Source organism: Pseudomonas sp. S3_A03, assembly GCF_054668275.1.
The window spans coordinates 2,475,669-2,533,141 of record NZ_CP162753.1 but is presented as its reverse complement, the minus strand read 5'-3'; the positions used below and the strand labels follow the sequence as shown (position 1 = coordinate 2,533,141).

48 protein-coding genes and 1 other RNA gene (2 of these 49 cut by a window edge) are annotated in these 57,473 nt (G+C 60.9%); 28 read left to right on the top strand and 21 right to left on the bottom strand.

Annotation, left to right across the window (positions count from 1 at the left end; translation table 11 throughout):
• The 4 genes in view from AB4O25_RS11405 to AB4O25_RS11390 are tightly spaced (at most 37 nt apart) and all read right to left on the bottom strand, a layout consistent with a single transcriptional unit that may run on beyond the window.
• A protein-coding gene (locus AB4O25_RS11405; RefSeq protein ID WP_017527449.1) for a serine O-acetyltransferase crosses the window boundary here: on the bottom strand, positions 1 to 827 show its 5' portion. 166 nt of this gene lie to the left of the window's left edge; the window shows 827 of its 993 coding nt (coding positions 1–827); its start codon is at positions 825 to 827; its stop codon lies off the left edge, out of view.
• A gap of 37 nt (positions 828 to 864) precedes the next feature.
• On the bottom strand, positions 865 to 1,779 hold the full coding sequence (locus AB4O25_RS11400; protein WP_065878211.1) for a PLP-dependent cysteine synthase family protein: 915 nt from the start codon (positions 1,777 to 1,779) through the stop codon (positions 865 to 867).
• A gap of 14 nt (positions 1,780 to 1,793) precedes the next feature.
• Positions 1,794 to 3,656, bottom strand: coding sequence for a molybdopterin-synthase adenylyltransferase MoeB (gene moeB, locus AB4O25_RS11395; protein WP_017527451.1), 1,863 nt, complete (start codon positions 3,654 to 3,656; stop codon positions 1,794 to 1,796).
• 26 nt (positions 3,657 to 3,682) lie between these two features.
• The gene (locus tag AB4O25_RS11390; protein ID WP_161979888.1) at positions 3,683 to 4,576 is read right to left on the bottom strand and encodes a DMT family transporter; all 894 of its coding nucleotides are present in this window, start codon (positions 4,574 to 4,576) and stop codon (positions 3,683 to 3,685) included.
• 160 nt (positions 4,577 to 4,736) lie between these two features.
• On the opposite strand from AB4O25_RS11390, the gene AB4O25_RS11385 reads away from it, so the two are divergent.
• Positions 4,737 to 6,161: an aminotransferase-like domain-containing protein gene (locus AB4O25_RS11385; protein ID WP_017527453.1), complete on the top strand. Its 1,425-nt coding sequence runs from the start codon at positions 4,737 to 4,739 to the stop codon at positions 6,159 to 6,161.
• 53 nt (positions 6,162 to 6,214) lie between these two features.
• Here AB4O25_RS11385 and ppsR read toward each other — a convergent pair whose 3' ends face one another.
• A complete protein-coding gene (gene ppsR / locus AB4O25_RS11380) occupies positions 6,215 to 7,033 on the bottom strand; it encodes a posphoenolpyruvate synthetase regulatory kinase/phosphorylase PpsR (protein WP_003193298.1) in 819 nt (272 codons plus the stop codon).
• 178 nt (positions 7,034 to 7,211) lie between these two features.
• Between ppsR and ppsA the strand changes: the two genes are divergently transcribed.
• The 8 genes from ppsA to AB4O25_RS11340 all read left to right on the top strand — a co-directional run bounded on the left by ppsA (position 7,212) and on the right by AB4O25_RS11340 (position 15,309).
• Positions 7,212 to 9,587 (top strand): phosphoenolpyruvate synthase, encoded by a 2,376-nt coding sequence (gene ppsA / locus AB4O25_RS11375; RefSeq protein ID WP_017527454.1) that lies wholly within the window; start codon positions 7,212 to 7,214, stop codon positions 9,585 to 9,587.
• Positions 9,588 to 9,693: 106 nt separating this feature from the next.
• The gene (locus AB4O25_RS11370; protein ID WP_065878210.1) at positions 9,694 to 10,683 is read left to right on the top strand and encodes an alpha/beta fold hydrolase; all 990 of its coding nucleotides are present in this window, start codon (positions 9,694 to 9,696) and stop codon (positions 10,681 to 10,683) included.
• A 187-nt stretch (positions 10,684 to 10,870) separates the two neighbouring features.
• Positions 10,871 to 11,362, top strand: a complete 492-nt coding sequence (gene rraA, locus AB4O25_RS11365) for a ribonuclease E activity regulator RraA (protein ID WP_017527456.1) — start codon at positions 10,871 to 10,873, stop codon at positions 11,360 to 11,362.
• Positions 11,363 to 11,387: 25 nt separating this feature from the next.
• A complete protein-coding gene (locus AB4O25_RS11360; RefSeq protein ID WP_017527457.1) occupies positions 11,388 to 12,383 on the top strand; it encodes a zinc transporter ZntB in 996 nt (331 codons plus the stop codon).
• 87 nt (positions 12,384 to 12,470) lie between these two features.
• Complete coding sequence (locus AB4O25_RS11355; protein WP_017527458.1) at positions 12,471 to 12,716, top strand: hypothetical protein; 246 nt, start codon at positions 12,471 to 12,473, stop codon at positions 12,714 to 12,716.
• A gap of 2 nt (positions 12,717 to 12,718) precedes the next feature.
• Positions 12,719 to 13,543 (top strand): mechanosensitive ion channel family protein, encoded by an 825-nt coding sequence (locus AB4O25_RS11350; protein ID WP_017527459.1) that lies wholly within the window; start codon positions 12,719 to 12,721, stop codon positions 13,541 to 13,543.
• Positions 13,544 to 13,630: 87 nt separating this feature from the next.
• Complete coding sequence (gene sigX, locus AB4O25_RS11345; protein WP_003175518.1) at positions 13,631 to 14,221, top strand: RNA polymerase sigma factor SigX; 591 nt, start codon at positions 13,631 to 13,633, stop codon at positions 14,219 to 14,221.
• A gap of 107 nt (positions 14,222 to 14,328) precedes the next feature.
• Positions 14,329 to 15,309, top strand: a complete 981-nt coding sequence (locus AB4O25_RS11340; RefSeq protein WP_017527460.1) for an OmpA family protein — start codon at positions 14,329 to 14,331, stop codon at positions 15,307 to 15,309.
• A 58-nt stretch (positions 15,310 to 15,367) separates the two neighbouring features.
• Here AB4O25_RS11340 and cobA read toward each other — a convergent pair whose 3' ends face one another.
• From cobA to AB4O25_RS11315, 5 genes are all read right to left on the bottom strand, one after another.
• A complete protein-coding gene (cobA, locus tag AB4O25_RS11335; protein WP_368949188.1) occupies positions 15,368 to 16,111 on the bottom strand; it encodes a uroporphyrinogen-III C-methyltransferase in 744 nt (247 codons plus the stop codon).
• Between the two features lie 24 nt (positions 16,112 to 16,135).
• The gene (locus AB4O25_RS11330) at positions 16,136 to 17,806 is read right to left on the bottom strand and encodes a protein kinase domain-containing protein (protein ID WP_460150864.1); all 1,671 of its coding nucleotides are present in this window, start codon (positions 17,804 to 17,806) and stop codon (positions 16,136 to 16,138) included.
• Positions 17,806 to 19,017, bottom strand: coding sequence for a nitrate/nitrite transporter (locus tag AB4O25_RS11325; RefSeq protein ID WP_017527463.1), 1,212 nt, complete (start codon positions 19,015 to 19,017; stop codon positions 17,806 to 17,808). Before AB4O25_RS11325 ends, AB4O25_RS11330 begins: the two co-directional genes overlap by 1 nt.
• Positions 19,018 to 19,228: 211 nt before the next feature.
• Entirely contained in the window at positions 19,229 to 19,804 is a 576-nt protein-coding gene (locus tag AB4O25_RS11320; protein ID WP_460150863.1) for an ANTAR domain-containing response regulator, read from the bottom strand.
• 13 nt (positions 19,805 to 19,817) lie between these two features.
• Positions 19,818 to 21,044 carry a CmpA/NrtA family ABC transporter substrate-binding protein gene (locus AB4O25_RS11315; protein ID WP_135196190.1) on the bottom strand — a complete coding sequence of 409 codons (1,227 nt, stop codon included), beginning with the start codon at positions 21,042 to 21,044 and terminating at the stop codon, positions 19,818 to 19,820.
• Between the two features lie 274 nt (positions 21,045 to 21,318).
• Between AB4O25_RS11315 and sctC the strand changes: the two genes are divergently transcribed.
• The 5 genes from sctC to AB4O25_RS11290 all read left to right on the top strand — a co-directional run bounded on the left by sctC (position 21,319) and on the right by AB4O25_RS11290 (position 25,096).
• Entirely contained in the window at positions 21,319 to 22,758 is a 1,440-nt protein-coding gene (gene sctC, locus AB4O25_RS11310; protein ID WP_032883428.1) for a type III secretion system outer membrane ring subunit SctC, read from the top strand.
• A gap of 15 nt (positions 22,759 to 22,773) precedes the next feature.
• A complete protein-coding gene (locus tag AB4O25_RS11305; RefSeq protein WP_017527467.1) occupies positions 22,774 to 22,992 on the top strand; it encodes a FliM/FliN family flagellar motor switch protein in 219 nt (72 codons plus the stop codon).
• A gap of 154 nt (positions 22,993 to 23,146) precedes the next feature.
• Positions 23,147 to 23,533, top strand: coding sequence for a winged helix-turn-helix domain-containing protein (locus AB4O25_RS11300; RefSeq protein ID WP_017527468.1), 387 nt, complete (start codon positions 23,147 to 23,149; stop codon positions 23,531 to 23,533).
• On the top strand, positions 23,526 to 23,978 hold the full coding sequence (locus tag AB4O25_RS11295) for a transglycosylase SLT domain-containing protein (protein ID WP_116079307.1): 453 nt from the start codon (positions 23,526 to 23,528) through the stop codon (positions 23,976 to 23,978). Before AB4O25_RS11300 ends, AB4O25_RS11295 begins: the two co-directional genes overlap by 8 nt.
• 89 nt (positions 23,979 to 24,067) lie before the next feature.
• Positions 24,068 to 25,096 (top strand): quinone-dependent dihydroorotate dehydrogenase, encoded by a 1,029-nt coding sequence (locus AB4O25_RS11290; RefSeq protein ID WP_017527470.1) that lies wholly within the window; start codon positions 24,068 to 24,070, stop codon positions 25,094 to 25,096.
• 124 nt (positions 25,097 to 25,220) lie between these two features.
• On the opposite strand, the gene rmf is transcribed toward AB4O25_RS11290, so the two are convergent.
• Positions 25,221 to 25,436: a ribosome modulation factor gene (rmf, locus tag AB4O25_RS11285; RefSeq protein ID WP_002553055.1), complete on the bottom strand. Its 216-nt coding sequence runs from the start codon at positions 25,434 to 25,436 to the stop codon at positions 25,221 to 25,223.
• 531 nt (positions 25,437 to 25,967) lie between these two features.
• Between rmf and rlmKL the strand changes: the two genes are divergently transcribed.
• Together rlmKL and AB4O25_RS11275 are read left to right on the top strand one after the other, a co-directional pair.
• A complete protein-coding gene (gene rlmKL / locus AB4O25_RS11280; RefSeq protein ID WP_460150862.1) occupies positions 25,968 to 28,232 on the top strand; it encodes a bifunctional 23S rRNA (guanine(2069)-N(7))-methyltransferase RlmK/23S rRNA (guanine(2445)-N(2))-methyltransferase RlmL in 2,265 nt (754 codons plus the stop codon).
• Between the two features lie 138 nt (positions 28,233 to 28,370).
• Positions 28,371 to 30,758 carry a sensor domain-containing diguanylate cyclase gene (locus AB4O25_RS11275; protein ID WP_017527472.1) on the top strand — a complete coding sequence of 796 codons (2,388 nt, stop codon included), beginning with the start codon at positions 28,371 to 28,373 and terminating at the stop codon, positions 30,756 to 30,758.
• A 34-nt stretch (positions 30,759 to 30,792) separates the two neighbouring features.
• Here the strand turns inward: AB4O25_RS11275 and dacB are convergent, their stop codons facing one another.
• Positions 30,793 to 32,268, bottom strand: a complete 1,476-nt coding sequence (gene dacB, locus AB4O25_RS11270) for a D-alanyl-D-alanine carboxypeptidase/D-alanyl-D-alanine endopeptidase (RefSeq protein WP_017527473.1) — start codon at positions 32,266 to 32,268, stop codon at positions 30,793 to 30,795.
• A 237-nt stretch (positions 32,269 to 32,505) separates the two neighbouring features.
• Between dacB and AB4O25_RS11265 the strand changes: the two genes are divergently transcribed.
• Positions 32,506 to 32,850 (top strand): YggL family protein, encoded by a 345-nt coding sequence (locus tag AB4O25_RS11265; RefSeq protein WP_003193255.1) that lies wholly within the window; start codon positions 32,506 to 32,508, stop codon positions 32,848 to 32,850.
• Between the two features lie 37 nt (positions 32,851 to 32,887).
• On the opposite strand, the gene AB4O25_RS11260 is transcribed toward AB4O25_RS11265, so the two are convergent.
• Entirely contained in the window at positions 32,888 to 34,078 is a 1,191-nt protein-coding gene (locus AB4O25_RS11260) for a benzoate/H(+) symporter BenE family transporter (RefSeq protein ID WP_017527474.1), read from the bottom strand.
• Positions 34,079 to 34,311: 233 nt separating this feature from the next.
• Here AB4O25_RS11260 and AB4O25_RS11255 point away from each other — a divergent pair, with 233 nt between their 5' ends.
• Positions 34,312 to 35,076: a GntR family transcriptional regulator gene (locus tag AB4O25_RS11255; protein WP_015885332.1), complete on the top strand. Its 765-nt coding sequence runs from the start codon at positions 34,312 to 34,314 to the stop codon at positions 35,074 to 35,076.
• 125 nt (positions 35,077 to 35,201) lie between these two features.
• On the opposite strand, the gene guaD is transcribed toward AB4O25_RS11255, so the two are convergent.
• From guaD to xdhA, 4 genes are all read right to left on the bottom strand, one after another.
• The gene (gene guaD, locus AB4O25_RS11250; protein ID WP_068933572.1) at positions 35,202 to 36,506 is read right to left on the bottom strand and encodes a guanine deaminase; all 1,305 of its coding nucleotides are present in this window, start codon (positions 36,504 to 36,506) and stop codon (positions 35,202 to 35,204) included.
• A 7-nt stretch (positions 36,507 to 36,513) separates the two neighbouring features.
• Positions 36,514 to 37,356: a xanthine dehydrogenase accessory protein XdhC gene (xdhC, locus tag AB4O25_RS11245; RefSeq protein WP_017527476.1), complete on the bottom strand. Its 843-nt coding sequence runs from the start codon at positions 37,354 to 37,356 to the stop codon at positions 36,514 to 36,516.
• Positions 37,357 to 37,437: 81 nt separating this feature from the next.
• On the bottom strand, positions 37,438 to 39,798 hold the full coding sequence (xdhB, locus tag AB4O25_RS11240; RefSeq protein ID WP_460150861.1) for a xanthine dehydrogenase molybdopterin binding subunit: 2,361 nt from the start codon (positions 39,796 to 39,798) through the stop codon (positions 37,438 to 37,440).
• Positions 39,791 to 41,239: a xanthine dehydrogenase small subunit gene (xdhA, locus tag AB4O25_RS11235; protein WP_065878191.1), complete on the bottom strand. Its 1,449-nt coding sequence runs from the start codon at positions 41,237 to 41,239 to the stop codon at positions 39,791 to 39,793. Before xdhA ends, xdhB begins: the two co-directional genes overlap by 8 nt.
• Before the next feature lie 280 nt (positions 41,240 to 41,519).
• Between xdhA and AB4O25_RS11230 the strand changes: the two genes are divergently transcribed.
• The 9 genes from AB4O25_RS11230 (at position 41,520) to AB4O25_RS11190 (ending at position 53,695) form a co-directional block, all read left to right on the top strand.
• A complete protein-coding gene (locus tag AB4O25_RS11230) occupies positions 41,520 to 42,179 on the top strand; it encodes a GntR family transcriptional regulator (protein WP_017527479.1) in 660 nt (219 codons plus the stop codon).
• Positions 42,180 to 42,181: 2 nt separating this feature from the next.
• Complete coding sequence (gene smc / locus AB4O25_RS11225; protein ID WP_116079315.1) at positions 42,182 to 45,670, top strand: chromosome segregation protein SMC; 3,489 nt, start codon at positions 42,182 to 42,184, stop codon at positions 45,668 to 45,670.
• 259 nt (positions 45,671 to 45,929) lie between these two features.
• Entirely contained in the window at positions 45,930 to 46,799 is an 870-nt protein-coding gene (gene zipA, locus AB4O25_RS11220; protein ID WP_017527481.1) for a cell division protein ZipA, read from the top strand.
• An 87-nt stretch (positions 46,800 to 46,886) separates the two neighbouring features.
• Positions 46,887 to 49,253: an NAD-dependent DNA ligase LigA gene (gene ligA / locus AB4O25_RS11215; RefSeq protein ID WP_116079316.1), complete on the top strand. Its 2,367-nt coding sequence runs from the start codon at positions 46,887 to 46,889 to the stop codon at positions 49,251 to 49,253.
• Between the two features lie 116 nt (positions 49,254 to 49,369).
• The gene (locus tag AB4O25_RS11210) at positions 49,370 to 50,533 is read left to right on the top strand and encodes a zinc-binding metallopeptidase family protein (protein WP_017527483.1); all 1,164 of its coding nucleotides are present in this window, start codon (positions 49,370 to 49,372) and stop codon (positions 50,531 to 50,533) included.
• A 115-nt stretch (positions 50,534 to 50,648) separates the two neighbouring features.
• Positions 50,649 to 50,745, top strand: an RNA gene (gene ffs / locus AB4O25_RS11205) — signal recognition particle sRNA small type.
• A 207-nt stretch (positions 50,746 to 50,952) separates the two neighbouring features.
• Positions 50,953 to 51,894: an N-acetylmuramidase family protein gene (locus AB4O25_RS11200; RefSeq protein ID WP_460150860.1), complete on the top strand. Its 942-nt coding sequence runs from the start codon at positions 50,953 to 50,955 to the stop codon at positions 51,892 to 51,894.
• A gap of 156 nt (positions 51,895 to 52,050) precedes the next feature.
• Positions 52,051 to 53,097: an N-acetylmuramidase family protein gene (locus AB4O25_RS11195; RefSeq protein ID WP_017527485.1), complete on the top strand. Its 1,047-nt coding sequence runs from the start codon at positions 52,051 to 52,053 to the stop codon at positions 53,095 to 53,097.
• A 1-nt stretch (position 53,098) separates the two neighbouring features.
• Positions 53,099 to 53,695 (top strand): hypothetical protein, encoded by a 597-nt coding sequence (locus tag AB4O25_RS11190; protein ID WP_065878182.1) that lies wholly within the window; start codon positions 53,099 to 53,101, stop codon positions 53,693 to 53,695.
• A gap of 57 nt (positions 53,696 to 53,752) precedes the next feature.
• Here the strand turns inward: AB4O25_RS11190 and AB4O25_RS11185 are convergent, their stop codons facing one another.
• Positions 53,753 to 54,658, bottom strand: coding sequence for a DUF2167 domain-containing protein (locus AB4O25_RS11185; protein ID WP_017527487.1), 906 nt, complete (start codon positions 54,656 to 54,658; stop codon positions 53,753 to 53,755).
• A 61-nt stretch (positions 54,659 to 54,719) separates the two neighbouring features.
• Entirely contained in the window at positions 54,720 to 55,583 is an 864-nt protein-coding gene (locus AB4O25_RS11180) for a LysR family transcriptional regulator (protein WP_460150859.1), read from the bottom strand.
• Between the two features lie 102 nt (positions 55,584 to 55,685).
• On the opposite strand from AB4O25_RS11180, the gene AB4O25_RS11175 reads away from it, so the two are divergent.
• Positions 55,686 to 56,645 (top strand): DMT family transporter, encoded by a 960-nt coding sequence (locus tag AB4O25_RS11175; RefSeq protein WP_068933564.1) that lies wholly within the window; start codon positions 55,686 to 55,688, stop codon positions 56,643 to 56,645.
• On the opposite strand, the gene AB4O25_RS11170 is transcribed toward AB4O25_RS11175, so the two are convergent.
• Entirely contained in the window at positions 56,559 to 56,930 is a 372-nt protein-coding gene (locus tag AB4O25_RS11170) for a VOC family protein (protein ID WP_017527490.1), read from the bottom strand. The two genes, AB4O25_RS11175 and AB4O25_RS11170, sit on opposite strands and share 87 nt — an antisense overlap.
• Positions 56,931 to 56,985: 55 nt before the next feature.
• Positions 56,986 to 57,473, bottom strand: partial view of a substrate-binding periplasmic protein gene (locus tag AB4O25_RS11165; RefSeq protein WP_017527491.1) — the 3' portion only. The gene runs 274 nt beyond the window's last position; the window shows 488 of its 762 coding nt (coding positions 275–762); its start codon lies off the right edge, out of view — the gene reads right to left on this strand; the stop codon is at positions 56,986 to 56,988.

Genomic DNA, 57,473 nt, shown 5'->3' with positions numbered 1-57,473 from the left:
AGGTGGTGGCGTTCCTTGACCGTGGGTTCGAGCATCAGCCCCGGCAAAGGGTGGAAATCGGCGTCGAGCACCGTGACCTTGTGGCTGGCATTGATCTCGCCGACCACGTGCAGGCGCTCATCCAGGGCGAAGGCTCCGAGGTAGTTGCTGTGGTCCGATTCATCGTTTTTTTGCAGTTGGATCTGGTTGACCACCTTGACCTTGGTTCCGGCGGGCACGTCCTGGGTGATCACGCACGAAGGGCTGATAAACACGTTATCGCCGATCAGTACATAGCCCAGCACGCGAGCCCCGGAGCCGACTTCGACATTGTTGCCCAGGCGCGGGTGGCGCTTGCCGTCGGGGTTGTTGGCGATACCGCGAGCTCCCAGGGTCACGCCGCAGAGGATGTAGCAGTCGTTGCCGATCTCACAGGTTTCACCGATCACCGTGCCGTAGCCGTGGTCCAGCACAAAGCGCCTGCCGATGCGCGCTGCCGGGTGAATCTCGGCCCCCGACAACACCTTGCCCTGATTGCTCAGCTTGAGGGCGATGCGTGAGAACACGCCGTTGGTCTGGTCGGGGAAGTTCCACACCAAGTGTGCAAGCCGGTAATACAGAACGGCTTTGAACGAAGCATAGGACTCCAGGATCAGTTCACCGCGCCCACGGGACGCCGGGTCGCGGTAGGCATAGGCGATCAGGTCTTCGGCCACCGCCTGCGCAGCGTTTTGCACCAGCGGCGCCAGATGCGGTTCGAGCTGTTTCATCTGCATGGGCGTGAGGGTTCTGATGAGGTGGGTGAGCAACTCATCGTGCAGTTGTTGCATGTCGATAAAGCCGCCCATGGAGGCACCCCCGCAGTCTGGATGGTTGGAAACCCGGTTATTCGAAGTTGGGCAGGTAGCTGTCGGCATTGTCGTAGACCATGGTCAACACCACCGTTTCGGGCGGTAGTTCGGGGGCGAGCCTGGCGATGGCCACCATGTTGGCGGCGGAGGACAGTCCCAGGCTGATGGCGTCGGTGCGCATGATGCGTTTCATCATGTCGAGGCAGTCCTGGCGCGAGACCTTGAGCATGCCGTCGATGACATCGAGGTTGAGGATGCTCGGGATCAGGCCAATCGACAGGCCTTGGATATGATGCGGCGCGTGCTGGTTTTTCAGCAGGTCACATTCCTCAGGTTCCACGCCCATTACGCGAAGCCCGGGCCAGGCGGCTTTGAGGGTTTCGCCGATGCCGGTGATATGGCCGCCGGTGCCGATGCCGCTGATGAAGTAATCCACGTGACGGTCACCAAAGGCGCGGAGGATTTCCGGTGCGGTGGTGTCGCGGTGGGTCTGCGGGTTGGCGCCGTTGCGTTGCTGGTTGAGCATCACGTAGCTGGGGTTTTCCAGCTGCAGTTCCATGCACTTTTCACCGTGGGAGTTGTTACCGAGACGGCTGTCCGACAGCACCACCTTGGCCCCGTACAGGCGCAGTAGCTTCTGTTTTTCGGGGCTGTAGTTGTCGGGAATCACCAGCACCACCTTGTAGCCCAGCACATTGCCGGCCATTACCAGACCAATGCCGGTATTGCCGCCGCTGGGCTCGATAATGGTTTGCCCGGCATCACGGATCAGCACGCCGCGGCGTTCGGCGTCGAGGATCATGCCCAGGGCGATGCGCGCCTTGTGGCTGCCGCCGGGGTTCAGGGATTCCAGTTTGGCGTAGACCTCGATACCGAGGTCTTCGGAAAACTGCGCCAGGCGCACGATCGGCGTATGGCCGATGGCGTCGAGAATTGAGTTATGCAGCATCGTTCAGCCCCTGCTCAGTACAACGGCATGTCGGGTTCGACGTCGCGAACCCAGTGTTTCATGCCGCCTTGCAGGACTTTGGTGTTGGCGAAGCCGGCGGCAATCAGTGTGCTGGCGGCTTGCTCGGCGCGGGTGCCGGCGTAGCAGATCAGATAATGGGTGTTATCGCGGCTGAGGCGGTCGAGTTGCCCGTCCAGCTCGGCCAGGGGGATATGCACCACGCCCGGCAACTTGCACACCTCCAGTTCGCTGGCGTCACGCACATCCAGCAGTACGTCGGCGCTGCGAGGGTGTTCGAGCAGTTGCTTGAGTACCCGTGGTTTGATGTAGCGCTCTTGGGCCAGTGACGGCGCGCTGGGTACGGCGTCGGCGCACACGGCCGGCGCCACCGATTCGCTGTGGCGCAGCTGCGAACAGCACGGGCAGTCGGCGCGGCGCTTGAAGCGGATCTCGCTGAACTTCATCGCCAGCGCATCGAAGCGCATCAGGCGCCCGGACAGAGGCTCGCCAATGCCGATCAGCAATTTGATCGCCTCGGTGGCCTGGATCATCCCGACCACGCCAGGCAGCACGCCGATCACCCCGCCCGCGCTGCAATTGGGGGCCAGTTCCGCCGGCGGTGCCTGGGGGAACAGGCAGCGATAGCACGGCCCGCCTTTATAGTTGAGCACGCTGATCTGGCCGTCGAAGCGATAGATGGCGCCATACACCAACGGCTTGCCCAATTGCACACAGGCGTCGTTGACCAAGTAGCGCGTGTCGAAATTATCGGTGCCGTCGATCACCAGGTCATAGGCCCCCACCAGCTCCAGGGCGTTGTCGGCATTCAGGGCGGTGTTGTGGGCGTTGATCTGGATATGGCGGTTGAGGTCCTGCAGGCGCTGCTTGGCGGACTCGACTTTGGGCATGCCCAGCGTGCCGTTGCCGTGGACGATCTGGCGTTGCAGGTTGCTGCTTTCCACCACGTCGAAATCCACCAGGCCCAGGGTGCCGATACCGGCTGCCGCCAGGTACAGGCTGATGGGCGAGCCCAGGCCGCCGGTGCCGATGATCAGTACCTTGGCTTTCTTGAGGTTCAGTTGGCCTTCGCGGCCGACGCCCGGCAGGGTGATGTGGCGCACATAACGCTGTACCTCTTCGTTGCTCAGGGTGTCGACGTCGATGCCGCCGGACGTCGCGAGCAACACTTCGATCCGGGCTTTTTCCGGCAAGGGTTCATCGGCTTCAATCAACGCTTCCTCCGCGGTAAACAGGAAGTGTTCCTTGAGCTGGTTGTTCTTGTCGTGAAACAGATGCTGGCGCAACTGCGGGTGGTTGGTGCAGAGGTTTTCAATGACTTCGCGCAATGTCGATCCGGGGCCCACGAGGGTCGATTCCGGCAGCTTGGCCACGCGAACCAGAATGTCGGGGAAAGAGACAGCGTTCATGGACAACTCCGTGTGCAGGTCGTTGAAAGGTTTAAGTGCGAAATGTTTGCCATCCCAGGCAAACAATTTGGAACCCAGGGCCTGGCCCCGGCGAACGTCGACCACTAGGTAGCTGACGGGGTAGATCGGTTCGCCCATGAACAGGGCCTTGTCCTGGTCTTCATCGCTGAAATAGGCGCCCACGTCCGGGTGGGAGTGATAGATCACTACCACCGGGTTGTCGCTGCGAAACGCCTTGTTCATCAGCAGGGTGTCGGCGACCGAAAAGGTGTAGCCGTTGGCCGCGCTGCGTGGGTACATCTCGGGGTTCTTGCGGTGCAGCTCATTCTGGATATTGCTGCCCAGGTACACGCTGCCGTCGGCGAAGACGAAGCCACAGCATTCCTCGGGATAGCTGCGGCTGGCGTGGGCGTAGATCTGTTCCAGGGCGGTGGGGCGGAGGACTTCCATGTTTCTCTCGCGTAGTTGTGGGAGGGTCAATTTTTCTTGGCCAGGAGTTTTTCAACGGGCAACTTGGTGATTGCGAAGCCGGCCAGCAGGATGGCCGAGTACAGCATCAGGTCGCGGGAAATCGACACGCCTTCGTACCAGGCGCCGATGATCACCGCGAACACCGGGAAGATGATGAATACGAACGACAGGATGATCGGGCTCAAGCGCTTGAGCAGCATGAAGTACACGATGAACCCGCCCACCGAGGCCACCAGCCCAAGGTAGAACAGCGCGCTCCAGGAGCGCAGGGTGATGTTTTCGAAGGTGGGCGTTTCAAACCACAGGCCGGCCACGAACAGCATCAGCCCGGCAATGCCGATGGGCAGGGTGTTGTAGGTGATGACGCTGATCGCGCTGCCTTTTTGCTTGGTGATGACATAGCACAAGGCATGCATGATCGCGGCAGTGAGAATCGCCAGTACCCCTAGGAACTCGGCGTGGTCCAAATGCAGGCCCTGGCTCTTGATGATCATGTACAGGCTGCCGAAGCCGATACCGATACCGACCACCTGGGAAAAGTAGATGCGCTCGCGCAGGAACAACGCGGAGAAGATCAGGATGAAGACGGGCATGCAACTGAACAGCAGGGCAGTGAGGCCGGACGAGACATGCATCTCGCCATAGTTGAGCAGGTAGTAGGGCACGCTGAAGTAGGACAGGGTCACGAATACGAAGAACCATCGGCTTTCCCTGGGAAACAGGATCGGCTCGCGGCGCACCATGGCAAAACACAGGAACAGCGGAAACGCGATAAGAAAGCGCAGGCCGGCGGAGGTGAGGGGTGGCACGCTCTCCACGGCGATTTTGATCCCCAGCCAGGTAGTACCCCAACTCAGGCAAACGATAAGAAACATCACACTGGTCACCAGCCCGGCCAACCACTGTTTTTGGGTTTTGGTTTTGGCGGTGTTTTCGATAACGGCGGACATTGGCATCGTTTATTGCTTCCCTGAGCCGGAATTGAACTCTATATTGAGCTTGTAATGAGTTGTAAAAATCGGCGATTGAACCCGTAAAAGCACACTATTAGGGCGAAAGATGGCTGTCAAAACAAATATTGACATGGTGTCAATTATGCGTGAGGGCTTGTCCAACGGGCAGGGCGTGAAGTACAAGCGCCTGTCTGATGTCATGGAGCGGGGCATCCTCGAAGGCTTGATTGAACCCGGACGAAAACTGCCGCCCCATCGGGTGCTTTCCGACAATTTGGGGGTGACCATCGGCACCATCAGCCGGGCCTACGGCGAACTGGAGCGCCTTGGGTTGGTGGTGGCGCGAGTCGGTGACGGTACTTTCGTACGCAAGCGTGGGATGGAACGCCAGCGCGATGAAGGCTTTCGCAACGTCAGCGAGGAGCCGCGCCAGTATTTTGATATGAGTCGCAACATGCACATCCCTGGGCAGGAAACGACCTTCCTGGCCCAGAGCTTCCAGACCCTGTCGACTAATGCCAAATTCCTCCAGGACATCAGCGCCTACACCCCCGATGCCGGGCTGCCGCGTTATCGCGATGCCGGCGCGCAGTGGCTGGTGCAGCGTGATTTTCATCCGATTCCCGAGCAGGTTATCTGCGTCAATGGCGGCCAGCATGGTCTGCTCTGCTCGATGATGGCGCTGTTGCGTGCCGGCGACACGGTGGTCACCGAACAGTTGACGTACCCAGGGCTGATCACTGCCGCGCGCATGCTCGGCATACGCCTGATCGGCCTGGAAATGGACGAAGAAGGCGTGTTGCCGAGCGCGCTGGATGAAGTGTGTCGTAACCATCGGATTTCGGCGTTGTACTGCACGCCGACGATCCAGAACCCCACCACCGCGGTGCTTTCGGTGGCGCGCCGCGAAGCGTTGGTCAAGGTATGCCGCGAACACAATCTGCTGATTCTTGAGGACGAAGCCCACGGCGTGCTGGTGGAAGACCGGCCGCCCCCCCTGAGCCATTTCGCGCCCGAACGGACGATTTTGATCAGCAGCCTGAGCAAGGCGGTGTCCGCGGGCTTGCGGGTGGGTTACGTGCATGCGCCGCCGGCGCTGGTCAGCCGGATTTCGGCCGCGCTACGTTCAACCTGCTGGATGGCCACGCCGGTGACCCTGGAGTTGGCCACGCAGTGGATCGAGAATGGTACGGCCGAATACCTGCTGCGCCAGCAGATCACTGAGATCAGTCGGCGCAAAGCCCTGGTGCGTGACCTGTTGGCCGGCCTGGCGTACCGCACCCACCTCAACAGCCCGCACTTTTGGATTGAGGTACCGGAGCCGTGGCGTGCATCGGAAATCGAGGCGGAGCTCAAGCAGCACAATTACCTGATCGCCACCGCCGAGGCCTTCGCCGTGGGGCAGACGGCGGTGCCGCAGTTTATACGGGCGAGTATCTGCAATACGTCAGGGAATGATCAGTTGTTGCGGGCAGGGTTTGATGCGTTGGCGACGGCGTTGGGGCAGGGTGGGGGCAGGTTTCATCTGTAGATCCGAATGTACACCGACCCACCTTTGGGAGGGGCTGCTGCCCCTCCCGCAGGTTATTTGAAGCGCCGCTCCACGCCTTTCTCCACCAGAATCTTCGCCGAAATCTCTTCCACCGAAAAATGTGTGGAATTGATGTGCGCAATATTCTCGCGCCGGAACAAATTTTCTACTTCGCGCACTTCGAACTCGCACTGGGCGTAGCTGGAGTAGCGGCTGTTGGGCTTGCGCTCGTTGCGGATGGCCGTGAGGCGGTCCGGGTCGATGGTCAGGCCGAACAGCTTGTGCGAGTGCGCGCGCAGGGCGGCCGGGAGCGTCAAGTGCTCCATGTCGTCCTCGGTGAGCGGGTAGTTGGCCGCGCGAATACCGAATTGCATGGCCATGTACAGGCAGGTGGGCGTTTTGCCGCAGCGCGACACGCCGACCAGGATCAGGTCGGCCTTGTCGTAGTAGTGGGTACGTGCACCGTCGTCGTTGTCGAGCGCGAAGTTAACCGCCTCGATACGCTCCATATAATTGGAGTTATGCCCAATGGAATGGGACTTTCCGACAGAGTATGAGGAATGTTCACTCAGCTCCTGCTCCAGTGGCGCCAGGAACGTCGAGAAAATGTCGATCATGAAACCATTCGACGTTGCGAGAATCTCACGAATGTCCTGGTTGACGATGGTGTCGAAAATGATCGGCCGAAAGCCGTCTTTTTCAGCCGCCAGATTGATTTGTTGTACCATGGCCCGCGCTTTATCCACGCTGTCGATGTAGGGGCGCGTGAATTTGGCGAAGGTAATGTTTTCGAACTGCGCGAGCAGGCTTTGACCCAGTGTCTCGGCTGTGATGCCGGTGCCGTCGGAAATAAAGAAAGCAGATCGTTTCATTTGAGCCCTGGGCCTTAAGCTGATGGCGAATCTTGGATATGATAGGCGCGATTTTGCCGTCCCGCAGTGGGCCGCATTCTCACTTATTTTCCAGGTCCAGGCCACAAGCGCTGGCGAACGCTCCTACTGAGCAGCCGGCGTCCTGAGCTTTTCCAACACAGAAAGTGGAGAGATCACCTTGGTAGAGTACGTAGTTTCCCTCGATAAGCTCGGCGTCCATGATGTAGAGCACGTAGGGGGCAAGAACGCATCCCTCGGCGAGATGATCAGTAATCTTGCAGGCGCAGGTGTGTCGGTGCCCGGTGGTTTCGCCACCACGGCCCAGGCTTACCGCGATTTCCTCGAACTGAGCGGCCTGAACGCTCAGATCCACGCCGCGCTGGATGCCCTGGACGTCGATGACGTCAACGCCCTGGCCAAGACCGGCGCCCAGATCCGCCAATGGATCATGGAAGCCGAGTTCCCTGAAAAGCTCAACGAAGAAATTCGCACCGCCTTCGCCACATTGTCTGCGGGCAACCCGGACATGGCCGTTGCAGTGCGCTCCTCGGCCACCGCCGAAGACTTGCCGGACGCTTCTTTCGCCGGCCAGCAAGAGACCTTCCTGAACATCCGCGGCGTGGAAAACGTGATCCGCGCAGCCAAGGAAGTATTTGCCTCGCTGTTCAATGACCGCGCTATTTCCTACCGCGTACACCAGGGCTTCGACCACAAGCTGGTGGCCCTGTCTGCCGGCGTGCAGCGCATGGTGCGTTCGGAAACCGGCACCGCCGGCGTGATGTTCACCCTCGATACCGAATCCGGTTTCCGTGACGTGGTGTTTATCACCGGCGCCTACGGCCTGGGCGAAACCGTCGTACAAGGCGCGGTGAACCCGGACGAATTCTACGTACACAAGCAAACCCTCGAGGCCGGCCGTCCGGCCATCCTGCGCCGCAACCTGGGCAGCAAGGCCATCAAGATGATCTACGGCGACGAGGCCAAGGCCGGTCGCTCGGTGAAAACCGTTGAAGTCGACAAGGCCGAGCGCGCGCGTTTCTGCCTGACCGACGCTGAAGTCAGCGAATTGGCCAAGCAAGCGATGATCATCGAGAAGCACTACAAGTGCCCGATGGACATCGAGTGGGCCAAGGACGGCGACGACGGCAAGCTCTACATCGTGCAGGCTCGCCCGGAAACCGTGAAAAGCCGTACCTCGGCCAATGTCATGGAACGCTACCTGCTCAAAGAGACCGGCACCGTGCTGGTTGAAGGCCGCGCCATCGGCCAGCGTATCGGCGCCGGCAAGGTGCGGATCATCAAGGACGTGTCCGAAATGGACAAGGTCCAGCCAGGCGACGTACTGGTCTCGGACATGACCGACCCGGACTGGGAACCGGTCATGAAGCGCGCCAGCGCCATCGTCACCAACCGTGGCGGGCGTACCTGCCACGCGGCGATTATTGCCCGTGAGCTGGGGATTCCAGCCGTGGTCGGGTGTGGCAATGCAACCCAACTGCTCAAGGATGGCCAGGGCGTAACCGTTTCCTGCGCCGAAGGCGATACCGGTTTCATCTTCGAAGGTGAGCTGGGCTTCGACATCAAGCAGAACTCCATTGATGCCATGCCGGACCTGCCGTTCAAGATCATGATGAACGTCGGTAACCCGGACCGCGCCTTCGACTTCGCGCAACTGCCGAACGCCGGCGTGGGCCTGGCCCGCCTGGAATTCATCATCAACCGCATGATCGGCGTGCACCCCAAGGCACTGCTCAATTACGACGGCCTGCCGCCAGAGATCAAAGACAGCGTCGACAAGCGCATCGCCGGCTACAACGACCCGGTGGGCTTCTACGTCGAGAAGCTGGTGGAAGGCATCAGCACCCTGGCAGCGGCGTTCTACCCGAAAAAGGTCATCGTGCGCCTGTCGGACTTCAAGTCCAACGAGTACGCCAACCTGATCGGCGGCAAGCTCTACGAGCCGGAAGAAGAAAACCCGATGCTGGGCTTCCGTGGCGCCTCGCGTTACATCAGCGAAGCGTTCCGTGACTGCTTCGAGCTTGAGTGTCGCGCACTGAAGCGCGTGCGTAATGAGATGGGCCTGACCAACGTCGAGATCATGGTGCCGTTCGTGCGCACCCTGGGCGAAGCGAGCCAGGTGGTGGACCTGCTGGCTGAAAATGGCCTGTCCCGTGGCGAAAACGGCCTGCGCGTCATCATGATGTGCGAACTGCCGTCCAACGCCATCCTGGCCGAAGAGTTCCTGGAGTTCTTCGACGGCTTCTCCATCGGCTCCAACGACCTGACCCAATTGACCCTGGGCCTGGACCGCGACTCGGGGATCATCGCCCACTTGTTCGACGAGCGTAACCCCGCGGTCAAGAAGCTGCTGGCCAACGCCATTCAGGCCTGTAACAAGGCCGGCAAGTACATCGGTATTTGCGGCCAAGGCCCGTCCGATCACCCTGACCTGGCCAAGTGGCTGATGGAACAGGGCATCGAAAGCGTCTCGCTGAACCCCGATTCGGTGCTGGAAACCTGGTTCTTCCTGGCCGAGGGCCAGGCGTCCGCCTAAGGTCGCTACGTCAAAAGTGCCGGTCACTCGTTGAGGGTGACCGGCATTCTTATCTGTACAGGGCGGGAATCCTTGCGGACGCCGCCCTTTTTTGTGCAAGAGCATTATGCAAAGCAGCAGCAATTTGTTTCCTGTCGCCTTGATCAGCGCTGAACGTCGTGGCGACTTGAGTGAAGACGTGTACCGCCTCAAACCCGGTAACAGCCCCGACGGCACCGTCGAGCTGGCGGTTACCCGGTTGGGCCTGGCCGATGTCGCGCAAACCCGCGGCACCCCGGTTATTTTGTTGCATGGCAGTTTTTCCAATCGGCGCTTCTGGTACTCGCCTAAGGGCATCGGCCTGGGCGCCTACCTGGCGCGGCAGGGGTTTGATGTGTGGATCCCGGAAATGCGCGGTCATGGCCTGTCCAAACGCAACCACGACTACGTCAAAAATCGTATCGCCGATTACGCGCGTTACGATTTACCGGCCATCGGTGCGTTTGTGCGTGAGCAAAGCGCGCAGATTCCGCACTGGATCGGCCACTCCCTTGGCGGTATTACCCTGGCGGCCGCCCTTGGTGGGCAGTTTCTGGGGGCGCCGGCGGTGGCGTCGGTGGCGTTGTTCGGCTGTCAGGTGAGCCGTACCCACTGGCCGTTGAAAATTCCACCGGTGGAGTGGGGCGGCCGTTTCATTCTCAAGCGTCTTGCCCAACTGTCCGGCCCGCGATTCAAACGGGGCCCCGAGGATGAACCGGCCGGGGTGATGATCGAGGCCATGCGCTGGAACGGCCTGTTCGGGCGGTTCGGCGACCGCGAGCGTGACTGGTGGAAGGGCCTGGCGGACGTCGATGTGCCGCTGCTGGCAGTCAGTGCCGTGGGCGACCAACAGGACCCGGACTGGGCTTGTCGCAAGCTGTTCGAGCAGGTCGGCGCCGAGCATCGCCAGTACCTGTGCCTGGGGCGCCAGCAGGGTTTTAGCGGAGATTTCGGCCACGTGGAGATGCTGGTCAGTAAAGCCGCCCAGGTCGAAGTGTGGCCGTTGGTCGAGCGCTGGTTGAAAGACCCGCTCACACCTTTATTTGCGGCGCCGGCCGAGGCTTTGGCGCCGGTCTGATGCAGGGCTCTGCCATGGGCGTTTCGCTCCTGCAAGGTTGCGGCTAAGATATGACGCGTTAAACGCTTCTGGTCATATTCAGTCGCTTCGCCGCTATTGCGTTGCGGTGAAGCGGGTGGGATGTTGCGCGCCGGCCTCGCTGGCGCCTCTTTCGAAAGACACTTCTTTGGCAGAAAGGAATTTTTCAATGAACCATTACGTGACCCCAGACTTGTGCGACGCCTACCCGGAACTGGTGCAGGTGGTCGAGCCGATGTTCAGCAATTTCGGCGGCCGTGATTCCTTTGGTGGTGAAATTGTCACCATCAAGTGCTTCGAAGATAACTCGCTGGTCAAGGAACAAGCTGACCAGCCGGGTGCCGGCAAGGTATTGGTAGTCGACGGTGGTGGTTCTCTGCGCCGCGCGTTGCTGGGCGACATGATCGCCGAAAAAGCCGCGAAAAATGGCTGGGAAGGCCTGGTGATCTACGGTTGCATCCGTGATGTCGATGTCATTGCCCAGACCGATCTGGGTGTGCAGGCCCTGGCCAGCCATCCAATGAAGACCGACAAGCGCGGTATTGGCGACCTGAACGTGGTGGTCACCTTTGCGGGTGTGACGTTCCGCCCGGGCGAGTACATCTACGCCGACAATAACGGTGTGATCGTCTCTCCAAGCCCGCTGAAAATGCCTGAATAAACAGCAATAGCCGACAGGGGTGAGGATGTTCGAGGAAGAAAACGCGCAATGGGGGCTGGTGCACGCCCTGGTGCTGGACGGTAAAGGCGGTGCGCGTTCGATTGCCCGGACTGAGCTCGACGACCTGCAACTGCAGCCCCAGGAAAGCCTGTGGTTGCACTGGGATCGCAGCCACCCCCAAACCCAGACCTGGCTGCGCAAATCCAGTGGGCTGAGCGAGTTCGCCTGCGACCTTTTGCTGGAGGAAAACACCCGCCCGCGCTTGTTGCCGTTGCCGGAGGCCGAACTGCTGTTGTTTCTGCGCGGGGTTAACCTCAACCCAGGGGCCGAGCCGGAAGACATGGTCTCGGTGCGCATTTTCGCTGCCGCCAGCCGCGTGATCTCCCTGCGCTTGCGCCCGCTGCGCGCCACCGATGAGCTACTGGTGGAGCTGGCGGACGGCAAAGGCCCCAAAACCGCGTCTGAACTCATCCTTTATATGGCGCAGTACCTGACCAATAAAGTGCAGGATCTGGTCACGGACCTGTCGGAAGTCGTGGATACCGAGGAAGAAAAACTCGATACCGACGAACGGTATACGCCGGAGCACGGCAGCATTTTGCAGATCCGTCGGCGCGCGGCCGGGCTCAAGCGTTTCCTGGCGCCGCAACGGGATATTTTTGCCCAGCTCACACGCATCAAGTTGCCATGGTTTTGTGACGACGATGCCGACTACTGGAACGAATTGAACAACAGCCTGACGCGTTACCTCGAGGAGCTCGAACTGACCCGAGAGCGCGTGGGGCTTGTGCTTGAGGCCGAAGACCGGCGCTTGAGCGTGCGCATGAATCGCACCATGTACCGCTTCGGGATCATCACCGGAATTTTCCTGCCGATGAGTTTTTTGACCGGCTTGCTGGGGATCAATGTGGGCGGCATACCGTTATCGACGAGCCCTTATGGATTCATGGTTGCTTGCCTGTTGATGGTGTCGGTCGCCCTGGGACAATGGTGGCTATTTCGACGATTACGCTGGGTTTGAGCTGAATATGACCTGAACGTAGGAAGGGTCTCATGTGACCCGACGAATTTTACCCTCGTCTTTTAAAACACTTGCGAGAGGTCTTTTATGCACGATCCGTTCGAACAGTCTTTGCGTGACATGCTCAATGCCTCGCCGTCCAACCGCGACGACGATGCTTGCCTTGGCCGCGTGTTGAAAACCGCCAACCGGCAGGTGGGGGCGGGTGATCTGTTCGGTCTGCTCGGTCGCTGGCTGCCTGCGTTGATGATGGCCCTGAACAACGGTTCGGCCCACGTATCGCCGGTTTCCCGTCATAAACCTCTTGCTCGCACTGCTGATAAGGCTGATTGAATATGGAACTTGATCTCTGGACCCAGAGCCTGGTCACCGCGATGACCGCATTGTGGACCAAGGTGGCGAACTTCATTCCCAACCTGTTTGGTGCGTTGGTGCTGGTATTGCTGGGCTTTGTCGTGGCCAAGCTGCTCGACACCCTGCTATCGAAGTTGCTTGCGAAACTAGGCCTTGACCGCCTGATGGCGGGTACCGGCCTGACCAAGCTGCTGGGGCGCGCCGGGTTGCAAGTGCCGATCTCCACATTGATCGGCAAGATCGTTTATTGGTTTGTGCTGCTGATTTTCCTGGTTTCTGCCGCTCAATCCCTTGGACTCGAGCGAGTTTCAGCTACGCTCGACATGCTGGCGCTGTATTTGCCGAAGGTTTTCGGCGGCGCGCTGGTGCTGCTGGTAGGCGTTCTGCTGGCGCAACTGGCCAATGGGCTGGTGCGCGGCGCCGCCGAAGGCGTTGGGCTGGACTATGCCGCCGGCCTGGGGCGAATCGCCCAAGGGCTGGTGATCATCATCAGTATTTCGGTCGCGATCAGCCAATTGGAAGTCAAGACTGACCTGCTGAACCACGTGATCGTGATCGTTTTGATTACCGTTGGTCTGGCTGTTGCGCTGGCCATGGGCTTGGGAAGTCGGGAAATTGCCGGTCAGATCCTGGCTGGAATCTATGTGCGTGAGTTGTATCAGGTGGGGCAACACGTACGTGTGGGCGAGGTCGAAGGGCAAATCGAGGAGATCGGTACAGTCAAGACGACGGTGCTGACCGACGACGGCGACCTGGTGTCGTTGTCCAATCGGATTCTCCTGGAGCAGCAGGTCAATAGCCGCTAATCCGGCAAACCCTGCTAATGTACGCCGCCGCAAACCCGGCTGACCGGGCTGTAGCGGACATTGACCTGACTGTCGGCACGACTTGTTTTGAATAAAGCCCAAACGCTGTCCACGCGCTATGACCCCCGTGAGCTCTCTGATGAGGAGTTGGTCGCGCGCGCGCACACGGAGCTGTTTCACGTAACTCGCGCGTACGAAGAATTGATGCGCAGATATCAACGCACTCTGTTCAACGTTTGTTCAAGGTATTTAGGGAACGATAGAGATGCGGATGATGTCTGTCAGGAAGTGATGCTCAAGGTGTTGTACGGCCTGAAGAACTTCGAGGGCAAATCGAAGTTCAAGACCTGGCTATACAGCATCACGTACAACGAGTGCATCACGCAGTATCGCAAGGAACGGCGAAAGCGTCGCTTGATGGACGCGTTGAGTCTTGACCCCCTTGAGGAGGCGTCTGAAGAAAAGGCGCCGGCACCCGAGGAGAAGGGCGGACTTGATCGCTGGTTGGTGTATGTGAACCCGATTGACCGGGAAATTCTGGTGCTACGTTTTGTCGCAGAGCTGGAATTCCAGGAAATCGCTGACATCATGCACATGGGTTTGAGTGCTACAAAAATGCGTTACAAGCGTGCTCTAGATAAATTACGTGAGAAATTTGCGGGCGAGACTGAAACTTAGTGCGTGGCAAATATCTCTTACGTGTAGGCAAGTTCTGTTAGACTTGTCGCCGAGTTGTCCCCCGGTTTGTGGGACTGCTTTACAATCACCAGATGGGGATTTAACGGATGAAACTGAAAAACACCTTGGGCTTGGCCATTGGTTCTCTTATTGCCGCTACTTCTTTCGGCGTTCTGGCACAAGGCCAAGGCGCAGTTGAAGGCGAGCTGTTCTACAAGAAGCAGTACAACGATAGCGTCAAGCACATCGAAGACGGCTTCAACCCTGGCGCTCGCATCGGTTACTTCCTGACCGACGACCTGTCCTTGAACCTGTCCTACGACAAGACCAACCACACCCGTTCGAACGACGGTACTGGCAACCAGAAGATCAAAGGTGATACCGGCAGCCTCGTTGCCCAATATCACTTCGGTCAAGCTGGCGTAGACAGCCTGCGTCCATACGTAGAAGGCGGTTTCGGTCACCAGAGCCGTACCAACGTACTGGCTGACGGCCACAGCGGTCGCGACCAGACCACTTTCGCTACCGTTGGTACCGGTGTGAAGTACTACTTCACCAACAACCTGTACGCTCGTGCCGGTGTTGAAGCTGACTACGGTCTGGACAACGGCAAGTGGGACTACTCCGCACTGGTCGGCCTGGGCGTGAACTTCGGCGGTAACGCTGGCGCAGCTGCTCCAGCTCCTACCCCAGCACCAGCTCCAGAGCCAACTCCAGAGCCAGAAGCTCCAGTTGCTCAGGTTGTTCGTGTTGAGCTGGACGTTAAGTTCGACTTCGACAAGGCCGTTGTTAAGCCTAACAGCTACGGCGACGTGAAAAACCTGGCCGACTTCATGGCTCAGTACCCAGCTACCAACGTAGAAGTTGCTGGTCACACTGACTCCGTAGGTCCAGACGCTTACAACCAGAAGCTGTCCCAGCGTCGTGCTGACGCTGTTAAGCAAGTCCTGGTTAAAGACGGCGTGGCTCCTAGCCGTGTAACTGCTGTAGGTTACGGCGAATCCCGCCCAGTTGCCGACAACGCAACTGAAGCTGGTCGTGCTGTTAACCGTCGCGTAGAAGCGTCGGTTGAAGCTACCGCTCAGTAATCACTGAGATGTAGAAAAAAACCCGGCTCCGGCCGGGTTTTTTTGCGTGAAATTTGTCTCAGGCACTTATCGCAGTCGCGACATAAGCCGCCTGTTCGGCGGCGGCGACACGGCCTATCACCAGGATGGCCGGGCTCTTCAAGGCAAATTCGTGTGCATCTTCCTGCATTCTCGATAGATCGCTGCGGCATTCGCGCTGCTGGGGCAGCGACGCATTTTCTATCATCGCGACAGGCATATCCGCGGCCATCCCGCCTTCCAGCAACTGCTGACGGATCTCTTCCAGCTTGGCCACGCCCATATAAATCACCAGCGTTGTGCCGCCTTCAGCCAAGGCACGCCAATTGAGTTGGCTGTCGTCCTGAGTGTGCGCCGTAACCAGGGTCACGCCGCGGCTGACACCACGCAATGTCAGTGGAATGGCGCAGTTGGTCGCGCCCGCCAACCCGGCGGTAATCCCGTTGACCAGCTCCACTTCGACGCCGCGCTCGCGCAGCCACATGGCTTCTTCGCCTCCGCGCCCGAAGATGCACGGGTCGCCGCCCTTAAGCCGCACCACACACTTGCCCTGGCGTGCGTAACGGAGCATCAGGCGGTGGATAAAGTCCTGCGGGGTTGAGCGGCAGCCGCCACGTTTACCCACAGTAACTACCCGCGCCCCGGTGCAGTGCTGTAGTACCACTGGGTTGACCAGGTCATCGATCAACACCACATCGGCTTCGTTCATTGCCCGTACCGCCTTGAGGGTCAACAACTCCGGGTCGCCGGGGCCAGCGCCCACCAGCCAGACTTTTGCATTCATGAGGGTTCCCTCGTGTAGATGAATTCAGCTATGAAAGAGTGAATACAGCAGTATCAGGTTGATCAGCAGCGACAGCAGCGCCAGGGTTCGCCAGACCTTCAACGGTTCGCGCTCCAGCAGTGGCCTGGGGCGAATGCTCAGCTCGCGTCGATCGGCTTGCTCCAGCACCAGCAACCATTCTTCGGCGGTTTCGTAGCGTTGTGCAGGTTGTGCCGCCACGGCTCGTTCCAGGCTGAGCGGTAGCCAGTCCGGCAGGTCGGGGCGATAGCGGCTGGCGCTGAACGGCTGAGTGAACCTGGGCCGCTGGAAGGCTTCGATTTCGCCGTAGGGGTAGTGCCCGGTCAGCAGGTAATACAGCGTGACGCCAACACTGTATAAATCCTGCTGAGGCGTAGGACGCTCGCCATTGAAGGCCTCGGGTGCGATAAAGCTTGGGGTCCCGGGCAGCGCATGGGCTTGATCCTCTGAAAGGCCCGGGCAATATGCCAGCCCAAAATCCAGCACACGCAACTCACCGTCGTCTCCCAGCAGCAGGTTTTCCGGCTTGATGTCGCGGTGCAGGATCTGGCGGCGATGCAACATGCCCACCGCTCGCAGCAAGCGCTCTGCCACGCACTGCCACTGCGCCAGGGGTAACGGGCCCTGGCGCTGGAAAAGTTCGGCGAGGGTCTGTCCCCGATATTCGCGCATCACGTAATACAAATGCTGACGCGCGCTGGCCGCATGAACTTCGGGAAACGCCCGACCGGCCACGCGTCGCAAGAACCATTCTTCCGCGAGCAGGGCCTGGCCGGCGTCGCTGTCGTTGTCGCGGTTCAGCGGCAGGGTTTTCAGGAGCCAGGGTTGCTGCTGGGCATCGCGTACTCGGTATAACAATGACTGGCGGCTTTGCGTCAGCAGGGCGTCTACCTGCCAGCCCTCGAAGTGTTGGCCGGGTTTCAAGGTCGGCGGCACGGGCCACTGCTGCAAGTGCACCAGGGCATCGCCCAGCGTGGCTTCGCCGAGGGTATCGATGCGCACCAGCAGGGCGCTTGCATTGTCCTGGCTACCGGCCAGGTGCGCCGCGTTGACCAGCGTGTTTACCGCCAGGTCCAGGTCAGTCTGCTCGCGCAGGATCGCGCGGATGCTGTGATCGCCCAGGGTGGCCCAAACGCCATCGCTGAGCAGCAGGAAGCATTCGCCCTCACGCAATTGGCCGTCGAGAAAATCCAGCACCAGGTGTTGATCCAGGCCAAGCGCACGCTTGAGCACATGCTGCATGCCCGGCTGCTCCCACACGTGATCTTCGCTGATGCGCTGCAACTCGCCGTCTAGCCAGCGATACGCCCGACAATCGCCCACATGCGCCAGGGTGAAACGTTGCCCGCGAAATACCAGGGCGCTGAGCGTGGTCAGCAACGGCTGGCCACCGCCATTGGCCTGCAGCCAGCGGTTTTGCGCCAGCAGCAAGCGTTCCAGTGCCTGTGCCACGCCCCAGGTTTGCGGCGTGGCGTAGTAGTCCATGGCCAGGGCCTGTAAGGTCGAGCGGGCAGCCAGGCCACCGTCGGCGCATTGGCTGACACCGTCGGCCATGGCGCACAGGTAACCTTTGCTTGCGGCCAGTTCCGCCACGGGCGTGACCACCCGCAGCGCGTCCTGGTTTTCTGCCCGGGGGCCGATGGCGCTGGCCTGGGCGACGCTCAGTTGCAGGCTCATCAGACGCGCGCAGCAGTCACGGCCGCCGAGCCCCAGGTGGTTCTCCAGCGACGCTTGACGCCATGCAGGCCGAACCAGGCCAGCACGCCCAGGCTGGCGAACAACCACAGGGCCAATTGATAGCTGCCGGTGCTTTGCTTGATGGCGCCCATCCCGGCGGCGAGGGCGAAGCCGCCGATGCCGCCGGCCATGCCGATCAGGCCGGTCATTACGCCGATTTCACGCCGGAAACGCTGTGGCACCAATTGGAATACCGCGCCGTTGCCTGCGCCCAGGCCGAGCATCGTGCAGACGAAAAGTGCCAGCGCCGCGTAGGAACTGGGCAGGTTGAAACCCACCGCCGCAATGCAGATTGCCGCCACGCTGTACATGCCGAGCAGGGTACGGATCCCGCCGAAGCGGTCGGCCAGGGCACCGCCCAGGGGGCGCATCAGGCTGCCACCGAACACGCAGGCGGCGGTGTAGTAGCCTGCGGTCACCGGGCTCAGGCCGTACTGGTCGTTGAAGTAACCGGGAAGGGCACTGGCCAGGCCGATAAAGCCGCCGAAGGTTACGCTGTAGAAAAACATGAACCACCAACTGTCGCGGTCACCCAGGGCCTTGAAGTAGTCAGCCATGGATTTCGCTTTAGGGCGCTCAGGCGCATTTTGCGCCAGCCAGGCGAACACGATCAGGGTCAGGATCAGCGGAATCAGTGCGAAACCGAATACATTGCTCCAGCCAAACGCCGCCGCCAGCACGGGCGCCAGCAAGGCCGCGAACACGGTGCCCGAGTTACCGGCACCGGCAATGCCCATGGCCTTGCCCTGGTGTTCCGCCGGGTACCACTGCGAGGCCAGGGGCAATGCCACCGCGAAGGAAGCGCCGGCCATGCCGAGGAACAGTCCCAGCAGCAACGCTTGCTCGTAAGTGTGAATCCCCAGTTTCCAGGCGCCGAACAACGCGACGATCACGATGACCTGACCCATCATCCCGGCGGTCTTGGGCGACAGCTTGTCGGCCAGCATGCCCATCAAAAAGCGCAGCACCGCGCCCGCCAGGATCGGAGTGGCCACCATCAGCCCGCGTTGCTGGGTGGTCAGGTGCAGGTCGGCGGCAATCTGCACCGCCAGCGGGCCCAACAAATACCAGACCATGAAGCTCAGGTCGAAATACAGGAACGCGGCAAACAGGGTCGGGGTGTGCCCGGATTTCCAGAAGCTTGATTTCATCACGCACCTCAACGGTTGGGAGTCTTGTAAGAAGGCCTGGTGATGGAGTCGCCGGCTGAGGCCACCCCACCGGCCCCCATGACGGGGGCCAAAAACGAAAAAACGCCGCCACCGGGTTCGCGTGGGCAAACCGGATGTGCGACGTCTTTGTCGTGGAGGGGCAACCGCCGTTGGTTACCTGTGTTGATTGTTTAGCAAGAGATGAGCCAAATCAGCCGAGCAACTCGCTCATGGCGATAATCTGCTCAGCCACCTGGATCAGTTTCTGCTGGCGGCTCATGGCCTGGCGGCGCATCAGGGTGTAGGCCTCTTCCTCATTGCAGTCTTTCATTTTCATCAACATGCCCTTGGCCATTTCGATGCGTTTGCGCTCGGCCAACTGTTGGTCCCGGGCCTGAAGCTGGGCGCGCAGGGCCTGGTCGCTTTCGAAGCGGGCCATTGCCACGTCGAGAATCGGCTGCAGGCGCTGGGCCTGGATACCTTCGACGATGTAGGCGCTGACGCCAGACTTGATTGCCTGGCGCATCACATCCGGGTCATGTTCATCGGTAAACATCACGATCGGCCGGGGTTGGTCGCGGCTGACCAGCACCACCTGTTCCATCACATCGCGGCCCGGTGACTCGGTATCGATCAGGATCACGTCCGGGCGCACCGTTTCGACGCGTGCCGGCAGGTCGATGGTCAGGCCCGACTCATCGATCACCTCAAAACCGGCTTCGATCAGTGCGGTTCTGAGGCGTCCGACCTTGCGCGGGGTGTCATTGATCAACAGGATTCGCAGCATGGAAGTACTCCTGTCAGCGCAAGGCTTGGCGGCTGGCGTGATCGGCCAGCGCATGCAGGCGAAAGCTGCGGGCGTAGTCGGCCGGGTCAGAGCCATCCCACACCTTGCCGTCGATCAACTGGCTGCTGCGCATGTCGCGTTGCGCTGCACTGATGCCCAACGCCTCGGCCGCCTGGCGATACAGCGCCAGTTGCTGCACCTGGCGCGCAACGCCCAGGTAGTCGGGGTCGTCGCGCAGCAGGCCCCAGCGGCGAAACTGGGTCATGAACCACATGCCGTCTGAGAGGTACGGCAGGTTTACCTCGCCGTCAGCAAAAAAGCGCAGCGCGTGGGGGTCTTGCCACTGGTTGCCCAGGCCGTCGTCATAAGTGCCCAGCAGGCGCGGTTCGATGCAATTGAGCGGGGCATCCAGATAGTCACGGCCGCTGAGCAACTGCGCGGTGGAACGGCGGTTTTCGGTGCTCTCTTCTATAAACCGGCTGGCTTCGAGGATGGCCATCACCAATACCCGGGCGGTATTGGGGTATTGGTCGACGAATGCCTGGGTGCAGCCGAGCACTTTTTCCGGATGATCGGGCCAGATCGCCTGGGTGGTCGCCAGGGTAAAGCCCTGGCTTTGCGCGACTGCGCTGGCGCTCCAGGGTTCGCCGACGCAAAAGCCGTCGATACGCCCGGCCTGCAGGTGTGCAACCATTTGCGGGGGCGGGACCACGACGCTGTCCACGTCCTGCAACGGATGAATGCCTTGGCTTGCGAGCCAGTAATACAACCACATGGCGTGCGTGCCTGTGGGAAAGGTCTGGGCAAAGGTCAGTTTTGTTCGGCTTTGGTGCACGTGGCGGTCCAGTGCCTCAGGAGTGACCACCCCCTGCTGCTGCAGGCCGTGGGAGAGGTTGATGCTCTGGCCGTTCTGATTGAGCCCCATCAATACCGCCATCTCGGTGGGCGCGACGCCGCCGATACCCAGGTGCACGGCATAGATCAACCCGTACAGGCTGTGGGCGGCGTGCAGTTCGCCGCTGACCAGTTTATCCCGCAGGTTGGCCCATGAGGATTGGCGCTTGAGGTTCAGGGTCAGGCCATAGGGCTGGGCGAAACCCTGGGTCGCGGCCACCACCAGGGACGCGCAATCGCTCAAGGCCATGAAGCCCAGGTCGAGGCTGCTCTTTTCCGGGGCATCACTGCCGTTGACCCATGCCAGCGGGTCGTTTATCGGGCTGTTGCCAACCGAATCGCTCATCAACACCTACCTTTTCTTTCAAAAAAAAAGCGCCGTTCCCGCAGATGACGGTGCACGCCATGGCGGGTAACGACGCCTTTGTCCATCAGCCCGCTCCGCCGTTGGTGCGCGCTTTGATACGGAGTGCATAGCAAGGCACATGCCACGGGCCGGCAGGGGCAATCGCTCGTCAACTTTCCATCAAGATTGAAATCGGGCTGGCTCTCAGTATGGCCGCTTCTTAAACCCAGGCCGCCCCAGGAACCCCACGGTGTACGCTGATTTCACTGCATTGATGTCTCGCCTGCGGCGTTGTCGCGGGCTGCTGTTTGCCGCGCTGATGCTGGGGAACATGCTCGCCAGGGGCGCCACCTATGAAGCGCGGGACGAGAGCCTGCACACTGTTTTCAGCGCTTTGTCGGTGCCCTTGGGCGTGCCCGTGGTTGTGAGCCGGGAAGTGGCGCGTCAACGTTTCAGTGGGGTGCTGGCGCTCGACGCATCGCAACAGACGCTGGAGTCCCTGGCGCTGCAGCACGGCTTGATCTGGTATGGCGATGGGCAAGCGATTTTTGTCTATGACGCCAGTGAGGCGAAAAGCTCGGTGGTGGCGCTGCGGCATCTTTCCATCGACCGGTTTCGCAGCCTCATGCGTCGTTCGGGGCTCGATGAGACGCGCTACCCCTTGCGCGTCAGCGAGGGGCGCACCTTCTATGTGTCGGGGCCGCCCAACTACGTCGACCAGGTGTTGCGCCTGGCTCAATTGATGGACCGCCAGCGCGCCGGGCTGCGCGTGGGTAGCCAGGCCTTTGGCGTGGCTCACGTGCTGAATACCCCTGTGGCCGACCGCGAGTACGCCATGGGCGACCAGAAGGTGACCGTGCCGGGCATGGCGTCGACGATCCAGGCCCTGCTGGCGAGTGAGCACAAGGGGCCGCTAGCTGACCGGAGCCTTGGGGTGACCGCTTATGCCGATACCAACAGCCTGCTGATCAAGGGTAAACCTGCACAGGTGAAGTTTATCGAGCAACTGGTGGCGGAACTGGACACGCCCAGGCGAGCCGTCGAAGTCTCGTTGTGGCTGGTGGACATGAACCGTGACGACATGAAAAAGCTGAACCTCGTCCCGGACAATCAAACCAGCGCATCAAACGCGCACGTTCCGGCGCCGCTGGAAGACCGGCAGTTGATGGAGCAGATCGCCGCGCTTGAACGTCGACGCCGTGCAAGGGTGGTGACGTTACCGGTGGTGCTTACCCAGGAGAACGTACCGGCCGTGTTCGAAGACAACCATACCTTTTACCTGCCGGCTCCCGGAAACGACACGGCTGACTGGAAACCTGTGCCCTATGGTTCTCAGGTCAGTGTGCTGCCGCGCATTGTTGAAGCGAATCAAATCGAGATGTTGCTCAATGTGCAGGATGGCCGCCAGGTCAGTGAGGTGGGGCGGCGTGGTAAACCCACAGCCGTTGGGCGTGTGAGTGTGAGCACGGTGGTGCGCGTGCCCCAGGGCCGGCGCCTGTGGCTGGGAGCGTTCCGGCGTGACGCGCGCGAGCCGGCGTACGGCGTGGCGCGAAGCGATCCTGCCGAGGTTCGTCTGTTTGTGGTTCAGGCCCGGGTGGTCAGCAGCGAAGGGCAGGGCATGTCTGCAGGCTTGGGGCCTCCGCCCTTGACTGCGGCGCAGTACGAGCGGGTGCAACGCGCGTTTGTACGACCGGGCAGTGATCTCTCTCCGTGAATAAGGCGTTAACCCATGCATCTGGAAATTCTTCTGCAGGAACAACTGATCAGTCGCAGGCGCCTGGCCGCCTTTGCGCCTGGGAAGGTGTTGCCGTTGGCGCCCACGGTCATCCATAGCGTTGAGGTGCGGGTCAACGGCCAGCTGTTTGCCTTGGGTGAGCTGGTGCAGTTGGAGGATCGACTTGGGGTTGAGCTGTACGAGGTCTATCAACAATGGGCGCCAGATGGTTGAAGAAAATTCCGACAGGGCAGTTCTTGAAGTCGCCGGATCTATGGCTTTTTCCTAGCGTGGCTTGCGAAGCAGGTTTCTATAGTCGTGGCGTGGGCGCTGGAGCCCGTATGGAAAATAAGGATTTCAATGTCATTAGTTGGATGCCGAGGTAGCTATGGCCGTCGTGGATGAACGTATGCCGACGACTTCACTGGTCTTTGCCCATTGGACGTTGCATGGCGATGGCCGCCTGACCGGCAGGACCACGGACGTTCAACTGCCGCCCAAGGAGTTGCAGGTTCTGCGGTTGCTGTTGGGGTCTGGCGGGGTGCTGATGACCAAGGATCATCTGTTGGAGCAGGCGTGGCCCCAGGGGGAAGTTGCCGAGGAGTCGCTGACACGTTGTATCTATTCGCTGCGCAAACACCTTGGCGCCGACAAGACATTTATCAAGACGATCTATGGCAGAGGGTATCGCTTTACATGCCCAGTGGAGACCGAGACGCGCATGAGAGCGGCTGGGCAGGTGTGCTCGACCTGCGGCCGAGTCAGCCATGGGTAGGTTCTGGCGCAGGGCCTTCCTGTTTATGGCGGTGATGAGCAGTGAGCAGGCGCTGGCCTTTTGCTGGGAGGAAACGGCCCGTCGCTACGATATCGAGCCGGAATTGCTGCAGGCCATCGCTGCCGTGGAGTCGGATAATCGGCCAGAGGCGGTCAACCCTGCCAACCGCAACGGCAGCCGGGATATCGGCCTGATGCAAATCAACAGCATCCATTTGCCCCGCCTGCTCCAGTCGGGCATTACCGAGGAGCGGCTATTGCGTGAGCCCTGCCTGTCGGTGGAGGTGGCGGCTTCGATTCTGGCCGAATTCATCCAGCGGTTTGGCTACAACTGGACGGCGGTGGGGGCCTACAACGCGGGCACCGGGCCCGAGCGTGAGGCACTGCGCATGCGCTATGCAGAAAAGATCTGGTCGCGTTATGAGGCGCTGGTGCAGCAGCGTTAGTAAGGTTTGGCCGGCACGCCTCGCGTGCATGGTGTGACCCCGGCTATAATCGGCGCCACCTTTCGCTGCCATCCGAGTCTAGCCCGCCCATGTATACCCTGGCCCGCCAGCTGTTGTTCAAACTCTCCCCGGAAACCTCCCACGATCTGTCCCTGGACCTGATCGGCGCGGGCGGCCGCCTGGGGCTCAATGGCCTGGTATGCAAGGCACCGGCAAAAATGCCGGTGTCGGTGATGGGGCTCGATTTTCCCAATCCGGTCGGGCTGGCTGCGGGCCTGGACAAGAATGGCTCGGCCATCGACGGCTTCGCGCAATTGGGTTTTGGCTTTGTCGAGATCGGCACCGTGACGCCGAGACCGCAACCGGGTAACCCCAAGCCGCGTATTTTCCGCCTGCCGGAAGCGCAGGCGATCATCAACCGCATGGGCTTCAACAACTTGGGCGTTGATCATCTGCTGTCGCGGGTTCAGGCCGCCAAGTACAAAGGCATCCTGGGCATCAACATCGGCAAGAACGTTGACACCCCGGTCGAGCGTGCGGTGGATGATTACCTGATCTGCCTGGACAAGGTCTACGCCCACGCCAGCTACGTCACCGTCAACGTCAGCTCGCCCAACACCCCGGGCCTGCGCAGCCTGCAATTTGGCGACTCGCTCAAGCAACTGCTCGAAGCCTTGCGCCAGCGCCAGGAAGACCTGGCCGTGCGCCACGGCAAACGCGTGCCCCTGGCCATCAAGATTGCCCCGGACATGAGCGATGAAGAAACCGTGCTGGTAGCCCAGGCGCTGGTGGATGCCGGTATGGATGCGGTGATTGCAACCAACACTACCCTGAGCCGGGTCGGCGTCGAAGGCCTGGCCCATGGCGATGAAGCCGGTGGCCTGTCGGGCGCGCCGGTACGGGACAAGAGCACCCATATCGTCAAGGTGCTGGCTGCCGAGCTGGCCGGTCGTTTGCCGATTATCGCGGTAGGCGGTATTACCGAAGGTAAGCATGCGGCCGAGAAGATCGCCGCGGGCGCCAGCCTGGTGCAGTTGTACTCCGGTTTTATCTATAAGGGCCCTGAACTGATCCGCCAGTCGGTGGATGCGATTGCGGCATTGCCCAAAAAAGCCTGAGCCACCGCCCATAAAAAGGGCTCCATAAAGGAGCCCCCTGGGCCGAAGCCCGCCGCCCGGATAGGACGTGCGTGGTTAAGTCGTTACATATTCAAAGGTGGTGTGTCGGAATTAAGTGCCCTGATTAGCCGACGGCGTGAAGTTCGTTGAGTCTGTGGATTCCCGCAGTGCCAGTCATACCGTCCCAGTTGTCGCCGCGTCCTTCTCGCCAGCCGTTGATCCAGGCTTGGCGTACCGACGGTAGAGTAAATGGGCAAAGCTCACGGGATTTGCCATGAACGCCATATTGATATCCGCGTAAAAAAGCTCTTTCCAACGGATCACGCTTAAGTCTTCTCATAGGGTGTTTCCCTCACTTGTTGACTGTCTTGATATCCTTCGGCCTCGTCTGAGGCCGGGCAGAGTTTTTCTGCCGTTGGTGGGCTCGCCGCCGGCGTGGCGAGCCAAGTGTCGGCGTCGTTACGGCGCCAACCTGTGTTGAGTTCTAACCAATAGGTCACATGGATTCAATGATCGTTTTGTCATAAGCACGTAACGATAACGATGCTATAGCCATAAGCTGGGCTGGCTTTTCGCCCCATTTGTGTGGCAAAGCCAGCTATGATGCAGCCTGCATAGAGGACGGGTTGAGTCCTTAAGTGAGAATGTCCTCCTGTTGCAGTCGGTTTTTATTCGACGAAGGGTCGGAATATTTCTTTTTGTTGCTTAAAAAATTCATCCTGCCCCGTCACTAAAGGCTCAAGGGCCCGGCAGACGGGGTGGAACGGCACATTCGTGCCACGCGAGCACTCTTCAAGAAAAGTGCTCGATTGAAAATCGAACCGGCGATGCGTCGCCCGTTCACTTATCGCTGAAAAGCCTGGAATGCCCCATGTCGGACCGTTTTGAACTCTTCCTCACTTGCCCCAAAGGCCTCGAAGGCCTGCTGATCGAGGAAGCCGTCGGGCTTGGCCTTGAGGACGCGCGCGAGCACACCTCGGCCGTGCGCGGCATGGCCGACATGGAAACCGCCTATCGCCTGTGCCTCTGGTCGCGCCTGGCCAACCGTGTGCTGCTGGTGCTCAAGCGCTTCCCGATGAAGGACGCCGAAGACCTCTACCACGGCGTGCTGGATATCGAGTGGGCCGATCACATGGTGTCTGACGGCACCCTGGCGGTGGAATTCAGCGGTCACGGTTCGGGCATCGACAACACCCACTTCGGCGCGCTGAAGGTCAAGGATGCAATCGTCGACAAATTGCGCACCCCGACCGGCGAACGGCCCTCCATCGACAAGATCAACCCGGACCTGCGTATCCACCTGCGCCTGGACCGTGGTGAAGCCATCCTGTCCCTCGACCTCTCCGGCCACAGCCTGCACCAACGCGGTTATCGCTTGCAGCAAGGCGCGGCGCCGCTGAAGGAAAACCTGGCGGCCGCGATCCTTATCCGCGCTGGCTGGCCGCGTATTGCCGCTGAAGGCGGCGCGCTGACCGACCCGATGTGCGGCGTCGGTACGTTCCTGGTCGAAGGCGCGATGATTGCCGCCGACATGGCGCCCAACCTCAATCGCGAACTGTGGGGCTTTACGACCTGGCTGGGTCACGTTCCGGCGCTGTGGAAGAAACTGCACGCAGAGGCCACTGAACGCGCGGCCATCGGCATGAACAAAACCCCGCTGTGGGTACGTGGCTACGAGGCGGACCCGCGGTTGATCCAGCCCGCGCGCAACAACATCGAGCGCGCCGGCCTGAGCCACTGGATCAAGGTGTATCAGGGCGAAGTGGGCACCTTCGAGCCGCGCCCGGACCAGAACCAGAAAGGCCTGGTGATCTGCAACCCACCCTACGGCGAACGCCTGGGTGACGAAGCCAGCCTGTTGTACCTCTACCAGAACCTTGGCGAGCGTCTGCGCCAGGCGTGCATGGGTTGGGAAGCGGCGGTATTCACCGGCGCGCCGGACCTGGGCAAGCGCATGGGCATCCGCAGCCACAAGCAGTACTCGTTCTGGAACGGCGCGTTGCCGTGCAAATTGCTGCTGATCAACGTCAACCCGGACCAGTTCGTCACAGGCGAGCGCCGCACCCCGGAGCAGCGCCAGGCCGAACGTGAGCAGGCCGCTTACGATCAGGCCCCGGTCGAGCCGCAAGAGCGTCAGTACAACAAGAACGGTAACCCGATCAAGCCGGCCCCGGCCCCGGTGGTGGAGCAGGCGCGCTTGAGCGAAGGCGGGCAGATGTTCGCCAATCGCCTGCAAAAGAACCTTAAGTTGCTGGGCAAGTGGGCCAAGCGCGAAGGCGTGGACTGCTACCGTGTGTACGACGCCGATATGCCGGAATACTCCATGGCCATCGACCTGTACCACGATTGGGTCCACGTACAGGAATACGCCGCGCCCAAGTCCATCGACCCGGAAAAAGCCTCCGCGCGCATGTTCGATGCCCTGGCCGCCATCCCCCAGGCACTGAACATCGACAAGAGCCGCGTCGTGGTCAAGCGTCGCGAGCGCCAGAGCGGCACCAAGCAGTACGAGCGCCAGAGCGCCCAGGGCAAGTTCACCGAGGTCAGCGAAGGCGGCGTGAAGTTGCTGGTCAACCTCACCGATTACCTGGACACCGGCCTGTTCCTGGACCACCGCCCGATGCGCATGCGCATTCAGAAAGAGGCGGCCGGCAGGCGTTTCCTCAACCTGTATTGCTACACCGCCACCGCCAGTGTGCACGCGGCCAAGGGCGGCGCGCGCAGCACCACCAGCGTCGACCTGTCCAAGACCTACCTGGACTGGGCCCGTCGCAACTTCTCGCTCAACGGTTTCTCTGACAAGAACCGTCTGGAGCAGGGTGATGTGATGGCGTGGCTGGAGGCCAGCCGCGATGAGTTCGACATGATCTTCATCGACCCGCCGACCTTCTCCAACTCCAAGCGCATGGAAGGCATCTTCGACGTGCAGCGTGACCACGTGCAGTTGCTCGACTTGGCCATGGCCCGCCTGGCACCGGGCGGCGTGCTGTACTTCTCGAACAACTTCCGCAAGTTCCAGCTCGAGGACAACCTCAGCGCACGCTATGCGGTCGAGGAAATCAGCGACAAAACCATCGACCCGGATTTTGCGCGTAATGCCAAGATCCACCGGGCCTGGAAAATCACCGCTCGCTGATCGCCGTAGCCAACAGCCGCACGCCTGGTTTATTCCGCGCTTGCGGCTTTTTTGCGCTGGTCAAACCCTGGGTCGGTAGCTATAACTAAGGCCTAGCCAAAGTGACACCCCCGCACGCTGGCGTTGTGAGTGTTGCCTATGCCGTTGCAAGCTGTCCGCCCGAAAATCCTAGGCTTTATCAGTGAACAGGCGTCGGCTTGGCTGGTGGCATTGGTGGTGTTTCTGTCAGGGTGTGCCCTGACACTCGTCGTGGCCTGGGCCGCCTCCGATCTCTATCAGCAACAGGTGCGCCAGCGCTTCCAGTTGCTGGTCAACGAGCGGTATACCCGCTTGCAGGAACGCTTCGATGATCAGGAACAACGCCTGAACAGCCTGCGAAGGTTCTTCGTTAACTCCAATGATGTGTCCCGCGAAGAGTTCGATGGTTTCGCCCAGCCTTTATTGCTGCGCGCCCGTGCCTATGCCTGGGCGCCGCGGGTATTTCATGAGCAGCGCAGCCAGTTTGAGCAAGAAGCGTCGCGCTTGCGCGGTGAGCCTTTTACGATCCGTGAATTGAACTCGGCCGGTGAGTTGGCCCCGGCGCCGGAGCGCGATGAGTACGTGCCGGTACTCTACATCCAGACACAAAGCCAGCTGGGGTCGCCCCTGGGCTTTGACCTGCTGGCCCAGCCCCTGCGGCGCTCAACCCTTGAGCGCGCACAAAAGAGCGGCCGGTTGGCGGTGTCCCAACCGATGCAATTGGTGGGCGTGGAGCCCGCCTACGCCACCGGGGTATTGCTGGTGGCGCCAGTCGCTTCGGAGCAGTCCGCGACTGAGTTTCGTGGCTATGTGATGGCCGTCATCAGCATGCGCCAACTGATGGCCGACGGTTTGCCCAAGCCGGAGCGGGACAACCTGGTGATGCAGATCATCGATACCTCCGACCAGCAAAGCCGCGTGCTGTATGCCTCCGACACTACGTTGGGCGACAGCGGGCTGGTGGGCGCGCGCCGTCTTACCCTGGGTGACCATGTTTACGCGCTCACCCTGCGCCCGAGCCGGGTGTTCGACCAGTCCAACCATTCTTCGCTGACCGCCATCCTGACCATGGGTGGGTTGCTCAGCCTATTGCTCAGCGCCTTGCTCTATGTGCTGGTCAGCCAGCGCCAGCGCGCCTTGAAACTGGTGGAGCAACGCACCGTACAGTTGCGCCTGCGCGAGCAGGAATTGCGCGACGCCCACGGCCAATTGCGCAGTGTGCTGAATGCCGCCACCCAGGTCGCGATCATCGCCACTGACCTGCGGGGCGTCATCAATACGTTCAATGCCGGTGCCGAACAGATGCTCGGGTTCACGGCCGAGCAGGTGGTGGGCAAGTTGACCCTGGAGAGCCTGCACCTGCCGCAAGAGCTGGAAACGCGCTCCGCCAGCCTGAGCGTGACCCTGGGCAAGCGCATTCCCGCCAGCCAGGCGATGCTGGGAGAAAATACCGACAACCTGCATGAAGCCCACGAATGGACCTTGGTGCGCCGCGATGGCAGCCAGTTGACGGTGAACATGCTCGCCACGGTGTTACTCGATGATCATGGTTTGTGGATCGGGCACTTGGCGATCTACCTGGATGTTACCGAGCAGAAGCGCGCCTACGAGGCCTTGGCGGCGCGCGACCGCCTGTTGAAGAAACTCAGCGCCCACGTGCCCGGCGGGATTTTCCAGTTCACCCTGGAACCCCAGGAGAACTGGCGCTTTATCTATGCCAGTGATGGCATGCGCGACATTTATGAAATCGAAACGGGGGTGTTGCAGCAGGACGCGAAGAAGGCCTTCGAACGTATCCATCCGCTGGATGTGGAACGTGTGCGCGACTCGATACGGCTGTCGGCGTTGCAGTTGAGTCACTGGCGCGAAGAGTACCGGGTGATGCTGCCGCAACGCGGCCTGCGCTGGATTCGTGGCGAGGCTACCCCCGAAGAGTTACCCGGTGGCGGTACGTTATGGCACGGCTATGTGTCGGACATTTCCGATCTCAAACGGGTGGAAGAAGAGCTGCGGGCGCTGTCCATTACCGACTCTCTCACCGGTATTCATAACCGTCGTTATTTCCAGGATCGTCTGAAGGCCGAGATGGTTCGGGTCAACCGGACTTGCGGGGCGCTGTCGGTGATCATGCTGGACATCGATCATTTCAAACGGATCAACGACAAGCATGGGCATGCCGTCGGCGATGGCGTGTTGCAGGAGTTATGCAAACGCATCAGCCAGCGCCTGCGGCGCACCGACGTGTTCTGCCGCTTGGGGGGCGAGGAGTTCATGGTGCTGTGCCCCAACACTGACGGTGAGCAGGCCTATAACCTGGCAATGGATCTGTGGCAGTCGCTGCGCAACGAGCCGATGGCCCCGGTGGGTATCGTCACCGCCAGCTTTGGTGTGGCCAGTTGGCGGGTCGACGAAGGCATCGATGGCTTGTTGCTGCGCGCGGACTCGGCGGTTTACTTGGCCAAGCAGACGGGCAGGGACCGGGTGGAAACCGAACTCTTGCGGGTCTGATGGCCGACGCAGGGCAACAGGTGTGCGGTGTCTGTCAGAGTACGGGAGCCGCGGCCGCCAGTTTAGGCTGGCGATACAGGTCCAGCAGCACCTGATCCAACACCGACGAAGCGCCCCATGGCTTCGGATCATTCAGAATCGCTACCACTGCCCAGGTGTTGCCGTTGTTATCACGGCTGAACCCGGCGATGGCGCGCACGGTGTTCAAGGTGCCGGTCTTGACGTGGGCTTCGCCGCGCATGGCGGTGGTCTTCAGGCGTTTGCGCATGGTGCCGTCAGTGCCGGCAATCGGCATCGAGCTGATGTATTCCGCGGCATAGGGACTTTTCCAGGCGGCTTGCAGCATGGCGGCCATCTCGCGGGCGCTGACCCGTTCGGCACGGGACAGGCCGGAGCCGTTCTCCATCACCAGGTGCGGCGCGGTGATGCCTTTCTTCGCCAGCCACTGGCGCACCACGCGTTGCGCGGCCTTGGCATCGTCACCATCGGCATCGTTGCGAAACTGCGCGCCGAGGCTCAGGAACAGTTGCTGGGCCATGGTGTTGTTACTGTATTTGTTGATGTCGCGGATGATTTCCGCCAGGTCCGGCGAGAATGCACGGGCCAGCACCTTGGCATCCTTGGGGACCGGTGCCTGGATATCACGGCCCTGGATGCTGCCGCCCAGTTCCTTCCAGATCGCACGCACGGCGCCGGCGGTGTAGGTGGCGTGGTCCAACAGTGACAGGTAGGTCTGCGAACTGCAGCCGTCGGCCAACTGGCCGCTGACGGTGACCGTTACGCTGCCATCGGCGGCGGTGACCGGGTTGTAGCGCACGTCACCGGTGCATTGCTTGGCGTTGGAAACCTTGACCTGATTGTCGATGCGAATACTGGCGATCGGCGGCTCGACCGACACGATCACGCGCCCGGAGTCATTGCGGGTCACGAAGCGCAAGGCCTTGAGGTTAACCAGCAACGCGTCGGGCTTGACCAGAAACGGTTTGTTCTCGTCATTGCCATCGTCGTTGAACTCGGGCAACTGCGGCTGGATAAAGAAGCCGCGGTCCAGCACCAGGTCGCCGGTGACTTGCTGCACGCCGTTGGCGCGCAGGTCGCGCATCAGCAGCCAGAGCTTTTCCATGTTCAGCTTGGGATCGCCGCCGCCCTTGAGGTACAGGTTGCCCTGCAACACGCCACCGCTGAGGGTGCCGTCGGTGTAGAACTCGGTTTTCCACTGATGGTTGGGCCCGAGCATTTCCAGGGCCGCGTAGGTGGTGACCAACTTCATGGTGGACGCGGGGTTCACCGAGACGTCGGCATTGAAGACGGTGGGGGTGCCTGGCCCGTTGAGGGGGATCATCACCAGGGACAGCGCGGTATTTTGCAGCTTGGCCTTCTGAAGGGCCTGCGCAACGTTGGGTGGCAGGGTGTTATTGACTGGGGCGGCCTTGGCGCAGAAGGCCAGTGGCAGAAGAAAACCGGCAAACAGAACTGAACGCAACGAGGGGGAACGCAACGATTTGATCATAAAGAATAAAACCCTACTGCTGAGGAGGGTGAAAAAAGGCGAGGGGTATGGATGAAAATCCCTCAATGGTCATGAAAGTGTCGGCATTATGCCCCAAGGTAGGCGCACTTGTAGCTGAACCATAGCTGGAAATCGGCGTTTTTTTGCCCGCATCGCACCGCCTGTCCCAGAGAGTCGGGCAATCGCCGCCTTAAACTGCTAAAGTGCCGCCCGTTATTACTTAAGAGGATTGTTCCAATGGCGACTAACCGTTCCCAGCGTCTGCGCAAAAAACTGTGCGTTGATGAATTTCAAGAGCTGGGTTTCGAACTGAACCTGGACTTCAACGAAGGCCTGAGTGAAGAAGCTATCGACGCTTTCCTCGAAGCATTCATCAAAGAAGCCATGGAAGCCAATGGCCTGGGCTACGTCGGCGGCGATGACTACGGTCTGGTTTGCCTGCAGAAGCGTGGCTCGGTATCCGAAGAGCAGCGCGCTGCTGTCGAAGCCTGGCTGAAAACCCGTTCCGAGCTGACCAAGGCTGAAGTCAGCCCGCTGCTGGACGTGTGGTATCCGGAAAAGCCGATCAACGCGGCCAAGTGATACTGAAAAAAACGGCGACCTGAGGGTCGCCGTTTTTTTATGCCTTGCGCCAGTTCAGAATCAGCAGTGTCAACACCCCCGCGACAATTCCCCAGAACGCCGACCCGATGGAAAACAACGTCAAGCCTGACGCGGTGACCATAAAGGTGATCAGCGCCGCTTCCCGTTCCTTCGGCTCGTTCATGGCGATGCTCAGGCCATTGATGATCGAGCCAAACAACGCCAAGGCCGCAATGGACAGCACCAGTTCCTTGGGCAACGCGGCGAACAGTGCCGCCAACGTCGCGCCGAACACCCCGGCAATCCCGTAGAACACACCGCACCACACGGCTGCCGTATAGCGCTTGTTACGGTCTTCATGGGCATGGGGCCCGGTGCAGATAGCCGCGCTGATGGCCGCCAGGTTGATGCCATGGGAGCCGAACGGTGCCAGCACCAACGAGGCCAGGCCTGTGGCGGTGATCAGCGGCGAGGCCGGCACGTTGTAGCCATCGGCCCGCAGCACGGCGACGCCCGGCATGTTCTGTGAGGTCATCGCCACCACGAACAGCGGAATGCCGATGCTGATGGTCGCCGCCACTGAAAAATGCGGCGTGGTCCATACCGGCGTTGCCACTTCCAGGTGAAAGCCGCTGAAATCCAGCAACCCCATCAGACCCGACAGTGCAGTGCCGATCACCAGCGCGGCCAGCACCGCATAACGCGGCGACAGGCGCTTGATGATCAAGTAAGTGAAAAACATCCCCAGCACCAGGCCGGTGCGATGTTGCGCGGCGACGAAAATCTCGCTGCCGATCTTGAACAGAATGCCGGCGAGCAAGGCCGCCGCCAGCGACGCCGGAATGCGCTTGACCAGTTTTTCAAAGCTGCCGGTCAGCCCGCAGATGGTTACCAGCACCGCACAGGTGATGTAGGCACCGATGGCTTCGCCATAAGTCACGCCGCCCAGGCTGGTGATCAATAGCGCGGCACCCGGCGTGGACCAGGCGATGGTAATGGGCGTGCGATAACGCAGGGACAGGCCGATGCTGCACACCGCCATACCGATGGAAATCGCCCAGATCCACGACGAAATCTGCGCCGTGGTCAAGCCGGCGGCCTGGCCGGCCTGGAACATCAGCACCAGAGAGCTGGTGTAGCCGGTCATCATGGCGATAAAGCCTGCGACGATGGCCGAGGGGGACGTGTCGGCCAGCGGGCGCAAGGGCGCTTGAGCGGCGTCGGTCATGGTGAGGTGTTCCTTTTACCGGAGAAATTACAGATTCAAGCCTAAACTCAAACATGACCGCCCCTTGCAATACAGCCGAGGCCGCAAACAGCCGTACAGTGTGTTGGCGCATTGGGTTGTGTACAATGTGCCACGTTTTTAGGTGATACTTGCCAGCGACCCGTTGTTGCCGTATTACCCTAAAGTTGCCGTATTACCGTTAATTCGCCGCCGTTCTCCCTACCCGAGTGCCCATGAACGAACAGTTGCAACCTCTCAAGAAACAACCGCGAGCCGGCAAGGCCGGACGCAGCGGAACCCAGGACGATATCGTCTACGCACATATCTTCGAGGCCATCCTCGAACAACGCCTGGCGCCCGGAACCAAATTGAGCGAAGAGGCACTGGGCGAAATCTTCGGCGTGAGCCGCACCATTATTCGCCGCGCCCTGTCGCGCCTGGCCCATGAGGGCGTGGTGCTGCTGCGGCCCAATCGCGGTGCGGTGGTTGCCAGCCCCAGTGTCGAAGAAGCGCGCCAGGTGTTCCTCGCGCGGCGGCTGGTGGAGCGGGCGATCACTGAATTGGCGGTGCAACACGCCACGGCCGAGCAGTTGGCCGAGTTGCGCCAGATGGTTAATGACGAACGCGACAGTTTCTCCCGTGGGGACCGTGGTGCGGGTATCCGCCTCTCCGGCGAGTTCCACCTCAAGCTGGCCGAGGCGGCCAAGAACGCCCCGCTGATCAGCTTCCAGCGCAGCCTGGTGTCCCAGACATCGTTAATCATCGCCCAGTACGAAAGCGGCAACCGCTCGCACTGTTCCTACGATGAGCACACCCAATTGATCGATGCGATCGAAGCCCGCGACGCGGCGCTGGCGGTGAACCTGATGATGCATCACATGGATCACATCGACAGCAAGCTCAACCTCGATGAAGAGAGCGCGTCGGATGATTTGCATGCGGTGTTTTCGCATTTGTTGCAGACCAAGAAGCCGGGGCGCTCTTCTATAAAGTTGTAAACCCGATCAGAAATGTGGGAGAGGGCTTGCTCCCGATAGTGCTGTATCAGTCACCTCATTCAGTGACTGACACCCTGCTATCGGGAGCAAGCCCCTCCCACATTTGTTTTGTGTTGTGGCTGAAACTAGCGTTGATGCACGAGTTGGCCGGCGGCATAGGTCTGCAACACCGTCCGATCATCCCCCAGCGTCATGAGTACAAACAACGTCTCGGCGATGTTGTTGGCCTGCTTCAGGCGATAGCTCAGCAGCGGCGTGGCGTTATAATCCAGCACCAGAAAATCCGCATCGGTGCCCGGCTGCAAGGTGCCGATCTTGTCTTCCAGGCGCAGCGCCCGCGCGCCGCCCAGCGTCGCCAGGTACAGCGATTTGAACGGGCTCAAGCGCGCGCCCTGCAACTGCATGACCTTGTAGGCTTCGTTGAGAGTTTGCAGCAGCGAAAAGCTGGTGCCGCCGCCCACGTCCGTGCCCAGGCCGACATTCAATTTGTGTTTCTCTGCCATCGGCAGGTTGAACAAGCCACTGCCGAGGAAGAAGTTCGACGTCGGGCAGAACGCCACCGCCGAGCCGGTCTCCGCCAGCCGCGCGCATTCGTCATCGCACAGGTGTACGCCGTGGGCAAACACCGAACGCTCGCCCAGCAGGTTGTAGTGGTCATACACATCCAGATAGCCGCTGCGCTCGGGGAACAACGCTTTCACCCATTCGACTTCCTGTTTGTTCTCACTGATATGGGTCTGCATGTACAGATCCGGGTATTCCCCCAGCAGTTGCCCGGCCAATGCCAATTGTTCCGGCGTGCTGGTCGGCGCGAACCGCGGCGTGACCGCATAGTGCAGGCGGCCCTTGCCGTGCCAGCGCTCGATCAGTGCCTTGCTTTGCTGGTAGCCGGATTCGGCGGTGTCGGTGAGGTAGTCCGGCGCGTTGCGGTCCATCATCACCTTGCCGGCGATCATGCGCAGGTCGAGCTTCTCGGCCGCTTCAAAAAATGCACTCACCGATTGCGGGTGCACGCTGCCGAATACCAGCGCGGTGGTGGTGCCGTTGCGCAGCAGTTCCTTGATAAAAATGTCCGCCACTTCTTCGGCATGGGCCTTGTCGGCGAACTGGCTTTCACACGGGAACGTGTAGGTGTTGAGCCAATCCAGCAACTGTTCGCCATAGGCGCCGACCATGCCGGTTTGCGGCAGGTGGATATGGGTGTCGATCAGGCCTGGGGTGATCAGTGCGTCCTGGTAATGGGTGATGTCGATATCGGCCGGCAGGGTCGGCAGCAGGTCGCTGGCGTGGCCGATGGCGCTGATCTGGCCGTTATCGATTACCAGCAGGCCGTCTTCGAAATATTCGTAGGACGCTTCGATGCCCACTTCGGCGGGGTCGGCGAGGCTGTGCAGGATGGCGGCGCGGTAGGCTTTGCGAGTCAAAGGCATGCTGTTCTCAATTGATAGCTTGGCTGCGACGCGAAGCCGGCAGCAGTTTGGCAATGGGTTCGGCGTTCGCGGTGTGCTGGCCGAAATGGGCGTTGTAGGTGGCGATGATTTCCCCGGCGATGGAGATGGCAATCTCCACCGGCAATTTGCCCTTCACCTCGGTGAGGCCCATGGGGCAGCGCATGCGTTGCAATTGCGCGGCGTCGAAGCCTCGATCACGCAGGCGGTGTTCGAACTTCACACGTTTGGTCTTCGAACCGATCAGGCCGAAGTAGGCAAAGTCATTGCGTTTGAGCAGGGCGGCGGTGAGTTCCAGGTCCAGCGCGTGATTGTGCGTCATGACGATGCAGTAACTGCCCATGGGCAAGTCGGCAATTTCGTCCACCGGCTCGTCGCTAACGATTTTACGTACGCCCGGAGGAATATTTTCCGGAAACTCCTGCTCGCGTGAGTCGATCCAGCGCACTCGGCACGGCAGGCTTGCCAGCAAAGGCACCAGCGCACGGCCGACATGGCCGGCGCCAAACACCGCGATCTGCGCCTGCACCCGGCCCATGGGTTCGAACAGCAGCACGGTCGCGCCGCCGCAGCATTGGCCCAGGCTGGCGCCGAGGCTGAAGCGCTCCAGATGGGTGGTCTGCCGGCCGTGCGCGAGCATATCGCGGGCGAGCTGCATGGCTTTGTATTCCAGGTGCCCGCCGCCGATGGTGTCGAAGGTCTGCGTGGCGCTGATCACCATCTTGGAGCCGGCGTTGCGCGGCGTGGAGCCGAGTTCTTCGATGATGGTCACGAGTACGCAGGGTTCGCCACGGTGTTGCAGGTCGGCGAGGGCGCTGATCCAGTTGTTCATAGTCACCTCTTGTGGTGTCTGCCAGGCCGCTATCGGGGGCAGCGCCTCGGTCCTAAAGCGAAGCCGATTCGGTTTCAGTCTCTACAGGCACAACCGCCGCATCTGCTCGCACCCCCACAACACCCGCTCCGGCGTCGCCGGCGCATCGATCTTGGGCTGCTGGCGATAGTCAGCCAGGCTCGCCACGGCATCCTTGATCGCGCACCACGACGCAATCCCGAGCATGAACGGCGGTTCGCCCACAGCCTTGGAATGGAACACTGTGTCTTCCGGGTTCTTGCGGTTTTCCACCAGCTTCACGCGCAGGTCCAGCGGCATGTCGGCCACGGCCGGGATCTTGTAGCTGGCGGGGCCATTCGTCATCAGCTTGCCCTTGTCGTTCCACACCAACTCTTCCATGGTCAGCCAGCCCATGCCCTGGATGAAGCCGCCTTCCACCTGGCCGATGTCGATGGCCGGGTTCAACGAGGCGCCGACGTCGTGGAGGATATCGGTGCGCAGCATTTTGTATTCACCGGTCAGGGTGTCGACGATCACTTCGCAGCAGGCCGCGCCAAAGGCGTAGTAATAGAACGGACGCCCACGGGACTGGCTGCGGTCGTAGAAGATTTTCGGGGTCTTGTAGAAACCGGTGCTCGACAGCGACACCTGGGCGAAATACGCCTGCTGGATCAACGTCTCGAAGGTCAGGATTTGCTCGCGCACGCGCACATGCCCGTTATGGAATTGCACGTCGGCTTCGCTCACGTCGTACTTGCGCGCGGCAAATTCCACCAGGCGCTGCTTGATGGTTTCGGCGGCGTTCTGCGCGGCCTTGCCGTTCAGGTCTGCACCGCTGGAGGCGGCGGTCGGCGAGGTGTTGGGAACCTTGTCGGTGTTGGTGGCGGTGATCTGCACGCGGTCGATGTCGACCTGGAACACCTCGGCCACCACCTGGGCGACCTTGGTATTCAGGCCCTGGCCCATTTCGGTGCCGCCGTGGTTCAGGTGGATGCTGCCGTCAGTGTAGATATGGATCAGCGCGCCGGCCTGGTTGAGGAAGCTGGCGGTGAACGAGATCCCGAATTTCACCGGGGTCAGCGCCAGGCCTTTCTTGAGGATCGGGCTGTGCGCGTTGTACAGGCGAACCGCTTCGCGGCGCTCGGCGTACTGGCTGCTGGCCTCAAGCTCGGCGGTCATTTCTTCGAGCATGTTGTGCTCGACGGTCTGGTAGTAGTGGGTGACGTTACGCTCGGTCTTGCCGTAGTAGTTGGCCTTGCGCACTGCCAGCGGGTCCAGCGCCAGATGCCGGGCGATGGCGTCCATCACTTCCTCGATGGCGACCATGCCTTGCGGGCCACCGAAGCCACGGTAGGCGGTGTTGGACGCGGTGTTGGTCTTGCAGCGGTGGCCGTTGACGGTGGCGTCGCCCAGGTAATACGCATTATCGGCGTGGAACATGGCCCGGTCGACAATCGAGTTGGACAGGTCCGGCGAGCATCCGCAGTTGCCCGCCAACTCCAGGTTGATGCCGTGCAGGCGCCCGTTGTCGTCAAAACCCACGTCGTATTCGATGTAGAAGGGATGGCGCTTGCCGGTCATCAGCATGTCTTCCACGCGTGGCAGGCGCATTTTGGTCGGTTGGCCGGTCAGGCGCGCGACCACCGCGCACAGGCATGCCGGGCTGGCCGCTTGGGTTTCCTTGCCGCCAAAACCACCGCCCATGCGGCGCATGTCGACGACGATCTTGTTCATCGACACGTCGAGTACTTCGGCCACCAGCTTTTGCACTTCGGTGGGGTTTTGCGTGGAGCAGTAGACGATCATGCCGCCGTCTTCGGTAGGCATTACCGAAGAGATCTGGGTTTCCAGGTAGAAGTGTTCCTGGCCGCCGATATGCAGCGTGCCCTGGATACGGTGTTTCGCGGTGGCCAGTGCGCCCGCCGAATCACCGCGTTGGTGGGTGTGGCTGTCGAGCACGAAGTGCTTGTTGCGATAGGCCTCGACCACATCCAGCACCGGCGCCAGGTCTTCATATTCGATCACGGCGGCCATCGCGGCCTTGCGTGCGGTGTCCAGGTCGCGGGCGGCCACCGCCAGCACCACCTGGCCGACGAACTGCACCGTGTCGATGGCCAGCAGCGGGTCGCCGGGCAGCAGCGGGCCGATGTCTTTGAGGCCCGGTACGTCTTCGTGGGTGATGACGATGCGCACGCCGTCGAAGGCGTAGCACGGCGCGGTGTCGATACTGAGGATTTTCGCGTGGGCGCGGTCGGACATGCGCGCATACAGGTGCAATTGGTTGGGGAATTCCAGGCGGTCATCAATGTACTGCGCTTCACCGCTGACGTGCTTGGCGGCGCTGTCATGCTTGACGCTGCGACCTACCCCGGTGGTCAGGTCCTGGGCGAACAATTGGGCGAGTTCGGCCTGGGTTTTTTCCACGGCGTGATGGTTAGACATAAGCGGTCACCCGAGTCTCGATGTGCGGCGTTTGCAGTTCGATGAAGTATTTGCGCAGCAGGTTCTGGGCGCTGAGCAGGCGGTATTCCTTGCTGGCGCGAAAGTCCGACAGCGGGGTGAAATCCTCGGCCAGGGCGGCGCAGGCTTTTTCCACGGTGGCGGCGTTCCAGGTGGCGCCGATCAGTACGCTTTCGCAGTGCTTGGCGCGTTTTGGCGTGGCCGCCATGCCGCCGAACGCCACGCGTGCATCGCTGACCACGCCGTTGTCGAGCTTAAGGTTGAAGGCCGCGCACACCGCTGAAATATCATCGTCCAGACGCTTGGAGACCTTGTAGGCACGGAACAGAGCATGGCCCTTGGGCACGATGATTTTTTCGATAAATTCGCTGTCCTGGCGGGCGGTGACGCGGTAGTCGATAAAGTAGTCTTCCAGCGCCAGCGTACGTCGGGCTTCACCCTTGCACAGCACGATCTGCGCGCCCAGGGCGATCAACAGCGGCGGCGAGTCACCTATCGGCGAGGCGTTGCCGATATTGCCGCCCAGGGTGCCCTGGTTGCGGATTTGCAGGGAGGCGAAGCGGTGCAGCAAATCGCCGAAGTCCGGGTATTCGTGGTGCAGCGCGCCGTAGCAATCGGACAGCGGTGTGGCGGCGCCGATTTCCAGGCGGTCGTCGAACGACTCGATGCGTTTCATCTCTTCGATATTGCCCACGTAGATCATCACCGGCAGCACGCGGTGAAACTGCGTGACTTCCAGCGCCAGGTCGGTACCGCCGGCCAGCAAGCGCGCTTGCGGGTAGGCGTCATAGAGATCGGCTAGGTCGGCCACGGTGAGCGGCACCAGGCAGCGTTTGTCGCCGCTGTTGAGTTCGCCGGTTTGCGTGGGGGCGATGGCCTTGAGGCGGGCAATGGTCTCGGCCTGGCGGCTGTCGAACTGGTCCTGCGGCTTGTTGCAGCAAGCTTGTTCGGCGGCGGCGAGGATCGGCCGGTAACCGGTGCAGCGACACAGGTTGCCGGCCAGGGCTTCGTGGGCCTTGGCACTGTCGGGGGTGTCGCTGTTCTTTTGCAGGGCAAACAACGACATCACAAAACCCGGTGTGCAAAAGCCGCACTGTGAGCCGTGGCACTCGACCATGGCCTGCTGCACGCTATGCAGTTGGCCCTGGTGCTTGAGGTCTTCGACGCTGATCAGCTGCTTGCCGTGCAGGGACGAGACAAAGGTCAGGCACGAATTGAGGCTGCGATAACGGATCCGCTCGGCGCCTTGATCGTCGGTATGCAACTCGCCGACCACCACGGTGCACGCGCCGCAATCGCCGCTGGCGCAGCCTTCCTTGGTGCCGGGCTTGCCCACATGCTCACGCAAATAGTTGAGCACGGTCAGGTTGGGGTCCAGGGCGTGCTCGCTACGGAGTTCCTGGTTGAGTAAAAACTGGATCACGGAAGGCCTCGCAGACTCATTATTGTTGTTAACCGCTTTGCGCCGAATCTAGTCATGTCTGACTTTTCGGTCAATGGTTTTCTGACCTAAGGGTCAAGAAATTGCGATCACAACCTGTTCAATTATGGTTCAGTCTTCTGCAACCGTTGTTTTTGGCGGTGTGTGGCGGTTCACGTCTGCTTATTTCATGCCAAATTCGCCCCCGTGGGCGTAGCGCCATCAGCGGGCCAATGCGCTACACTGCCGCGCTTGTACCGATAGAAGATTTTGAAGGGAAAACATGACGTTCAAGGCGCCGGACAGTCTCGCCGAGCAAATCGCTCACCACCTCGCCGAACGCATCATTCGCGGCGATCTCAAGCCTGGGGAACGGATCCAGGAACAGAAAGTCACGCTGGCGCTCAATGTCAGCCGTGGTTCCGTGCGCGAAGCCTTGCTGATCCTCGAGCGGCGCCACCTCATCGCGATCCTGCCGCGCCGGGGCGCGCACGTCACCGAGCTCACCGCGCACAAGGTGCAGAGCCTGTGCACGCTGATGAGTGAGCTGTATATCCTGCTCGGCAATGCGGTTGCCCTGGGCTGGCAGACTCAGGCCGACATGGCGCCGTTCGTGCAGATCCAGCAGCGCCTGGTAAGCAATTTCGAGCGCCAGGACATCCGCGCCTTTGTCGAAGAGTGCTTCAACGTGATGCGCGCCGCGTACCCCTTCGCCAACAACCCGTATCTGCAGGAAACCGTCGAGAACCTGCAACCGGCGATGAACCGCGCTTATTACCTGGCCCTGGATCAGCGCAAAGCGTCCATGAGCGAGTACCTGGCGTTGTTCGAGCAACTGCTCGCCGCCGTGCTGGCCCGCGACCTGCCGCAGATCCGCCTGGTGTTGTCGGCCTACTGCCAGCGCAGCAGTTCCTTGGTTATCGCAGCGTTGGCGGACGCCTAAGCGTGCGGCTCAAGTGCATCAAGTTGGCGGGGTTCAAATCCTTCGTCGACCCGACCACGGTGAACTTCCCCAGTAACATGGCGGCGGTGGTCGGGCCCAATGGTTGCGGCAAGTCGAACATCATCGATGCCGTACGTTGGGTGATGGGCGAGAGCTCGGCGAAAAACCTGCGCGGCGAGTCGATGACCGACGTCATCTTCAACGGCTCCACCAGCCGCAAACCGGTAAGCCAGGCCAGTATCGAACTGGTGTTCGACAACTCCGACGGCACTCTGATCGGCGAATACGCGGCCTACGCGGAAATCTCCATCCGCCGCAAAGTCACGCGCGACAGCCAGAACAGCTACTTCCTCAACGGCACCAAGTGCCGGCGACGCGACATCACCGATATCTTCCTCGGCACGGGGCTTGGGCCACGCAGCTACTCGATCATCGAGCAGGGCATGATCTCCAAGCTGATCGAAGCCAAGCCCGAAGACTTGCGTAACTTTATCGAAGAAGCGGCCGGCATCTCCAAGTACAAGGAGCGCCGCCGCGAGACCGAAAACCGCATCCGCCGTACCCACGAAAACCTCGCTCGCCTGACCGACCTGCGCGAAGAGTTGGAGCGCCAGTTGGAGCGCCTGCATCGCCAGGCCCAGGCGGCCGAGAAATACCAGGAATACAAGGGCGAAGAACGCCAGCTCAAGGCGCAACTGTCGGCCCTGCGCTGGCAGGCCTTGAACGATCAAGTGGGCCAGCGCGAAGCGATCATCGGCACCCAGGAAATCAGCTTCGAAGCGCTGGTGGCCGAGCAGCGCAATGCCGACGCCAGCATCGAACGCCTGCGTGATGGCCACCATGACCTGTCCGAGCGCTTCAATCTGGTGCAGGGCCGCTTCTATTCGGTGGGCGGCGATATTGCTCGCGTGGAGCAGAGCATCCAGCACGGTCAGCAGCGTCTGCGCCAGTTACAGGACGATCTCAAGGAGGCCGAACGCGCGCGCCTGGAGACTGAATCTCACCTGGGCCATGACCGCACCTTGCTGCTGACCCTCGGCGAAGAGCTGGACCTGCTCACCCCCGAGCAGGAAGTCACCAGCGCCGCCGCCGAAGAGGCTGCCGCTGCCCTGGAAGAAGCCGAAACCACCATGCACGGCTGGCAGGAGCAGTGGGACGCCTTCAACCTGCAATCGGCCGAGCCGCGTCGCCAGGCCGAGGTGCAGCAGTCGCGCATCCAGCAACTGGAAACCAGCATGGAGCGCCTGGCCGAGCGCCAGCGTCGCTTGCAGGAAGAGCGCGTATTGCTCGCCGCCGACCCGGAAGACGCGGCGATCATGGCGCTGAGCGAGCAACTGGCCGAAAGCGAAATGACCCTCGAAGAGCTGGAGGCCAGCGAAGAACAGCAAGTGGAGCGCCTGGAGCAATTGCGTCAACAACTGCAACAGGCGACCCAGGCGCAACAGCAGGCCCAGGGCGATTTGCAGCGCCTCAATGGCCGGCTGGCGTCGCTTGAGGCCTTGCAGCAAGCCGCCCTGGACCCTGGCACCGGCACCGCCGAATGGCTGCGCGACCAACACTTGGCCGAGCGCCCGCGCCTGGCCGAAGGTTTGAAGGTGGACGCCGGCTGGGAACTGGCGGTGGAAACCGTGCTGGGCGCCGACCTGCAAGCGGTGCTGGTGGATGATTTTGGCGGCTTCGACCTGGCCGGGTTTGCCCAGGGTGATCTGCGTTTGCTCAGCCCCGCCGCCGACGGCACGCGGATGCCGGGTAGCCTGCTGGACAAGGTCGAGGCCGCGATTGACCTGTCGCCGTGGTTGGGCCAGGTCAAGCCGGTGGACTCCCTGGAGCAGGCCCTGGCCGGGCGCGGTCAACTGGCCGCCGGCGAAAGCTTGATCAGCCGCGACGGTTATTGGGTGGGCCGGCACTTTCTGCGGGTGCGTCGCGCCAGCGAGGCAGAGAGCGGCGTATTGGCCCGAGGCCAGGAAATCGTCAACCTGACCGCCGAGCGTGAAGAGCGCGAAGCCACCCTGCACAGCCTGGAAACCGAATTGCAAACCCTGCGCGCCACCCAGCGCCAGCAAGAGACCGGGCGCGAACACCTGCGCCGCCTGTTGCAGGACGAAGCGCGCCAGCAGGGCGAATTGAAAGCACAACTGTCGGCCAGCAAGGCCAAGGCCGAGCAACTGACCCTGCGCCGCACCCGCCTCGACGAAGAAGTGGCTGAGATGGGTGAGCAGCGCGCCCTGGAGCACGAACAGATCGGCGAAGCACGCCTGCACTTGCAGGAAGCCCTCGACAGCATGGCGCTGGACACCGAGCAGCGCGAATTGCTGCTGGCCCAGCGCGACAGTCTGCGCGAACGCCTCGACCGTGTGCGCCAGGAAGCGCGCCAGCACAAGGACCACGCGCATCAACTGGCGGTGCGCCTCGGCTCGCTGCGCGCCCAGCACGCGTCCACCGCCCAGGCCCTTGAGCGCCTGGAGATGCAGTCCGAGCGCCTCACCGAAAAGCGCGAGCAACTGAGCCTCAACCTGGAGGAGGGCGAAGCGCCGCTGGAAGAACTGCGCCTGAAGCTTGAAGAGTTGCTCGACAAGCGCATGACCGTCGACGAAGAGCTCAAGACTGCACAAATCGCCCTGGAAGATGCCGACCGCGAACTGCGCGATGCGGAAAAACGCCGGACCCAGGCCGAGCAGCAATCCCAATTGATTCGCAGCCAGCTGGAACAACAGCGCATGGAATGGCAAGCCCTGACCGTGCGCCGCAAAACCCTGCAAGACCAACTGCTCGAAGACGGCTACGACTTGCACGGCGTGCTCAACACGCTGACCGCCCAGGCCAATGAGAAAGACGCCGAAGAAGAACTTGAGCGGATTGCCGCGCGTATCCAGCGCCTGGGCGCGATCAACCTCGCCGCGATTGACGAGTACCAGCAGCAGTCCGAGCGCAAACGTTATCTGGATGCCCAGGACGCCGACCTGGTCGAAGCGCTGGACACCCTGGAAAATGTGATCCGCAAGATCGACAAGGAAACCCGCAACCGCTTCAAAGATACCTTTGATCAGATTAATGGCGGTTTACAGGCGTTATTCCCAAAAGTTTTCGGTGGAGGCAGCGCCTACTTGGAACTGACGGGCGAAGATCTACTCGATACAGGGGTAACGATCATGGCGCGGCCTCCGGGCAAGAAGAACAGCACCATCCATTTGTTGTCCGGCGGCGAGAAAGCCCTGACTGCATTGGCCCTGGTATTTGCCATCTTCAAGTTGAACCCGGCGCCGTTTTGCATGCTCGACGAAGTGGATGCCCCGTTGGATGACGCGAACGTGGGACGCTATGCGCGACTGGTCAAAGAGATGTCCCAGACCGTGCAGTTCATCTATATCACCCACAACAAGATCGCCATGGAAATGGCCGATCAGTTGATGGGGGTGACGATGCACGAGCCGGGCTGTTCGCGTTTGGTCGCGGTGGATGTCGAAGAGGCGATGGCGATGGTGGAGTCCTGACCCATGCTGACTGAGAATTTTCTTAGCACGGCGTAGGGCGATTTACCGGCTTGGCGAAAGTGGCAAATGGACATATTTGTTCAAGGCATTTTGACAGACGGTGTAAAGTTATCTTTGGTCGTGCTAGTTTAATGTCAATTTTTCGTGTGCGTGGGCAAAACGCCATTCAGAACATAGAGTTGGCGCCACGTTTTAAAGCGGTTTGCACGGTGCTAAACCCCTTATTTTTCAGCATTTTTTATTAGAGGCACGGGATTACATGGAAATCGGTCTGCGCGAGTGGCTGATCGTCATCGGCATTATTGTCATTGCCGGTATTCTTTTTGATGGCTGGCGCCGCATGCGCGGTGGCAAGGGCAAGCTCAAATTCCGTCTGGACCGCAACCTGTCCAACTTGCCCGACGACGACGGCAGCGCCGAGCTGCTGGGGCCGCCCCGTGTGCTGGATACGCATAAAGAGCCGCAGCTGGACGAGCACGACTTGCCGTCGATGAGCGCGCCGTTGCGCGAAGCCCGCGAGCCGTCGTCCAAACGTGGCAAGCGTGGCAATACCGGCGCCGCCGAGCCGCATCAGGGCGACCTGAACCTGGATGTGGACGAAGGCCCGAGCTTCAGCAGCCGCGATGATGATTTCCCGGATGAAAACACCGGCAAGACCTCCAGCGCGCCACGTCAGTCGGTCAACGATCAGCCGGCCGCCGAAGAAGTATTGGTGATCAGCGTAATCTGCCGCGACGCCGCCGGCTTCAAGGGCCCGGCACTGCTGCAGAACATCCTCGAAAGTGGCCTGCGTTTCGGCGAGATGGACATCTTCCACCGTCATGAAAGCATGGCCGGTAACGGTGAAGTGCTGTTCTCCATGGCCAACGCGGTCAAGCCGGGTACCTTCGACCTGGACGATATCGACCTGTTCAGCACGCCCGCGGTGAGTTTCTTCCTTGGCTTGCCAGGCCCGCGTCACCCCAAGCAAGCGTTCGACGTGATGGTGGCCGCTGCCCGCAAGCTGTCGCAGGAACTCAACGGCGAGCTCAAGGACGACCAACGCAGCGTCCTCACCGCCCAGACCATCGAACACTACCGTCAGCGCATCGTCGAATTCGAGCGTCGCGCCCTGACACAGAAACGCTGAGGTTTGGTTTCCAGCGTTGTCGATAGAATTAAGCGCACCAACATTTGAGCAGCTTCGGCTGCTCTTTTGCTTTATGAGAGAACACCCATGACCGCCGCCCATACCCGCATCCTCGAACTGCGCGCTGAACTGGATCAGCACAACTACCGTTACCACGTCCTCGACGAGCCGAGCATTCCGGACGCCGAATACGACCGCCTGTTCCACGAGCTCAAGGCCCTGGAGGCCGAGCACCCGGACCTGGTGACGCGTGATTCACCGACGCAGCGGGTCGGCAGTGCGGCGTTGTCGGCGTTCACCCAGGTCAGGCACGAGATCCCGATGCTCAGCCTGGGCAACGCCTTTGACGAAACCACCATGCTGGAGTTTGACCGCCGAGTCACCGAAGGCCTCGACCTGCCGGTGGGCGATCTGTTTGGTGGTGGCGCGGCGGTGGAATACAGCTGCGAACCCAAGCTGGACGGCCTGGCGGTCAGCCTGCTGTACCAGGACGGCGAGCTGGTGCGCGGCGCCACCCGTGGCGACGGCACCACTGGCGAAGACATCAGCGTCAACGTGCGCACGGTGCGCAATATTCCGTTGAAGCTGCACGGCAGCGGCTGGCCGGCGACCCTGGAAGTGCGCGGCGAAGTGTTCATGTCCAAGGCCGGTTTCGAGCGGCTTAACGCCTCGCAACTGGAGGTGGGGGGCAAGACCTTCGCCAACCCGCGCAACGCCGCCGCCGGCAGCCTGCGCCAGTTGGATTCAAAGATCACCGCCAGCCGCCCGCTGGAATTCTGCTGTTATGGCATCGGCCAGGTGACCGCCGATATCAGCGACACCCATATCGGCAACCTGAAGCAGTTGCAGCAGTGGGGCATGCCCATCAGCCACGAGCTGAAGCTGGCCAAGGGGATCCAGGAGTGCCTGGATTACTACCGCGACATCGGCGAGCGGCGTAACAGCCTGCCCTATGAAATCGACGGCGTGGTGTTCAAGGTCAACAGCATCGCCTCCCAGCGCGAACTGGGCTTCCGTGCGCGGGAGCCGCGTTGGGCCATCGCGCATAAATTCCCGGCCATGGAAGAACTTACCGAGCTGCTCGACGTGGAGTTCCAGGTCGGCCGCACAGGCGCCGTCACCCCGGTGGCGCGCTTGAAGCCGGTCAAGGTCGCCGGGGTAACCGTGTCCAACGCCACCTTGCACAACATGGACGAAGTCGCGCGCCTGGGCCTGATGATCGGCGATACCGTGATCATCCGCCGTGCCGGTGACGTGATCCCGCAGGTGGTGTCGGTGGTCACTGAGCGCCGTCCGCAAGACGCCCGCGCCGTGCAGATCCCCGAGAGCTGCCCGGTGTGCGGCTCTCACGTTGAGCGCACACAACTGGTCAAGCGCAGCAAAGGCAAGGAAACCGTCAGCGAAGGCGCGGTGTACCGGTGCGTCGGGCGCCTGGCCTGCGGTGCGCAGCTCAAGCAGGCGATCATCCATTTTGTCTCGCGCCGGGCCATGGACATCGACGGCCTGGGCGATAAAACCATCGAGCAACTGGTGGATGAAAAACTCATCGGTTCGCCGGCAGACCTCTACAAACTCAAATACGAGCAGATCATCGACCTGGAAGGCTTTGCCGATATTTCCAGCAAGAAGCTGATCGCGGCCATCGAAAACAGCAAGGCGCCGACCCTGGCGCGGTTTATCTATGCCTTGGGCATTCCCGATGTGGGCGAGGAGACCGCCAAGGTGCTGGCGCGCTCCCTGGCGTCCCTGGAACGCGTGCAGAAGGCCTTGCCCGAAGTGCTGACGTATTTGCCCGACGTGGGCCTGGAAGTGGCGCACGAGATCCACAGCTTCTTTGAAGACAGCCATAACCAACAGGTGATCGGCGCGCTGCTGGCGCCGCACGAATGCGGCTTGCAGTTGCAGGACCAGGGTGAGCTGAGCGCCGAGTTTGCCGCCAGCACTACCTTGGGCGGTTTGCTCGATAAATTGCACGTACCCAGCGTGGGCCCGGGCGCCGCGCAGAAACTCGCGGACAAGTTCGGCAGCCTCGAAGGCGTGATCCAGGCCGACTGGCTGGACATGCGCCAAGCGCTGCCCGAGAAGCAGGCCAAGGCCGTACGGGACTTCTTCGACAATGCCGAAAACGCCCGTCATGCCCTGGCCATCGAGCAGCAGCTCAAGGATTTCGGCATGCACTGGCAGAGCGAGAAGAAGGTCGTCGAAGGCTTGCCTGAGGCAGGCCACACCTGGGTGCTCACGGGCTCCCTGGAGCTGATGAGCCGGGACGTGGCCAAGGAAAAACTCGAAAGCCTGGGCGCCAAAGTGGCAGGCTCGGTGTCGGCGAAAACCCATTGCGTGGTCGCCGGGCCGGGTGCCGGTTCAAAGCTGGCCAAGGCCAGCGAACTGGGGTTGAAGGTGCTGGACGAAGAGGCGTTTGTCGCGTTCCTTGCCAAACACAACATTGTGCTCTGACGCGGCGCCTGTGGTAGCGGGCTTGCCCCGCGCCGGGCCGCCAGGCAGCACCAAACAAAGTGGAACGATCCCAACCCCCAGATGATCTAGTCTCAGTCATCCAGGGAGAGATCGCCATGTTCCGCTACTTCGAGCAACTCAGTTCGCGCATCGCCGCACCGTTCATGGCCGACACCTCGCGTGACAGCAAGGTCTGGCAGTGCCGCTGCGGCCAATCGCTGTTCTTTCGCAACAGCCAGTGCCTGGCCTGCCAGGCGCTGTTGGGCTATCAGCCGCAGCAGAGTCGTTTGTCTTCCCTGCAACCCGGCCCTGTCGAAGGCACCTGGCTACAAGACGGCAACCTCGATGCAGGCGCCTTCCGCCGCTGCGCCAATCTTGACACTCCGGCCGCCTGCAACTGGCTGATCCCCGCTCATAGCACCGCAACGCTGTGTGTCGCCTGCAGCCTCAACCGCACCATTCCCGATCTGTCGATGCCGGAAAACCACGAGCGCTGGCTCAAAGTCGAGACCGCCAAGCGCCGGCTGGTAGCGCAACTGATCAGCCTGGGCCTGCAAGTGGTGCCCAAGCGCGTTGACGAAGACACTGGCCTGGCGTTCGATTTCGTCGGCATTGACCTTGAAGGCAACGCGCCCATGACCGGCCACGCGAACGGCCTGATCACCCTGGACATCAAAGAGGCCGACGACGCCCACCGTGAGAAAATTCGCGTGCAGATGCGCGAGCCTTATCGCACGTTGCTCGGCCATTTTCGCCATGAAGTCGGCCATTACTACTGGGATCGGTTGATCGCCACTGCTCACTGGCTGGAGCCGTTTCGCCAGTTGTTCGGTGACGAGCGCGCCAGTTATGCCGACGCGCTCGACCAGCATTACCAGAACGGCCCGCGCCCGGATTGGCAGCACACCTGCGTCAGCGCTTACGCCACCATGCACCCTTGGGAAGACTGGGCCGAAACCTGGGCCCATTACCTGCACATGATGGACGCCGTCGACACTGCCCTGGGCTTTGGCATGAGCGCCCGCGAGATGGACCTGGAATATCAGCCGTTTCCGCTCACCACCCTCTACGACCCTCAACACCCCGGCGGCCCGGCGTTTCTGTCGTTCATCAACGCCTGGATCGAACTGGCCGCCATGCTCAACGAGCTGTCACGCAGCATGGGCCAGCCGGATTTCTACCCCTTCGTGCTGCCCCCGGCGGTGATCGCCAAGCTGCACTTTATTCACCTGGTGATCCAGCAAGAAGGTGGCAGGGCGGATGAGGCTGTGATTCTGTAGGGCGACAAGTACTTGAACCCCTTGATTTTTTAATCCAAAACCAACGGTTGTAAGTTCCGATCAGATCGGTACAATGGCCCCGCTTGCCGAGAGGCAGGCGTCGTTATGGTGACCCCATCGGTCCCCCCGCAACGATTACCCGTGAACCTGGTCAGAGCCGGAAGGCAGCAGCCACAGCGGGAACATTGTGTGCCGGGGTGTGGCTGGTGGGGTTGCCTCCATAACGCTCTTCCTTGTGGCAACCCTGCCTGTTTCAAACCAAAAAACTTTTTTTACGCCCATCTGCCGATTTTTATGCAGTGGCGACGACCTATCGCTGGAAAACCCTTAACCACCTGCTAGCTTGAATCGTGTAAGCGACCCCGTGCTGGAGTAGTGAAGAAGTGATGGCACTCCTTTAATCAATAAGGATAAGTGCCATGACGAGTGTTCAAGGTGTTCCCGAATCCCTCAGTGCCTCAGTCGGCACCCCAGGCAAGGCGCGCAATGTGCTTGCCGATGTTCAAGCCGTTCAACGTCTGTTTAATTTGATCACGCCCGCATCCGCTTCGCTGCTGGTGGTCGACGGCAAGTGCGGCCCTTTATTGCTTCAACGCATCAAGGACTATCAATCCAATCGCCTCCAGTTCACGCATCCCGACGGGGTGATTGACCCGGCCGGCCGGACGTTCAACCGCCTGGTCGAAGATGCGCACAAGGCAAGTCGCGGCATGCCGCTCGCCGCGCCAGGTAAATCACCGTTGGTCACCACGCCTGTGTGCGACGGTCATGTAGCGCTGACAGACGCGGACTTTCAAAGCGCCGCCGCTGTATTGGGCAACGGTATTTCGGTGAATATCCTCAAGGCGTTCGCCACGGTGGAGTCCGGTGGGCGTTCCGGGTTCGGGCCAACATTAATGCCCGTGATCGCCTATGAAGGGCACATCTTCCGCAGGTACACACAGCATAGATTCGACAAGGCCTATCCTTTTCTTTCGTACCCTTATGTGGAAAAGGCCGGTGCGCAATGGCGTGCCAATAACAAGACTCAGGTAACGGCTTGGGCCACGCTGGCCGCGGCGTATAACCTGGACGCGGACGCAGCGCTGATGTCGGTGTCTTATGGCATGTTTCAGATCATGGGCTTCAATTACGCCGCGTGTGGTTATAAGTCGGTGGTCGATTTTGTCACGGCGATGAAACTCAATGCCGGCCAGCAATTGATCGCGTTCGTCGGGTTTTGCCGCAAAAGCCCGGCGTTGATCAAGGCCATGAAGAATAAGGATTTTGCCGGCATGGCTCGGTATTACAACGGAGCAGACTATGGCGACTATGACCGGCGTATCCAAAAAGCCTATGAGGCGCTGGAAAAGAAAAAATAGCCGAGCATGATGGGTGTTTCACAACGTCTGAGGCGATCACTGGACAACTCAAAACCATCTTGTTAGTTTCCGCCGGCCACTTGTATCAGAGTATGACAATGGCGCCGAATTGATATTGAAGTGCTATCACTTCTTTAACTAACAAGGATGTATGTGATGAAAAGCCTGCAAGGGTTACCCCGTCTTATCAGTGCTTCGGTCGGCGCGCCGGGTAAAGCCCGCAACTTGCCCGCCGATGTTCAGTGCATCCAGTATCTGTTCAATTTGATCATTCCCAAGATGGGTTTTCCGCTGGCCGAAAACGGCAAGTGTGATAGCCAGTTGGTGCAATGCATCAGCCAGTATCAGTTCCGTCATCTCAAGTACGCGCACCCTGACGGTGTGATCGACCCTACCGGTCGCACGTTTAACAGCCTGATCGAAGAAGCGGTGAAAGTGCCGGTCAAAGCCTTTCCAACCATGCGTATCCCGAGCTTTCTCAACGCGTTCGGTAATGGCAACGGCGATGCGGTGCAGGCGACGGTCAATGTGTACCTGGACCGCATGCGCGCAATGATAGAGGCCGAGCGACGTAACCGGCAGCTGATGCTCCAGGCCACGTGCGACGGCGGCATGACGCTCAGCGAAACCGATTTCCAGAACGCCGCCACGCAACTGGGCAGCGGTATCCCGGTGAACATCATCAAGGCCTTCGCCACCGTGGAGTCCGGCGGGCGCTCCGGGTTCGGGCCGGCCAAGTTGCCGGTGATCGCCTTTGAAGGTCACTTGTTTCGCAAGTACACCAAGCACATCTACGACCAGGCGCACCCGCTGCTGTCTTACCCTTACGTGAAAAAAGCCGGACCGCAGTGGCAAACAAACAACAAGGACCAGATCAAAGCCTGGGAAACCATGGCCACTGCGTTTGCCCTGGACCAGGAAGCCGCACTGATGTCGGCCTCGTGGGGCATGTTCCAGATCATGGGCTTCAACTTTGCATCGTGCGGTTACAAGACGGTATTTGAATTTTCGGCGGCGTTGAAAGTGAATGCCGGCAACCAACTCAAGGCATTTCTCGGTTTTTGCAGCAAGAGCCCGGCGTTGATGAAAGCCATGAAGGCCAAGGATTTTACCGGCATGGCGCGCAACTATAACGGCGAGGACTACGGTAACTACGACGTCCTGATGAAAAAAGCCTACGAAAAACTGGAAGGGAAAAAATAGGATGATCCGTTTACTAGCGGTAGGTGTGTTGTCGTTGTGCGCCGTGGCACCCGCCTTGGCCGGTTCGGCCGCGTTGCATTCAGGCAAATACGAAGGGCTGATGTTGGCGGTGACGCCGGACCATCAGGTCGAAGGCTTCTATTCGGAATCAATGGGCGAGGGCGTCAGCCGCGGTTGCACGTTCTACCTGCAAGGCAAGCCTGGCGCGCTGACCACCTGGCTCGACACAACCTACCCCGGCAGCGTGGCGCCTTCAGCGGATGGCGTGACCTTGACCGTGGAAGAAGGGCGCCAGCATCCCGGTTGTCTGAATGTGCTGATGCCGGAGATCGCCACCGGCCTGGACCTGACCCAGACCGCCGACAAAAAATGGATCGGCCTGGTCACCGTGTCGGCCGACAAGGCGTACCTGCTGAAAACTCCCAGCGCCAAGCCCGCCAAGCGTCCCTACATCGTCAAGGGTGATGTAGTGGGCCTGCTGGCACTCAAGGACGGCTGGGCTGAGGTGGAGTTCACCAACGCCGATGATCGTTCGTTCACCGGCTGGATCAGCCAGGATCAATACAGCCGCCTCGCCGCGCCCACTGTCCAGAACTGAGTGACTTCCCCCGCGCCGCTGTGTGCCAGGCACGCAGCGGCGTTTTCATGCCTGGGCTCAGGACTTGTTACGGCCGAACAGCTTGCGTACCCCGGCGAGTAACGCCACTACGCCAATCACCAGAAACTTCTTTGCCGCCAGCAGGAATATGCCGATCTTGGCGAACAGCCCGGCCTTGGCGGCAATCCCGCCGGCCACCAGCGCGGCCAGGCCGTACGTGGCCAGCTTGTCGGTTTTGGGATTGAAGTCGGTGTAGAGGTTGCCGTCGGTGAAGTTGGTAAAGGCCAGGACCTTGGGCAGCTCTTGCTTGATGGTCGGCAGGTCGGCCATGGCCGCGACGGCGTTGAGTTCCAGCACGCCTTCACGACCCAGCACGCGGATGCTGTAGTTGAGTGTGTTCTGCTCGGCGTCGTCGGCTTTCAGTTCCCGCGCCCAATACATCTTGTGCGAGGTTTCGTCGTAGTGCGGCGGTTCGGCCCAGCCCAGCAGGTGCAGGCCGGCGTAGCCTTGTTTCTGGCGTTCTTTGTTGTCGGCTTCGTCTTCTTCTTGCATCTGCTTGAGCAGGTCGGTGTAGTCGATTTTTGCAGCGTCCTCGTCGGAAATATGCCCGTCGGCCTTATAGCTCACGATCACGCCCCAGCCACGCTCGGACAACGGGCTGACCGCTTTGGGCACGATCATGCCCAGGGTCTTGAAGCCCGGCGGGTTGCCCCAGCCATCGGTGAGCAGGCGCTCGGTGTCGGCGGGGTTGAGGTAATAGAATTCGTCGTTGAGCTTGAGGGTGGCAATGCCACTGGGCAGGGTGACCGTGCCGGTTTGTTGTTTGAGCGACGCGAGAAAATGCTCGGCGGTCTCGGCGGGCGCACTGGCTTCAACCGGGGCAGCGGGTGTGGAAGCGGCAAAAGCGGGGGCGACAGGCAGGCTCAGCACGGCCGCCGCCAGCAATAGGCGGAAGTAATTCATGGTAGTCCCTTACATTTTGAATTAATTTCGCGGAAGGATAACCGAAATAACCTGTTACAGGTTAGCTGAAGGTCTCGCGCAGCAGGCCGGCAAACGCATCCCGTGCCAGGTGGCGTTGGGTGTCCTTGTGCCAGAACAGCAGGTTGTCCACGGCCTGCAATTCGTCAAACCGGTACGACGCCAACTGATCGGCCTGCTCATAGCGCGCCAGGATGCCCTCCGGCGCCAGGGCCACGCCAATACCGGCACTCACACAACCAATGATCGTGCCCCAACTGGCATAGCTGGCGACGGTCGGCTTGAAGGCGTGGGGTTTGAGCCAGTTTTCCAGCGCCGCCCGGTAAGGGCAGCCCGGCGGCCACACCAGCAGGGTGCGCCCGGAGAGGTCCTCGGCACTGTGGATCGGCGCGCTGCAGGCGCTGGCGATCAGCACCAGGCGTTCGCTGTAGACCACGCTGTGTTCGAGCTTGGCGCGCGGGTTGCTGGCAGCCACCAGGGCGACATCCAGGCGATGGTGCTGCAGGTCGTCGAGCAACTGGGCCCAGGAGCCGGTCACCAGCTCCAGGCTGACGTCGGGGTAGCGTCGGTGATATTCGGCCAGCAGCGGCGGCAGGCGGCCGCTCGCGCTGGACTCCACCGCGCCGATGCGCAAGGTGCCACGGGGAATCGCGGTGGCGTCCACCGCGCGCTTGGATTCGTCCACCAGCGCGAGGATGCGCTCGCAGTATTCCAGGAAAATTTCACCGGCGGCACTGATGGCCAGCCCGCGTCCGGAGCGGATAAACAGCGGCGTGCCCAACTCGCTTTCCAGCTGCTTGATGCGTGTGGTGATGTTGGAGGGCACGCAGTGCAATTGCTGTGCGGCCTGGGCCACGCTGCCGGTTTGCGCCACGGCTTGCACCATTTTCAGTTGGGCCAGTTCCATTGCTCAGTTCCGCTGATTTCAGAAGTCAGAAACACTTAATTGTCCTACGAGGCGCACGGGCCAAGACTGACGCAATCCCTTCGCAGTTTCTGGACGCCATCGATGAAAACCCCGTCACCCGTGAAGCTTACGCTAGTCATTGCCGGCGTGATCCTCTGTTGGGCTTTTTCGCCGACTGGCGTGCACATGGGCCTGCACAGCTACAGCCCGGGCCAACTGGCGTTGCTGCGGTTTCTGATTGCCTCGGTGTTCATGGGCGGTGTGGCGCTGGTGGTGGGCATCGGCCGGCCGCGCCTGCGGGATGTGCCCTGGTTGCTGGTGTTGGGTTTTTTCGGCGTGTTCCTGCACCACATGAGCCTCAATGCCGGGCAGCAATGGGTGACGGCGGCGGCGTCCAGCGTATTGGCGCAGTCGGTGCCGCTGTTCAGCGTGCTCATTGCGTTTTGCTGCCTGAAGGAACGCGTCAGCGCCTGGCGTTGGGGCTGTGTGCTGCTGGGCTTGCTGGGGGTGCTGGTGGTGATCTGGGGCGACCTGGGCGTGGGCGATGTCGACCCGCGCGGGTTGCTGATCCTGCTGGCGGCGCTGTCATGGAGCGTGTATTTCGCCATCCAAAAACACTATGCCCACCGCTACAGCCCGTTGACCGTGGCGTGCTACATGGTGTGGTCGGGCACCCTGATGCTCTGCGTCAACCTGCCGGGCCTGCCAACCGCCGTGATGCGGGCGCCGTTGCAGCAGAACCTGGCGGTGCTGGTGCTGGGTATTTTCCCCAGCGCCTTGGCCTACCTTGCCTGGGGCTATGTGCTCAAGCATGTCGAGGTCAGCCGTGCGTCGGTGGCGATGTATCTGATCCCGCCGGTGGCGATGGTGATGGCCGCGACGCTGCTGGGTGAACGGATCACCCTGCAGGTGGTGCTCGGCGGCGTGATTGTGTTGGCGAGCGTGGCGGCCATCAGTCTGGAGGGGCGTTGGCGCTCAGTCGTTCAGGCTGAACGCGCGCAAGCGGTGACCGTCGGGGTCTTGGGCGACGAAGGTGTAGCCGAAGTCCACGGCGGTCGGTGACTGCAGGATCGGCGCGCCGCGCTCTACCCATTGATCGTGCAGCGCCCTGACGGCGGCAGTGTCAGCCAGGGCAAAGCCCACTTCGCCGCCCCCGCCGGTGGCCGTGGCGGCCGGCTGCACGGTGTGGCGCGACCACAGGCCCAGCTTCACGCCGTTGTCGAGGATGAACAGGGCAAAGGTCGGATTGAGCTCCACGGGCGGCTTGCCCAGCAGGCGGCTGTAGAAATTGGCGCTGGTGGCCGGGCTGTCGACATACAGCAGGAAGTAATGGGCGAGGGTGTTCATGCAGGCTCCTTGGGGTACGAACGTTGAGTGGCGCCGAGTCTATAAGGCAGCCCTGTCAGTTCCTGTCAGGAGTGTGCAGCGGCACCGGATCCTCGCCGGTGTACAGCTTGATGATGTCGTCGATTTCGCCGGACATCTTCATGTGCAGCAGCGCGCGCAGAATTTTTTGCACCGGTACGGTGGGGTCATTGCGCACGACGCAGCCGAGGTCTTGCTCATTAATCACGGCCACCTTGTGCAGCCGTTGGCCGATCGGCATTTTTTGGTTGAAGCGGTCGACGCTCCATTCGTTGCTCGCCGCGTAGGTGTAACGCCCGGCCACCAGTTTGTGCAGCACCTGTTCTTCGCTGCGTGCATCGTCCCGGCTGAGCTGGCCGTTGGCAAACAGCGGATCGAGGATGGCATAGCGATAATTGAGCACCGTGCCGATCGACTGTGGCGCCAGCTTGAGTATCTGTACCGGCTGGCTGCGGGTACTTACCAGTACGTTGCGCTGCACCATCAGCGGCACGCTCCAGATGTAATCGCCCGACAGGTTATCGA

What these genes read in the sequence shown, in the direction of transcription:
- moeB (WP_017527451.1), bottom strand. Translation starts at nt 3,656, where the DNA reads ATGGAAGTCCTCCGCCCCACCGCCCTGGAACAGATCTACGCCCACGCC.
- rlmKL (WP_460150862.1), top strand. Translation starts at nt 25,968, where the DNA reads ATGTCGGACCGTTTTGAACTCTTCCTCACTTGCCCCAAAGGCCTCGAA.
- ligA (WP_116079316.1), top strand. Translation starts at nt 46,887, where the DNA reads ATGACCGCCGCCCATACCCGCATCCTCGAACTGCGCGCTGAACTGGAT.
- AB4O25_RS11370 (WP_065878210.1), top strand. Translation starts at nt 9,694, where the DNA reads ATGCAAAGCAGCAGCAATTTGTTTCCTGTCGCCTTGATCAGCGCTGAA.
- AB4O25_RS11290 (WP_017527470.1), top strand. Translation starts at nt 24,068, where the DNA reads ATGTATACCCTGGCCCGCCAGCTGTTGTTCAAACTCTCCCCGGAAACC.
- AB4O25_RS11260 (WP_017527474.1), bottom strand. Translation starts at nt 34,078, where the DNA reads ATGACCGACGCCGCTCAAGCGCCCTTGCGCCCGCTGGCCGACACGTCC.
- AB4O25_RS11255 (WP_015885332.1), top strand. Translation starts at nt 34,312, where the DNA reads ATGAACGAACAGTTGCAACCTCTCAAGAAACAACCGCGAGCCGGCAAG.
- AB4O25_RS11190 (WP_065878182.1), top strand. Translation starts at nt 53,099, where the DNA reads ATGATCCGTTTACTAGCGGTAGGTGTGTTGTCGTTGTGCGCCGTGGCA.
- AB4O25_RS11360 (WP_017527457.1), top strand. Translation starts at nt 11,388, where the DNA reads ATGTTCGAGGAAGAAAACGCGCAATGGGGGCTGGTGCACGCCCTGGTG.
- AB4O25_RS11265 (WP_003193255.1), top strand. Translation starts at nt 32,506, where the DNA reads ATGGCGACTAACCGTTCCCAGCGTCTGCGCAAAAAACTGTGCGTTGAT.
- AB4O25_RS11330 (WP_460150864.1), bottom strand. Translation starts at nt 17,806, where the DNA reads ATGAGCCTGCAACTGAGCGTCGCCCAGGCCAGCGCCATCGGCCCCCGG.
- xdhC (WP_017527476.1), bottom strand. Translation starts at nt 37,356, where the DNA reads ATGAACAACTGGATCAGCGCCCTCGCCGACCTGCAACACCGTGGCGAA.
- AB4O25_RS11195 (WP_017527485.1), top strand. Translation starts at nt 52,051, where the DNA reads ATGAAAAGCCTGCAAGGGTTACCCCGTCTTATCAGTGCTTCGGTCGGC.
- AB4O25_RS11275 (WP_017527472.1), top strand. Translation starts at nt 28,371, where the DNA reads ATGCCGTTGCAAGCTGTCCGCCCGAAAATCCTAGGCTTTATCAGTGAA.
- AB4O25_RS11305 (WP_017527467.1), top strand. Translation starts at nt 22,774, where the DNA reads ATGCATCTGGAAATTCTTCTGCAGGAACAACTGATCAGTCGCAGGCGC.
- AB4O25_RS11180 (WP_460150859.1), bottom strand. Translation starts at nt 55,583, where the DNA reads ATGGAACTGGCCCAACTGAAAATGGTGCAAGCCGTGGCGCAAACCGGC.
- dacB (WP_017527473.1), bottom strand. Translation starts at nt 32,268, where the DNA reads ATGATCAAATCGTTGCGTTCCCCCTCGTTGCGTTCAGTTCTGTTTGCC.
- AB4O25_RS11210 (WP_017527483.1), top strand. Translation starts at nt 49,370, where the DNA reads ATGTTCCGCTACTTCGAGCAACTCAGTTCGCGCATCGCCGCACCGTTC.
- xdhB (WP_460150861.1), bottom strand. Translation starts at nt 39,798, where the DNA reads ATGTCTAACCATCACGCCGTGGAAAAAACCCAGGCCGAACTCGCCCAA.
- guaD (WP_068933572.1), bottom strand. Translation starts at nt 36,506, where the DNA reads ATGCCTTTGACTCGCAAAGCCTACCGCGCCGCCATCCTGCACAGCCTC.
- rmf (WP_002553055.1), bottom strand. Translation starts at nt 25,436, where the DNA reads ATGAGAAGACTTAAGCGTGATCCGTTGGAAAGAGCTTTTTTACGCGGA.
- AB4O25_RS11355 (WP_017527458.1), top strand. Translation starts at nt 12,471, where the DNA reads ATGCACGATCCGTTCGAACAGTCTTTGCGTGACATGCTCAATGCCTCG.
- AB4O25_RS11300 (WP_017527468.1), top strand. Translation starts at nt 23,147, where the DNA reads ATGGCCGTCGTGGATGAACGTATGCCGACGACTTCACTGGTCTTTGCC.
- AB4O25_RS11315 (WP_135196190.1), bottom strand. Translation starts at nt 21,044, where the DNA reads ATGAGCGATTCGGTTGGCAACAGCCCGATAAACGACCCGCTGGCATGG.
- AB4O25_RS11325 (WP_017527463.1), bottom strand. Translation starts at nt 19,017, where the DNA reads ATGAAATCAAGCTTCTGGAAATCCGGGCACACCCCGACCCTGTTTGCC.
- AB4O25_RS11175 (WP_068933564.1), top strand. Translation starts at nt 55,686, where the DNA reads ATGAAAACCCCGTCACCCGTGAAGCTTACGCTAGTCATTGCCGGCGTG.
- cobA (WP_368949188.1), bottom strand. Translation starts at nt 16,111, where the DNA reads ATGAATGCAAAAGTCTGGCTGGTGGGCGCTGGCCCCGGCGACCCGGAG.
- AB4O25_RS11295 (WP_116079307.1), top strand. Translation starts at nt 23,526, where the DNA reads ATGGGTAGGTTCTGGCGCAGGGCCTTCCTGTTTATGGCGGTGATGAGC.
- sctC (WP_032883428.1), top strand. Translation starts at nt 21,319, where the DNA reads ATGTCTCGCCTGCGGCGTTGTCGCGGGCTGCTGTTTGCCGCGCTGATG.
- AB4O25_RS11200 (WP_460150860.1), top strand. Translation starts at nt 50,953, where the DNA reads ATGACGAGTGTTCAAGGTGTTCCCGAATCCCTCAGTGCCTCAGTCGGC.
- AB4O25_RS11185 (WP_017527487.1), bottom strand. Translation starts at nt 54,658, where the DNA reads ATGAATTACTTCCGCCTATTGCTGGCGGCGGCCGTGCTGAGCCTGCCT.
- AB4O25_RS11170 (WP_017527490.1), bottom strand. Translation starts at nt 56,930, where the DNA reads ATGAACACCCTCGCCCATTACTTCCTGCTGTATGTCGACAGCCCGGCC.
- AB4O25_RS11340 (WP_017527460.1), top strand. Translation starts at nt 14,329, where the DNA reads ATGAAACTGAAAAACACCTTGGGCTTGGCCATTGGTTCTCTTATTGCC.
- AB4O25_RS11350 (WP_017527459.1), top strand. Translation starts at nt 12,719, where the DNA reads ATGGAACTTGATCTCTGGACCCAGAGCCTGGTCACCGCGATGACCGCA.
- zipA (WP_017527481.1), top strand. Translation starts at nt 45,930, where the DNA reads ATGGAAATCGGTCTGCGCGAGTGGCTGATCGTCATCGGCATTATTGTC.
- AB4O25_RS11385 (WP_017527453.1), top strand. Translation starts at nt 4,737, where the DNA reads ATGGCTGTCAAAACAAATATTGACATGGTGTCAATTATGCGTGAGGGC.
- AB4O25_RS11230 (WP_017527479.1), top strand. Translation starts at nt 41,520, where the DNA reads ATGACGTTCAAGGCGCCGGACAGTCTCGCCGAGCAAATCGCTCACCAC.
- AB4O25_RS11400 (WP_065878211.1), bottom strand. Translation starts at nt 1,779, where the DNA reads ATGCTGCATAACTCAATTCTCGACGCCATCGGCCATACGCCGATCGTG.
- rraA (WP_017527456.1), top strand. Translation starts at nt 10,871, where the DNA reads ATGAACCATTACGTGACCCCAGACTTGTGCGACGCCTACCCGGAACTG.
- AB4O25_RS11320 (WP_460150863.1), bottom strand. Translation starts at nt 19,804, where the DNA reads ATGCTGCGAATCCTGTTGATCAATGACACCCCGCGCAAGGTCGGACGC.
- ppsR (WP_003193298.1), bottom strand. Translation starts at nt 7,033, where the DNA reads ATGAAACGATCTGCTTTCTTTATTTCCGACGGCACCGGCATCACAGCC.